This is a genomic window from Arenibacter flavimaris (assembly GCF_030291335.1).
Taxonomy (GTDB): domain Bacteria; phylum Bacteroidota; class Bacteroidia; order Flavobacteriales; family Flavobacteriaceae; genus Arenibacter.
This window is the reverse complement of the sequence record NZ_JASWIM010000002.1, coordinates 1-57671: the sequence shown is the minus strand read 5'-3', so window position 1 is coordinate 57671 and position 57671 is coordinate 1. Positions and strand designations below refer to the sequence as shown.

Genomic DNA, 57671 nt, shown 5'->3' with positions numbered 1-57671 from the left:
CGTGTAAGCCTTAAAGAGATTGCGGAAGAGGTAAATTCTCCGGTAGCATTTACCGCAAAAATATTGCAATCCTTGGCTAAAAGTGGAATTATTGATTCCCATAAGGGCCCAATAGGTGGCTTTGAAATCGAGGAATCGAAAATAGACACTATTAAATTACACGATATTGTACATGCCATAGATGGCGACAATATATTCGTTGGCTGTGGTCTGGGTCTGAAACAATGTGATGCCACACAACCTTGTCCTGTACATGATAAATTTGTAGGCATCAGGGAGAATCTAAAAATGATGCTGCAAAATACAAGCCTGTACGAATTGGCTACAGGACTGGATATAGGTCTAACCCACTTAAAAAGATAAAAATTTACCACAATAAACGATAAAAAGGTATTAAACTCCTTATATAAATTATGAACGAAACAGCTTATCTATAAAATCATAAAATCCATAACAACACTTACATGTTAAACATCACCGATAAACTTGTTGAAAAATACCGATCCCTTGGAGAAAATCCAGACACCTATCTGGAGGGCCTTCTTCACGCAAAACCTATCACATATTGGGATTATGTAGAGGTGGAAACCCTGCTTTCGCTGCAAAGACCACGGACCAATTTTAAAGATGAGTCCATTTTTATCATGTACCACCAAGTAACAGAATTGTACCTTAAAATGATGCTGCATGAATTACAGCAGATAGTGGATGAAAAAGGGCCTACTACGGCCTATTTAATCAATAAAGTGGACCGACTTAACCATTACACTTCCATGCTGATCAATTCCTTTGATATTATGAAGGTAGGAATGGACTATGAAGATTACAATACCTTTCGTAAAACCCTAACCCCTGCGAGTGGTTTTCAATCCGCACAATTCCGGTTTATTGAATTGCATTGTACTTCCTTGGTAAACCTAACTGGCCATAGATATAAAAAAGAAGGCTCCAACAATCCAAATTTGGAGGAATGTTTTGAACATATTTATTGGAAAGATGCCGGAACGGACCCCAGAACCGGCAAAAAAAGTTTGACACTTCAACTTTTTGAGGAGAAATACCTACCAGCCTTGGCGCAAACCGCCAAAACCGTAGCGGGCAATACCTTGGAAGACAAAATGGACCAACTGCCCTATGTTCCAGATGCATTGAGAAACAGACTTCGCACCTTTGATAAATTATACAATATAGATTGGCCCATGGTTCATTTGAGCACCGCCGAATACTATTTGGACAAAAAAGGTGAAAACAAGCAGGCTACTGGTGGTTCGGATTGGAAAAAATACCTCCATCCAAAATATCAGCAACGCAAATTCTTTCCAAGTCTATGGACAGAAACGGAAAAACAAAATTGGGGAATTAACCATAAAAATGAACATTATGCAAGTACTGAACACACCACAGTTGACGCATCTACAAGTAGGTGAAAAGCTCAAAATACTGCAAATTGAGGCCTTGAAGGATATGGGTATGCCCGAGCACAACAGTTCGCACGAAGCGGTCATTGTTGTTCAAGAGGGTAAAGCCATTCTTAAAACCGAGTATAAGGAGTACGTCTTAAAGAAAGGGTCCACTATGCTGGTTCCGGCAGGATTGGAACATAGCCTTACCGTATTGAAGGATTTTAAAGCGGTTGCCATAATGGCAACAGATTCAATTATAAATTTCAAAAAATAATTACTATGGAAAATTTAATGACCAAAAATATTGGTGAAATAGTTGCAGAAAACTACCGTACGGCACAAGTATTCAAAAATCACAAAATAGATTTTTGCTGCAAGGGAAACCGGAGTATTGTAGAAGTGGCCGAAAAATATAAACTGGACGCCACTCTCCTTTTACAGGAAATTGAAACGGTGCAGCACCAAACCAATGAAAACAATATCGATTTTAAAACTTGGCCCCTGGATCTATTGGCAGACTATATAGAGAAAAAACACCATAGATATGTGGAGGCACAAATTCCGATACTAAATCAATATCTGGCCAAACTATGCCGAGTCCATGGAGACCGACATCCAGAACTTTATGAAATTACGGAACATTTCAACAAATGCGCAGGAGAACTGGCCATGCATATGAAAAAAGAGGAACTGATCGTCTTCCCTGCCGTACGTAAAATGGTTCAGAACAAACAATACGGCCAAGCCCCTGCTGAACAGCATTTTGGCACCATACAAAATCCAATTCAAATGATGATGCAGGAACATGAGAACGAAGGGGACCGATTTAGGCTCATAGAAGAGTTGAGCAATAATTATAACCCACCTGCCGATGCCTGCAACACCTATAGAGTAACCTTTTCCCTTCTAAAGGAGTTTGAAGAGGATTTACACAGGCATATCCATTTGGAAAATAATATTCTCTTTCCAAAGGCCATTGCCTTGGAAAAAGAATTACGCGCTTAAAGCTTACCAAAAAAACAACTGTAACCAAATCCCCCAGCGGCCCAATTTTATAACCATTAAGGTGTGGCACATTATCTTAAAAATCCCCCTCGCTGCACCTTATTGGCCATAAAAACCGAGGCCTCTCCTGTACAGGAACACCCACAGGGTGACCTTAAAATTTGAGCTTAACCATACTAAAACATCTTGATATGAAAGTTAAACCTATAAAAAGACACAAAGCTATACAACCTTTGAGCAGGGAACACCATCAAGGTTTATTGTTGTCATGGAAAATTAGGACCGGTCTCTCCAAAGGAGTATCCACAAAACGTATAAAGACTTACGTTGATTGGTTTTATACCACCTATTTGGCTCCCCATTTTGAAGAGGAGGAAAAACACCTTTTCCCTATTCTCGGAAAAGACAACGCAATGGTAAAAAAAGCAGTGGCACAACACAGAAGACTGGATCGCCTTTTCAAAAGCACCACTGAATTAAATAAGTCCTTAAACCGTATAGAGGAAGAATTGGAACAACATATCAGATTTGAGGAACGGGTACTGTTCAATGAAATTCAGAAGATGGCTACCGAACAACAATTGCAATTTATTTTAGAACATCATATCGAAACCAAATTTTCGGAAAATACCACCGATAGCTTTTGGGAATAACAATAAAAATGACGATTATGAGACTTTACAATCAACTATTAAACGAATTTAAAAGGGAACAAACAGGCTATTCAACCATTGCCATTATTGGTCAAAGCTGTATTGGATCTGTTGCGGCCATGGTAGTCCTAATGCACCACATACCTGCAGCACTAAAATTTACCTTGCTTTTTCTGGTTACTATTTTATGTATGGCCTATAATGGTGCCGTTTTGGCCAGATTAAGTGCCAAAACCACTTTTAACCTTTTAATCTTTAGCGTCCTTTTCAGCATTTTTACCATTGTAGGGGTCCTAATTTAACATGGATTGGATGGAATACCAGGCGATATGTAGTAAGTGATCAAAAATATGGTTCCCAGATCGGTCCGATCTGCCCATAGACCATCAGGACAGAAGAGTTGGATATGGTAAATGATAGTCCATTATTGGCATTATATAGTAAACTACCTCGGGGCAAGCCCGCGAGGCATTCGTAGGAAACGAACTTTAATTTTCGAGGCAAGCCTCGGGGTATTATACCCTTTGGCGGTGCCAATAAATTGAACCCACGATAATTCAAATTACATGAAACCCGAACCCTACACTTTTACTTATATTGACGAATTTGGGGACAGTAATACCGCTATTTGTAGCCTAAACGAATACCATAGCCTTATGGAACTTCTATTTGATAAATATTTGCAGGAATGGGGAGATTGCAAAGGCAGGGCCTGGTGCGGAACATGTCATATACAAATTCTTCAAGGTGCTCTAAGTTCAAAAATAGAGGGCGATGAAAAACAGACCTTATCCCAACTGGAGGATGCCTCCTCCCTAAGTAGATTGGCATGTCAAATTCCAGTTAATGGGGACCTACATAATTTGGTTTTTAAAATAGTTACGGACAATGATTTCGGTTTAAAGTGATCCTAAAACGTGAAGGCAAAAGATATAGTTGGGCCTGTAGAATTCCAAACAAGTATTCTAAACGCCCAAACATTGCAAAATATAGGTTCAACGGACTACCTTTACAGTATTCCCTGAGCCATTAAATTTAAATTATGTTGTTAAAATCGGAGATTAAGGAGAGAGAGGACGTGAACCTATTAGTGGTTAGTTTTTACACCAAGATTAGGGAGCACCAAATATTGGGGCCTATTTTTAATGGCATAATCAAGGACTGGGACAGCCACTTGGAATTATTGACCGATTTTTGGGAGAGTCAATTATTGCTAAAGCGAAAATATATAGGTAATCCAATTGCCGTTCATCAGGAGGTAGACAAGAAAATGAACCATACAATTACTCCTGAACATTTTGGACTTTGGCTAAACGAATGGTTTGCCACCATTGATGAGCTTTTTGAAGGGGACGTTGCGTGGATAGCCAAAAATAGGGCCCAAAAAATGTCCACCATGTTATATATGAACATCTATCAACACAGAACCAAGGACCATTAAACTTTTGCCTTAACACCATTGCCTTTGGAAGAATGCCCTAGGAGCACTAATACGGCCAATGGGATCAATATACTGGTACCTGCCAGAAATTTTGAATAATCTTCCCCTAAGGGCCAACCCATCCATGCAGCCATTCCCCTATAAAATATAAGGATTTCGGTAAGCAGAAAGCCTAACAGGTACAATGCACTGGCCGTTTTGGACAGTCTTATCAACCCAAAAAATTCCAAAAAGAATAACAGTCCCATGCTAATGACACCCAAAAAGGTCCAATGTAAATAACCAATAGTAAAATCCAGAATCGTTGCGGCCAAATTTGCAAAGTAGGGCCAAGCGGTGAGCCATTGTAACATCATTTTAACCAACAATAGGAAAGCCACCAACTTTAAAACATTCAACCGAAATGGGGAAAGTGCCGATTTCAATACCACTTTATTTACAAGGCAGATATTTAACAGTATGCCAAAGCCCATCAGCTGCAATGCAGCGCCCAAACCTCCCAAAAGATAATAAATCATTGGAGGTCCCGTCCATAAGGTAGACAGAAAAAAACTCAGAATAATTCCCAGAACCGTGGTCAGGAAAAAGTACCTAAAAGTCTTTTGGGAAATATTAATTTGAAGTTGTTCCAATAAATAAAAAAAGAGTCCTAAAAGCGCCAATACCATCCAACCGTTATACTGAAAATGTAAATAGAAATAAATGGCCAGTCGGTACCATATGGATTCCGGTCCTAAAACCGTCATAATGGCACCTAAGGACCAAGGGCCAATACTGGAGCCTACCATGAACCAGAGGGCATATTTTACACAGCTATAGGCCTTTGTGCCCTTAAAGGGCAAAGGAACATATTTTATAAAAAAAGCGGAAAACCAATAGGAGGCCAGCAGAAATAAAGTGGAGAATATTATAGAAAATAGGGCATACCCTTGAAAGGGAAAGGACAATAGCATCCCCAACAAACAAATCTGTGTAAACCAAAAAATTCTTCGGTACTTCCTATCCAAAACCCCTTTGTCCAAAAAGAGATGGTTCAACAAGGTGGTAAGCGCAATATACACCCAGCCCAAAAGTGCTATATGGGAATGTGTATGCACCATAAACCTATAATTGATCGGCATTGTGGCCACAACAAACGTCCGCAATAACACGCCCAATAAGGCAGCCAATAAAAAATAGCCTAGGGATACTTTAATATGGGTTCTGCTAGCAATCACGCAATATCATGGAATTGAGTCAAAGATATCATTAAAAATCCTTTCTTTTGGCTACATAGGCCAAACGCCATACAGGGATTACCGTCCATAGGCACAACATAAAGATAGACATAAAAAGTCCTAGGTTGGTTCCGAAAAACTGTTTGAAAATGGCACCCGTATATCCCAAAAGGGCGGAAATATCAAGCTTTAACAGGATTAAAGTCCTGGATAGGTCTATAGGATTGAACATGGTGGCAATCAGGGAAAGGTTATCCAAGGGATATTCCTCAAAAACGATCAACGACATTAGGAAAAGTCCGTCGTAAATTACCGCCAAAAACAACCAGGCCAGGACGGCATATCCAAAACCTTTTATCTTATTTTCATTGGACAGGGCAATATTAAAGGCAACTGCCGTAAAGATCAGCGTTAAAAACGCACCTGTTATCAATAATAGTGAAAAATTCCAAATGGCATTGCTTTGAAACAGTCCGTACAGTGCAAAGGGAATTCCCAGTCCCAATACCAAACTCACCGTCAACGAACCGGCAACCCCCAAATATTGGCCAAGAAAAATGGAGGACCTTTTAATGGGCTGTGCCAAAAGAAGTTCTGTAAATTCCTTGGAATTGTAGTAATACATAACACCAAAAATAGTCCCGATCAAGGGTACCAAAACAATAATAACGTTCATTAGGGTAATTACGGCCTTGGAGAGCTCATTGTTCAAAAACAACAATACAAAGCCCAGCAATAGATAGAACAAGAAATAAACGTAACTCCAACGGCTACGCATTAGATCGTAAAAACTATATTTTAATATCTTAATCATGATTGTTGTGGGTTGATATTGCCGCTATGGCACGTTCAAAATTGCTTTGACCAGTTTTGGTCTTTAATTCCGTAATACTGCCTTTAAAATAAATTTTACCTTCAAGTAAGTAAACGATCTGGTCTGAAACCTCTTCTACAAATTGCATAATATGGGAGGTGATCAAGAACGTCTTTCCTTTTTCCCTTTCTTCAAAAATTAACTCCTTGAGACGGATCAGTGCCAAGGGATCCAAACCATTGGTAGGTTCGTCCAAAATAATCAAGGGACTGTCGAACATAAAGGTCAGTACAATATTTACCTTTTGTTTGGTACCTCCGGATAGGTTGCTCAATTTATTATCCAAGAATGGCTCCAATCCAAATAGACCGATCAACTTTTGTTCGTCGCTCGGTTTTTGTCGAATATCCTTAATCATTGCTATTAATTCCCTGACCTTCAGGTTTCCCGGAAAATTGGCAATTTGGGGAAGGTAATTTATGTCTTGGCGGTACTTCCACCTATTACCAATAGGGGTATCCATCACTTCTATGGTCCCTTTATTGGGAATCACCATACCCAACACCGTTTTTATCAAAGTTGTTTTACCGGAACCATTGGGCCCCAGGATAGCAGAAATACCTCCTTGGGCAATATCGAGATCCAATCCGGCCAATACCACATTTTTACCAAATCTCTTATATAGGCTTTCAACGCGTATCATTTAATTCTTTTCATTAAGGGTTTTGCATCAACTAATTCGTCGGGAGTAAAAACAGGGGATACTTTTTCAGAAAAATCAATAATATCCATAAACAAACTACGCAACAGTATAATAGTTTCGGGGGTTCTGTTCACGATATAGGAGAATAACTTTACCGGCCTGTAGGGAATATCACCAGTCCCGTTCCTATCCAGATCGTATCCTGTATAATTGCTCCAATAATTTTCATCAAAAATATTGTCGTTCAAATTACTGTTGTAGGCCAGATCGAAGGAATTGTACAAAAAGTTATTATGGATAAAGGTATTGGTGTAACAGGCTCCACGCACTTTAATGGCCCAGCCATTTTTTATAAAGTTATTTTTGGAATAATTTATCCTATTGGAGCCTTCGATACTGATGCCTACTGTATTCTCTTCAAAGGTATTGCCCGTAATTTCTGCATCATTGATCTCCTTCAACAATATCCCAAAAGAGGCAGTACCCCAATTTTTTCTAAACGTATTGCCCATCATTTTTATCCTTTTGGAGAACATGACCGCAACCCCTGCCCCATTGTTCTCAAAGGTATTGTCCTTATAAATGTCATCATTGGAAAACATAAAGTGCAGCCCATACCGAAGATTGTCCGAACTGATATTGTTTTCTATAGTGATATTGTCCGAAAACTCCAGATAGATACCATCCCTTACGTGTTGCACAATATTGCGTTCCACCACAATATTCTGTGAATACCATAATTGTATACCGTTTCCAGAATTGTATTCGTCTACGGCATCCCCGATTATCTTATTGTGATATACCTTTCCGTTCTTACACTTCTCCAAATAAATGCCGAAGAAGAGCTTTTCCAACACCACATTCTGTATTAAAAAATGTTCACTCTGCACCACCCTAATGGCAGCATAATCTGCCGTATAACTGGTTCCTACATTAATGATGAACAAACCGTCTATGGTAACATTGTCCGAAACTATGGTTATAATTTCACCCTTATCCCCACCATCGATTACAGGATAGTTTTCCCCAATAAGGGTCAGGGGTTTGGTTATTTGGATATTGAATTCGTTATAGGTCCCCTTTTTGATCAAAAGTGTATCAAAATCAGCGGCCATGGCTACACCCTCCTTGATAGTTTTCACCTTACAGGATCCGCAGACCGTAATGGTCCCTGCCCGTAAATGAATACCAAAAAGCAACAGTAAAGAGCAGAAAAATACCTCCCTCCTTTTCATTATCTGATAATCAGAAATTTTGAATTTTCCTCGGCCGATACCCAATGTGGCACGTCTTTGGGGAAACTGAAGTGTTGTTGACCACTTATGAAGTAGGAATTACCATTGATATGAAAGATTATCTTTCCTTCCAAAACAATCAGCTGTGCATCTGTAGGGGCAGTATGTTCCGGAAAAATGGCATCCTTTTCCAAGCTAATATTCAAAATCTCCAAGGCATCGGTTTTTACCAATTTATTTACCTGAAGTTTATTGTATTCCTGATTTTTTATCTGATCGCTAACGGTGTACATAGTTATTGTTTTTTTTGGCTAAGTAATTCCAACCACCAAGGAATGGAGGAAGTAAATTTCAGCGCTGTTCTTATTTACCTTCCATGGGAATCCCATGGGCTGCATTTTGAATGTTTATAATTGAAATCTCAACTTTAACTGGTCCCAGGTCAATAGGTCCCCCTCATAGGTCAACAGCGCATCTACTGCAGCTTGCTCTGTCTTAAAGGCCGTTAAAAACTCTCCCATAGGGCTGGGTATGCGATTGCTTATAAGATAGGTGGCTTTGGTTGCATTTATCAATTCCCCAGGTTGATTGTAATCGTTCACCAAAAAATAGGCCACTTGCTTAATATCTATGTCCTTGAGGTGGTTCATCATACATTCACTTGAATCGAACTTAAAGACTTTACCCTTATCGGTAACAATTTCAGCTGCATGTTGCCGGTCCACTATGGTCATACTACAAAAATGACATCCATCGGACCCATAGGATATTGGTTGCGGACCAACATTACAGGAAGATGACAACAATAAAAATAAAAAGACCACTATTCTGTAGTTCACCATATTAAATTCTAAAATTAAGTAGTTACCGCATTTTTTGATTGCCGCTTTGTTTTCAATCCCTTTTTCTTCCATCCAAGATAGGAGGCTACCAATGTAAGTGACATTCCTACAAACATCATATAAGCCCCAACACTTGGGAGGGAGGTTACATCAAAATTCAACATTTTTTGAAAACCCAACAAAGGTGGCTTATAGGTCATAGGGGTTCCATCCTCATTGATTACTTTAATAATGGCATGTGGATCTAGGTTGGAACCATAATCCGTAAGCCATTGATTAAAGTCGTACATTCCCAATATTCCTAAAAGGGACATCAGCACAAACCAGCCCAAGAACCATTTAAAATCCACTTTTCCAAAAAATCCCATTAAGCCTATAAGCACTCCAAGGATCACCATTCCAATGATAACCTTGGGAAAAACATCAAATTCCCACATCTCCCCGGGTTTTGGGATGGTTTTCATACCAATATAGTGATTTAATCCGTCTATATTCTGTAAATCAAATTCAGAGACCCCTTCTATTCCCGAAATATGAATATTCATGCCCAACGGTTCTGGATATTGAGGAGCCCCCAACATAATGTTCCATAAAGGAAAGGCAAACAATCCCAATAGAAATAATGGGCCAATAATCATTATTATACTTGCATTTTTCATTTCTTATTGTCATTTTATTATTTACAAATTGAAAAATGTATTGGATGGTTGTCCCCCTCTTCAACTTGTTAAAAAAGCGGGCAGTTTCTTCAACCAGACCCGCTTTTCTTCAAAACTAAAAATAAGTAATCTTATTCCCCTAGGGACCAGGAAAGCTCTATATTGGAATTTGCTGGTGAAACCCTGATATAGCCCTGCATCTCTTGGTGTAGTGCCGAACAAAAATCCGTGCAATAGAAGGGCCAAACCCCCACTTGCTTTGGTTCCCAAATTATTGTCTTGGTCTGACCCGGCATTACCAACAACTCCGAAGTGTTGGCTCCTATCACGGCAAAACCGTGTGGTACATCAAAATCCTGCTCTTGGTTTGTTATGTGAAAGTATACTTTATCACCTACCTTGACCCCTTCAATATTATCAGGGGTAAAATGACTTCGGATCGTTGACATATAAATATGAACATCCTTACCATCGCGAACCACCTTGGCATCAGCGGGACTCAAAGTAGCATATGGGTGTTTGTTTTCTGCCAGTTTATATATCTTTTGCGATTTTGGCGCTAGGATCTCTGCAGGGATTCCTGCGGCATAATGTGGCTCCCCATGGGTAGGAAAATCATAGATAAGTTCCATTTTGTCTCCTGAAATATCGTATAATTGGGCAGAATGCTCCAATTCCGGACCTGTAGGCAGATACCTATCCTTGGTAATCTTGTTCATAGCCACCACATATTTACCAAATGGTTTTCTAGAGTTACCGCCAGGAATCATCAAGTGACCAACAGAATAATAAGTAGGCTTTCTATCGATAACTTCCCAAGTTCCCAATTTCCACATCACTACCTCAGAAGAGATAAAGAAGGTGGTATAAGCATTTCCTTCACCGTCAAATTCGGTATGTAATGGCCCAAGACCTCCACTTTTTACAGTTCCGGCAAGTACCTCCTCAAATTTCAGAATAGGAATACCATAGGCTTCACCATCAAACTTTTTGCCCTCAATGGCAGCAATCATTTTATCAAAAGAGTGTACCGTTAAATCTGCCGATAACTTACCGTTCCCGATTATGTATTCCCCGGAGGGGTCTACATCACAGCCGTGGGGCGATTTTGGAGTGGGCAAGAAAAACACCGCTCCGGGTATTTTGGTGGGGTCTACGGTCAACACCTCCTTTTTCATAGTTGAAGTGGCGGTGTGGTTTTCATCACTATACACATTATGGGCGTAATTTGCCGGCATTTTGGTCCCACCTCCATTGTTTACGTATTCTTCAATTTTTTTCCAGTTTATAGCTGCAATAAAATCCTTGTCATTTTGAGATGCGTTAACTTCTAGGAGCGAGTTGGCCTCTTCCGTATTATAAGTGGTAAAGAAGAACCATCCATGGGATTTTCCCCGTCCGGGATGCGATAGATCATAGTTAAAACCGGGCATCAATATTTGGAATTTGATATCCATATGGCCATTTTCCGGGTCTACACTTATAAAGGATAAAGCACCTTTAAAATTTCCCTTGTATTCCTTAATGGGCATATCGGCCTGGGGAACGGGTACCGAAAAACGGGTTCCTGCAACGACATATTCGGTATTTTCGGTTATGAAAGAGGAGCTGTGGTTACCGGCACTATTAGGCACCTCAATGATTTCCTCTGTTTCAAAAGTTGTAAGGCTTATCCTTGCAATCCTCGGGGTGTTGTTCCCGTTTATGAATATCCATCTACCATCCAAGACACCATTGGTTTGACTAATATCAGGGTGGTGGGAGTCATCCCATGGCACAAAACCAAAAGAGGTGTTCAACATGGGTTTGGTCTCTTCCGAATATCCATAGCCTGAGGTGGCAAATTGGGAGAACACAGGGATTTCCTTAAACATACGTCCAGAAGGTAGGCCATAAACCGTTAGGTTGCCACTATATCCCCCGGACATAAAAGCGTAAAACTCGTCATGTTCCCCAGGGGCTACATAGACTTTTTCAGCATTGCTCGAATTCAATGCTCCTGAAGAACCCTTGCCATTATTGCCGTTACCGCAACTAGTCAATAAGGCGGCAAAGCCCAAGAGTCCCAATACTAAATAGATATGCTTTTTCATTGTTTTTAATTTAATTGATTATTGAGATTTATTATTATTCTGTTGGGGGCAACATTACCTTATCTACCACGTGTACAATTCCATTGCCCGCAGGTACACTGGCCAAAATTTTGGCGCCACCCACCAATACATCGTCCCCTACTACCTCAACGGTTACGTTCTGATTATTGGCCTGTCCCAATTTTTTAAACTTCATTAAAAATTCCTTGCTGTAATTGCCAGGTGTTACGTGAAACTTTAAAATATTGGCCAAAGCATCCTTGTTTTCCGGTTTTAAAAGGTCCTCCACAGTGCCCTCAGGGAGTGCGGCAAAAGCCGCATTGGTAGGGGCAAAAACCATTAAAGGCCCGGCATTCACCAAAACGTTTTCCAATTCAGCGGCTTGTACCGCCGCCACCAAGGTGGTATGGTCCGGGGAACCAATGGCAATTTGCAGTACATTGGGAGTAGAACCATCTTCACCTATAAAGGCTTGGCCCTGTCTTTCAACTTCCTCCGTTGCAACATTGCCCTGGGTTGGAGCCGTTGCCGACTTTGGTTCGTTCTTACAACCGAACGCAAGGCCCAGCATTAGAAATGATACGATCGTTAATTTTATGTTGGTTGTCTGGAACATAGTATTATATGTTTATTATAAGGTTCTAAAGTATTCCAATACCGCTCTGGCCTGTTCTTCGGTAAGACCTTGATTGGCCATAGGTGCTCCATTGAATTCGGCCAACAAAGCTTTTGCCAAAGGATCTTCCTTTACCATAACTTCAGGATTTAAGATCATATTCATTACCCATTCCGGGCTGCGTCTTTCCAAGACACCTTTTGGGGCAGGCCCTATGAATTTTTTATCTACCCTATGGCAGGCCAAACACATTTGGTTGTAAATTTCCTCCCCTTTTTTAGCCATTGCCTGATCTACTTCCGGCGCCAAGGTTAAGGAAGTAATGGGCCCTATCCCCTTATTGCTTAAATCCACGGTCTCCGAAGCCTTCGCCGCATCTGCCGCAGGAGCTGGTGTAGGTTGTTCCGTAGTGGTTTTTGCCCTGTCCACACTAAATCCTTCCTTTTTCTTTTCTTCCTTACCTCCACAGCCCATCATCAAAACTGAAAAAAGAACTGCGCTACTTTTTAAAATTATTTTCATCACTTTGTTTTTATTTGTTGTTTATAGGTTGTTTTTAATTGTCCGTAATACTGATTTTAAGCGTTGTTGCCCGTAAAGGCTTACTGTGTAATTTGATATTTTTAACAATTTATTGTGACAAAATTAGGCTCCCATTGAATGAAAAAACATGATATAAATCATATTTAGGATAAAAATGTCCTTTTTTTGATTTTTTGGCTGAACAAGGCCTGTAATATTGCCCCTATTCAAAAACCTATTTTAGAAAACGATCTTAAACAATTGTTTTTCAAAAGACTACCCCTTAATTCCATAGATCTAGCTATATTGGGAAACTAGGAATTGGTACAGCAGTATCTGTCTTTTAAATCTTTTACATATCTTAGTAAAAGCTGTTAAACAGAAACATTTGTTGTTGTTGGTCCCGATAATTTTTAGGGCCATTTCAATATACTTTCAATCTTAATATTGAAGGTCCAAATACAGGATTTAATAGGAATTGCAATAATGTTGAAGGCTGTATTGTCAGTTTACATTTAGGCGAAACTATTTGATCCCTAATTTTTTTGAATACTAATCGCCCAGTGTCTTTATAAAACAAGCCTTGGCCCAATTGTGAACCCGTATTTATGGTGAACTACGATATTACTATCGATAAGGAAAAAATCGTTTTAAATCCGGAGGATTCAACATCCTTGGATCTGGTTGCCATAGGCAATCGGCAGTTTCATGTCCTTAGGCACAACCGCTCTTATACAATCAAAATCTTGAATACCGATTTTGCCAAAAAAACCATGACCATAGAGGTAAATGGCAATGCTTATGAAATGGTCCTAGCAGACGAGTATGATCAAATGGTCCGCAAAATGGGATTGCTGACCGCCCAAGTCCACAAAATAAATAGTATTAAAGCCCCTATGCCCGGACTAATCATAGATATTATGGCCACCATAGGACAAAAGGTAGTAGCGGGCACTCCCTTGATTGTACTTTCGGCCATGAAAATGGAAAATATAATCACTTCCGGTGGGGAAGGCGTTATCAAAAGTATAAATGTAGAAGTGAACGATACTGTTGACAAAGGACAACTAATTATTGAAATGGAATAGCCTTAGTATGGAGATTAAAAAAATATTGGTAGCCAACCGTGGAGAAATAGCATTGCGCATCATGCGTACCGCCCAAAAGATGGGAATAAAAACAGTTGCGGTTTATTCTGATGCCGATAGGAAGGCTCCCCATGTACGATTTGCCGATGAAGCCGTGCATTTGGGAAATTCACCTTCTTCAGAATCCTACTTGAATATGGACAAAATTATGGGAGCAGCCATACAGACCAAAGTCCAAGCGATCCATCCAGGGTATGGCTTTTTAAGTGAGAACGCCGTTTTTGCCCAGCTGGTAGCCGATAACGGAATAACCTTCATTGGCCCTAAACCCCATGCCATAAAGGTAATGGGCAATAAATTAGCGGCCAAGGAGGCCGTAAAGGCTTACAATATTCCCATGGTACCCGGAATTGAAGAGTCTATTACCGATATTTCCCTGGCCCAGACGGTTTCCGAAGAGATAGGTTTTCCTATTCTAATAAAAGCCTCCGCAGGTGGTGGTGGTAAAGGAATGAGGGTGGTGCAAGAACCATCGGAACTACCGGAGCAAATGGAACGTGCCATCAGCGAGGCCAAGGCAGCCTTTGGAGACGGTGCCGTCTTTCTGGAAAAATATATTGAATCCCCTAGGCATATAGAAATCCAGATATTGGCCGATAATTATGGCAACATGGTACATCTTTTTGAAAGGGAGTGCAGTATACAAAGGAGACATCAAAAGGTAGTGGAAGAAGCCCCATCGGCCATATTGACCCCACAAATAAGAGCCGCCATGGGCGAAGCTGCCATACAAGTAGCCAAGGCCTGCGATTATGTAGGGGCAGGAACGGTGGAATTCCTCCTGGACCGTGATAAAAATTTCTATTTTCTGGAAATGAACACCCGCCTACAGGTAGAACATCCAGTAACGGAATTAATTACCGGTATGGATTTGGTGGAGCAACAGATCAAAATTGCCAGAAATGAAAAACTGGGCTTTTCACAACAAGATCTAAGTATTGAAGGGCATGCTTTGGAAGTTAGGGTCTATGCCGAGGATCCATTGGACAATTTTCTACCCAGCATGGGTACCTTGGAAACCTATAAGCGTCCGGAGGGCAAAGGAATAAGATTGGATGACGGTTTTGAGGAAGGAATGGAGATACCCATTTTTTACGATCCCATGTTGGCCAAATTGATCACCTATGGTAAAGACAGGGCAGAAGCCATTCAACTAATGATCAGAGCCATATCCGAGTATAAGATAAAGGGGATATCCACTACCCTGGCCTTTGGTAAATTCGTTTGTGAACACCAGGCCTTTACCTCAGGGGAATTCGACACCCATTTTGTTAAGAATTTCTATACTCCGGAACTGTTGCAACAACAATACGCTGAGGAGCGGAAAATCGCGGCCATGGTAGGATTGAAACTATTTTTGGAATACAAGGACAAACTAAAAGTGCCCGGTAGCGAAAACTCCAATTGGCCTTTAAAACGGACCCAATGATAAGCAACCAATGGTATAAAGCATTATTTAATGAAGGAAAACATAAGAAAGCTCGAAGATAAAATTGCCCAAGCCAAATTGGGTGGCGGTCAAAAACGCATTGAAACCCAGCATTCCAAAGGCAAGCTTACGGCCCGTGAACGAATTCATTTTCTGTTGGACGAGGGTTCTTTTGAAGAGTTGGGTGCCCTGGTGACCCATAGGACCAAAGACTTTGGTATGGGCAAACAAATATTTTATGGAGATGGGGTAGTCACGGGCTATGGAACCATTGCCGGTAGAAAGGTCTGTGTTTTTGCCCAGGATTTCACCGTATTTGGAGGTTCACTTTCCGAGACCCATGCCGAAAAAATATGCAAGGTAATGGATATGGCCATGAAAATAGGAGTGCCTATAATTGGCTTGAACGATAGCGGCGGCGCAAGAATACAGGAAGGGGTAAGATCCCTGGGCGGCTATGCCGATATCTTTCATAGGAATGTAATGGCTTCTGGGGTTGTCCCGCAAATATCCGCCATTATGGGTCCCTGTGCAGGGGGAGCGGTCTACTCCCCGGCTATGACCGACTTTACCCTGATGGTGGAAAATTCGAGCTATATGTTCGTCACCGGGCCCAATGTGGTCAAAACCGTGACCAATGAGGCGGTAAGCTCGGAAGAATTGGGCGGGGCCATGACCCATGCCACCAAATCCGGGGTTACCCACTTTACCGCGGAAAATGACTTGGAGTGTATTGCGCAGATAAAGGAACTTATTGGTTTCTTGCCCCAAAATTGCGAGGAAGTACCAAAGCCCCTCCCCTATTCCCTAAATACCGAAATCAGGGAAAAACTGGTAACCATTGTACCGGACAATTCCAATCAGCCCTATGACATGAGGCATATCATCAATGAAATCATAGACGATTCCCCATTCTTTGAGGTCCATAAGCATTATGCAGAAAATATAGTTGTGGGCTTTGCCAGATTGGCCGGTAAAAGTATTGGGATCGTTGCCAATCAGCCCATGAATCTGGCCGGGGTTTTGGACGTGAACAGTTCCAAAAAAGCGGCCCGCTTCACCCGTTTTTGTGATTGTTTCAATATTCCCCTTTTGGTATTGGTAGATGTCCCCGGATTCCTTCCAGGCACCGATCAGGAATGGAACGGTATAATCACCAATGGCGCCAAGCTGCTCTATGCCCTCAGTGAAGCCACGGTTCCGAAAGTAACCGTTATTACCAGAAAGGCCTACGGGGGCGCCTATGATGTTATGAACTCCAAACATATAGGGGCCGACCTTAACTATGCATGGCCTGGTGCCGAAATTGCGGTCATGGGTGCCAAAGGGGCCAGTGAGATTATCTTTAGGAAAGAGATCATCTCGGCGGAGGATCCAGAGGCCAAGCTAAAGGAGAAAGAAGAGGAATACGCCCATAAGTTCGCCAATCCCTATAGTGCAGCTGAAAGAGGGTTTATAGATGAAGTGATCCTTCCCAAGGATACCCGCAGGAAATTGATAAAAGCCTTCGCGCTTCTAGAAAATAAAGTGGCACATCTGCCCAAGAAAAAGCATGGAAACATACCTTTGTAATAGTATCCCAAAACTTAACGCAATTTTGTATCGATAACAGAACATGAGCAACTTAGAAGAACTTATTCAATTATTAACCTTGGAGAGAATCAATGACAATACCTTTGTAGGGCAGAACTATCAGGCTCCATGGGGCCGTGTTTTTGGAGGACAGGTGCTGGGCCAGTCATTGCACGCTGCCTACCAAACAGTCTCCGATGATAAGATGGCCCACTCCATGCACGGGTATTTTATTCTAGGGGGAGACCTTAGCATTCCCATTACCTATGAAGTAGATTGTCTGAGGGACGGACGTAGTTTTACCACACGTAGGGTGGTGGCAAAACAAAACGGCAAGGCCATATTTAATATGGCGGCATCCTTTCAGGTCAGGGAAGATGGCGTAGAGCACCAGATCACCATGCCCAATTTAATTACCCCCAAAAAGTTGATGAACAGTTTGGAGCAAATTGAGGAAATGAAAAAAACGGATCCGGACTCCTATAATCTTATAAAGCTTACCCATCCCAAGGTTTTTGAGTTTAAACCGGTTGAACGCCTAACCGCGCTGCTTGCTAAAAATGGCCCCCCATTCAACCATATGTGGATGCGCGCCACAGAAAAGGTAAAAGCCGATTTACCCCTACAACAGCAATTATTGGCATATGCCTCCGATTACAACATTCTTACCACCGCCTCCCTCCCCCATCGCGAAGAACTTAGAAAAGGGAAGACATTTTATGCCAGTATAGACCATGCTATTTGGTTCCATCGCGATTTTAAAATAGACGAATGGCTTTTGTACACCATGGACAGTCCCAGCGCTTGTAATTCCAGAGGTTTTTCCAGAGGCAGTATCTTTGACAGAAATGGTGTTTTAGTGGCCTCCGTAGCACAGGAAGGATTAATGCGCAATACACAGCTAGGCTAATACTGTTAACAAATAGGTTCCTAATGATTAATAAAGCACTTTTCACCTAATTGGAAGGTGCTTTATGGTATTAAATTTTTAGCGCTGCCCGGTTGCGCACAAATCGATATCCTTACTTTTCCTAGGGGTGGATTTTGGTCCGATCTTCCTTCATCCAAATGTTTTCGGACTATCATAGACCAACTACAATCCGCCAAACTACCATTAACATCCTTGAAATACTATTTGCCTTCAGCACCCCAACTGCGGTTTATCCTAGGTAAGCAACCATTCACCCGAACAAAAATTTTCCATTCGTTTTTTAACCATTATTTGTTCCTTTTGACCACTAAATTTCCATCCAAGCTATGGCTGGGCGAATTTTGCCCTGTAACATTAAATAAAAGATATGAAAACATTATTACTCGTTAAAGAAATTTATTCAGAAGGATTTAGAAACATTGGCAACATTATTGTCAGAAATTATTTCAAAGCATTCATGTGGTTCAGCGTGGCTATGTTTGCCGTAGTGTTATACGCTTTCATTTTTAGATTGGCTACTGGATTTGTTTGGGATTAATTAAGAATAATTGCATTAATCAATATGAAAGGTATGCAGTATTTAAGGGAATTATTGGTAGGAAAAAGCGATGGAATTGAAATTCCAGTAACGCTAAAGTTGTTATTGATATTGGTATTCCTTTGCTTTTTCCTTGCCTTGTTCTCAATTTTACTATACACCTTTGAATAGTATTGTTTTATTACAAGACATGAGGTTCTGCTAACTTTCAATTTTAGACTATTTTTTTGATGTTATATAGTTCCCCCGCTAGGACAATATAATCCTGACCTATTTTTATGATGTTGATCCAATGACAAGTCGTTCTTAAATAAATTATGGATATTATCCAAAATAATGGAAATATTCCATAATTTAGCATACCTTTTTTTGGTGTGCAATGAACAAAACAATACTTCATTTGGATTTGGATACCTTTTTTGTATCCGTAGAGCGACTTCAGGACAGTAAATTGGAGCATAGGCCCATACTCGTTGGGGGGGTTAGCGACAGGGGCGTGGTGGCTGCATGCAGCTACGAGACCAGAGGTTTTGGAGTGCATTCCGGCATGCCTATGAAAATGGCAAAGGAACTCTGTCCGGAAGCCATCATCATAAAAGGGAACGCGGGAACCTATAGCAAACATTCGGATATCGTAACCGATATTATCAAAGAGCAGGTACCGGTCTTCGAAAAATCGAGCATAGATGAATTTTATGCAGATCTTACGGGGATGGACCGGTTTTATGGTTGCCACCAATATTCCACCGAACTTCGCCATAAAATTATCAAGGAAACCGGACTTCCCATTTCCTTTGGCCTGTCGGTAAACAAGGTAGTATCCAAAGTAGCTACCAATGAGGCCAAACCCAACAATGAACTGAAGATAGATATAGGCCATGAAAAACCTTTTTTAGCGCCTTTATCCATAAAAAAAATACCAATGGTAGGGGACAAAACCTACCAGACCCTAAGGAATTTGGGATTGCGACAAATAAAGACCATCCAAGAAATGCCCATGGATATGATGCAGCGGGTATTGGGCGCCAATGGGGGCGTAATTTGGAAACGGGCCAATGGTATAGACAACACCCCTGTTATCCCTTTTTCCGAACGCAAATCCATTTCCACCGAACGTACTTTTGAGAGGGATACCATAGATGTCATTAAACTGCGGGGAATCCTTATTGCCATGACCGAGAATCTGGCCTATCAGTTGCGGAGGGGAAAAAAGCTTACCGCCTGCATTGCCGTAAAAATCCGTTATTCGGATTTCAACACCTATTCCAAACAATTAAAGATTCCGTACACCAGTGCAGACCATATCCTGATTCCCAAGATTTTGGACCTGTTCAATACACTTTACAACAAAAGATTGTTGATTAGATTGATCGGCATTCGTTTCAGTCATTTGGTCCATGGCAATTACCAAATAGATCTATTTGATGATACCGAGGAAATATTAAACCTATACAGCGCCTTGGACAAGATTAGGGAACGCTATGGGGACAAGAGCGTTATAAGGGCCTCCGGCATGGATGCCAAGACCATTGGCAGGATGCACAATCCGTTCAACGGACAACCCCCTATTGTTTTGGCACATCGGAAACTGTGAGCGGTGGAGAGTAAACAGTGAACAGTAGGCAGTCTTCAGTAATCATATTGAGGAGTGAAAAAAAAAAGAATCTAGAACCTAGAGACTAGAAGATATAAATCGAAGTAGGCAGCAAAACTCACAATCACGCACAAAAAAAGCTCCTTCCCCTAACTAAGCCTGTCCCGCGTTTTCGCGGGAGGTTAAGGTGGATCCTCAACTATCAGGCGAGGAGACGGAAGGGGTACCAGTTTACGGTTTAGGAAATGGGTTTTTAATCACTAGTGAGTCCCGTATTCAAAGAACTTTAACTTTGAACTTTCCATCTTTGAACCTTCAATTACCGTCTACGGTATATTCAAATACTTATGCGTTTGGAGCGACACTTTCCACTTTGGGTTTTGCATAACATAATCTACTATCCACGGAGTTACCTTGTCCCTAACGCTCCATTCCGGCTGCAGGTACAAAATACAATCCTTATTGGTCTTTGCCGCCTGCTCCTCTGCAAAAATAAAGTCGTGCTTATTGTACACGATCATCTTTAGTTCGTGCGCCTTATCATAGATAATGCCTTCCGGCAACTTGTTCTTCTTAGGGGAAAGACAGATCCAGTCCCATGTTCCGGAAAGCGGGTAAGCTCCGGAAGTTTCTATATGGGGCTTTAGGTTCTTGGCCCTTAGGGCTGCCGTAAGGGGCCCCATGTCCCAGGTAAGGGGTTCTCCCCCGGTAATGACTATGGTATCGGAATATTTGGCCGCATTGGTTACAATATGGTCTATCCCCGTGGGTGGGTGGGTTTCCGCATTCCAACTTTCCTTAACATCGCACCAATGGCACCCCACGTCGCAACCGCCCACACGAATAAAATAAGCTGCGGTCCCCTTGTGGAAACCTTCGCCCTGAATAGTGTAAAACTCCTCCATTAAAGGAAGCATAAGGCCTTGATCAACCAACGCTAAAACATCTTCTTTTACCATGGCGCAAAGATAGAAAATACCCCGCTCCACCACTACTAATTAAGAAAAAGATATTTCGGCAGGGCCCAATCCCTGCTTTTTAAATAAAATTGTAAATTAATCCTTTATAAGTGCCCGAGGAATACACCTTAGGTTTGTGTTTGTAAATAGGTATGCCCAGAGTACCATCTACGGTTATGGTATGCCATTTGAAGCAACTAAACAAGAGGTTCTGCATCTTCCCAATAAAACACTCTTATGAAGAAAATAATTTTAATCCTATTTATAATTGGAATTACAATATCCTGTAACAACGATGGTGGTATTACCATAACCAAACAGAACTATTTAATTTTCGGCCATTTCTATGGAGAGTGTGGAGGAGAAGCTTGTGTGGAAACTTTTAAGCTAACCGACCAAAAATTGTTTGAAGATACCGTAGACGATTATTCGGGGCAACACATGGAATTCGTGGAATTGGAAGACGCAAAATTTGAACAGGTTAAGGATTTGGTCAATTTTTTCCCCAATCGACTTCTCCATGATACTGAAACTGTTTTTGGTTGTCCGGATTGTGCTGACGGTGGAGGACTATTTATTCAATACTCGAATAATGGAAATGTAAAAAGTTGGAGAATTGACCAGGATAAAAATAACGTCCCAAATTATTTACATGAATTTATGAATAAAGTAAATGTAAAAATTGAATTGATAAATCATTAAAAACTACTTACCATAAATCCTATTGACAATACGTCCGTAGCTCCTTGTTGCAGGCTTTGCGCATTTTTATGTAAGCAGAAAAACTTGGGTATTCTGCTTTGTTCAAAAAAAGTAAAAACTAAAATCCGGCCGAAATTGGTATTCGGACGCGGGTTGGGGCAGGTATAAAGATTAACCTCCAGTACTGTTTCTACCTACTATAACGCTAGCAGCATTTTATAAAGATATGATTAGACCCTACAAACCTGCTGATAAAGAGATTTTATTAAAAATCTTCAACTTGAACATACCTATTTTTTTTGACAAAAACGAAATAGAGGATTTTGAAAAATATCTAGATCAAAACGCAAAAACCTATTTGACAGTTGAAGTAGATAATACTATTGTTGGCGGAACTGGATATTATATAAATGAAAAGGATGCCTCTGGACGAATAACGTGGATTTTTTTTGACCCAAGTTATTCCGGAAAAGGATTGGGAAAACAATCGGTAGAGCATTGTTTAAAAATATTAAGTAAAGATAAAAGGGTAGAAAAATTGATTGTAATAACATCCCAACTTACCTATAGGTGCTTTTGCAAAATAAGCAATTTTTGATATTGAACTATCTATAAATTAATCTGATATTGGATTCTTCTATTTCTGATTTTTTTTTCTAATTCTTCAATTGTTAACAATGCATAAGAAGGAGATTTTTCATTTAAACAAACGAAACAAAATCTAAATCTATCGCCTAATAATTTACCAAAATTAAATTCATTTTCTGTAGCACCAAAAAAAAATCCTTTTGGATTTTCAGGCAGGTATTTTTTTGTGGTTTTTAATTCAACAAACAGAATATCGTCAAGATGAGTTTCTATGTAATCTTTTTTAAATTCAATCCCTTTTAATTTTGGTATATAAACCATATCAAAGGATTGTAAGAAATTATGGGGAATATTGACTTTGTCTAGTAGTTCCTTTTTCATCAACTTATCAATTTTAAAGAAACCTGTTTGTTTTTCTACTAGATAATTTATTCCTTGTTTTTCAGTAACATTATTGGATAATGTCAATTTAAAAGAGTGTTTTCTTGACATTAATCTTCAGTTTTTAACTTGTATTGTTTCAGCAATTCTTTGGAATTATTAAATTTTAAAAGTTCATCAACTGTTAAATTGAACGCTTTAGCAAAAATTGCCATATTGGTAAGTGAAATATTTCGTTCGCCTCTTTCAATCATTCCTATATAGGTTCTGTGAAACCCCGTTTTATAAGAAAGTTGTTCTTGACTCAAATTTTCCTGAGTTCTAAGTTGGCGAACTCTATCACCAAATTCTTTTAAGAGAAAGTTATTAACCATTGACTAAAACTATACATATTGTATACTTTGATCAACAGACAATATGTATCATTCTTAGAATATAATCTTTGCTCTAGGGAATGAGGTTGATTTCTTCATTTTGGTCTTTCAAATAAAACGTATACATCCAAATAACCTAACCCTTGAACAACTTTAGCCCGAACTGGTACTAGCCTGTCTGCCAACTAAGACCGGCCTGCCTTTAATAAGCCTAGCGTCACCTCCTCCTAAACACAAGACAAACCAAAAGGATAAGACCACACCTTTTCCAAGTTTTTTTTATATTTAAATTAGTTTAACCCCTAAGCTGTTAATTATTGGTACGCCCTTACCCCAATACAAAAGGTTGGCATACATGTTTTTAAATACATTCCTATGATGGAGACTGCAGGTTATTCAGGAACTCCCTTGGCCAAAAAGCTGGGAATTAAAGAAGGTTACACCATAAGACTTGTAAACCCTCCCGATTATTATTTTCAACTCTTTAGTGATTTACCCCCTGGGATCAATGTTATACCCCACTTAAAGACCAAGAAGGATTTTATACATTTTTTTGCCAAAACAGTGACCGAACTTCATAACAACCTTCCAACAATGCGGCAAGAAATAGAGCAAAACGGGATTATATGGATTTCCTGGCCCAAAAAATCCTCCAAAGTACAAACGGAACTTAATGGCAATACGGTTAGGGAAATAGGCCTAAAATATGGTCTTGTGGATATAAAGGTCTGTGCAGTGGACGAAATTTGGTCCGGACTAAAATTCGTTATCCCTGTTAAGGACAGGAAATAATCCCAAATGTCCCATAACACAAAGCTCCCCTTCCATGGACTAAAAATTTATCCAACATTCACCTTTTTAAATAAAGCCCAATTCCCCCAGCTGCCACAACCAATTTTTGCTTAAATGCAAGAGCTTCTTACCTATTTTATAGGGAACGCCCACCAACCCCAATCACATCATATATCCAAAACATTTATACTATTTGCCGAAAATTCATAATTTAGTACCTACACCCATTACTAATTGCTCGGTTATAATCCACATTCAAAAATCCTACCTTATGAATCCAAAAGTTGTTGATAGATTTTTAGATAGGGCCAAAAAATGGAACCAGGAAATGAAATTGTTAAGGGAAATCTGTTTGGATTGTGGCCTCACGGAGGAGTTTAAATGGATGCACCCCTGTTATACGTTTCAAGGCAAAAATGTTGTTTTAATTCACGATTTTAAAGCGTATTGCGCCCTTCTTTTTCACAAAGGAGTTCTGCTGAAGGACACCAACAACATCTTGATCCAACAAACCGAGAACGTACAATCTGCCCGTCAAATTCGCTTTACAGACCTACAGCAGATCATTGATCTAAAATCTACCATCAAAGCCTATATTTTCGAGGCCGTTGAAGTAGAAAAAGCGGGATTGGAAGTGCCTATGAAAAAGACTTCCGAATTTAAAATGCCCAATGAACTTAAAAAGGCCTTGGAAGATAATTCCGACTTAAAAGCTGCTTTCCATAGCCTTACTCCTGGAAGACAAAGAGGGTATTTGCTGTATTTCTCACAAGCCAAACAATCGGCCACAAGAGCTAACAGGGTTGAAAAATATATATCCAAAATTCTCCAGGGCAAAGGATTAAATGACTAGTGATAGTGAGTGAGATATACAAGCTCCCATTCCATAACTTATTATAAATAAACAATGCCCAGGATCCAAGAGCCTGGGCATCGTTTTTACACTATTGAACCATTGTGTTACAATGGTGGTCATTAGGGAGCTACCGCTTCCTATACATTCTCAGGAACTTCAAATCCTTCCCTATAATCACGTCTCAACATTTTATCCGCTTCTGGGTCGTTTATGAACGACTCGGATTTTGGATTGAATGTAAGGACACGATCCAGTCTATAAGCAATATTGCCCAAGTGTGCCAAGCCCGAAGAAAGGTGGGCTGTTTCTACCGGCCCGTTCAGGATCGTTTTGTCGCGCTTGCGCACTGCCTCTATAAAATTGGCAAAATGTCCGTCCGTACCTCCGTTACCTCGGTCCATTCCGGTTCCAGATTCTCCGCCATCCTCGCCAGATTTCCCTGGTGTCCTGTCCTTGCCTAGATACGTCTTATACTTATCGTAGCCATCTACTACCAAAATACCCTTATCTCCGTAGAAAATGTTCCCCACGGTGGCACCTTCCTCGGTGTTGGTGCACCAAGGCCGTACTTCAAACTGTATGATCTTTCTTTCTTCCGGGTAGTTATATACCGAGGTAAGCACTTCCGGCACCTCCTTACAATCGTCCCAAAGGTACTTACCGCCCATAGAGGTAATCTTTGTTGGAAGCCCTACATCCAAGCCCCACATACATAGATCGGTTTCATGTATACCTTGGTTCCCTACATCCCCATTGCCATAATCCCAATGCCAGTGCCAATTGTAGTGCACCAAATTTCTGGTAAATGGCCGTTTTGGCGCTGGTCCGGTCCACAGGTCATAATCTATTCCTGCCGGTACGGGAGAGAAACCTTGGTCCCCGATATCACCTCTCCAACGAAAAACAATACCCCTGGCCATATAAACCCTTCCTATATATCCATCGCGCATCAAATTAATAGCCTCGTTCACGGCAGGGGAACTTCTTAATTGCACCCCGTGCTGTACAATACGATCATATTTTGCAGCTGCCTCTACCATTTTACGACCTTCCCAGATGTTGTGCGACCCTGGTTTTTCAACATAGGCATCCTTTCCGGCCTGACAGGCCCAAATTACAGAAAGGGCGTGCCAGTGGTTTGGCGATGCAATACTCACCACGTCTATATCTTTATTGTCCATGACCCTACGAAGATCTTGCTCCAAGGCAACATCCTTTTTATAGGTTTCCTTAAACGATTTTTGGCGATCCCTTAATAAGTTCATATCCGGATCGCACAAGGTGGTAACCTGCACATTTTTTTGTGCCATAAGGCCTTGAATATGACTTTTTCCACGGCCATTGACCCCTAAAACCGCCGCATTAATACGGTCGTTGGCCCCAAAGACTGTGGATGAGATTATAGTAGGTGCCGCAATAACGGCAGAACTGGCCACGGCCGTTCTTTTGATAAATGATCTTCTCGTAGATTTCATTTGCAATTATATTTACGTTAACTATTTATTTTATAGACATTATACCAAGGCCTGACCTATAATTCCCAAACCGGTTTAATCCTTTAAGCAACCAGGCGCCCATTCGGAATTTTTGTGTTTTGGGCCAACATTTACAATTCATGTAAAATATATCTCATCTCCTTTTGCATGAAAGTTAGCATTATTTTTTTATTCGTTAACGTTAACAAGAATAGTTTTTTGTTATTTTTTTAAACTTTGGATGTGGATTATTAATATTCATGGTACTTTTTTTTAACCACCTTGTATTAATTTAATTTATCCATTACCTTTCTTTATTTAAATTTTAGGTTATGAAAGATTTACGGTTTAAGACCGATAGCAGGGTTGAATCGGTTTTCAATAATTACCCTCCAGAAATCCGTAAAAAATTGGAAATCCTGAGATCCCTGATCATTGAATCCGCCCAAAATATTGAAAGCCTCAGCTTGCTTGAAGAAACCCTTAAATGGAGCGAGCCCAGTTATATAGCTAAAAATGGCAGTACCATCAGAATAGATTGGAAACCAAAAAATCCGGATCAATATGCCATGTACTTCCAATGCACCAGCAAATTGATACCCACCTTTAAAATGGTGTATCACAATATGTTTAGGTTCGAGGGCAGCAGAGCTATTATTTTTCATTTGAAGGACAGCATCCCCAAAAAGGAATTGCAGGCTTGCATTACCGCTGCCCTCACCTATCACCAAGTGAAGCACTTACCCTCCTTGGGCTTGTAGGTTCCATTAGAGATATACTTGACCGCTACCTACAACCAACCCCCTCCAAAAAAAGTTTATCCAACCCTAACGCCTACCCCTATATCTGAAAGCAATGGGTGAAGAAATCGCACATCATAGCCGAAATCACTATCCATATTCAGCTAAAACAACTGAAATCATCATTGGATTCAACCTTACAACAAGTCATTACCCCTTGATAATCAGGTCATAACATATTCTTATTTAGATTTAATATAAATAATTTGGTCAATTCAATTCTTCAAGATATTTTTGCGCTCAAATCACTATTTATTATTAGTCTAAATAAAAACCATGAAATTTCAATTAGCCTTTTTGCTTCTTTTAACCACCACCTCAATTGCATTTTCACAAAGCGCAACCATAAGTGGGACCATAACGGACAACACCCAAATTCCATTATTCGGAGTAAACATTATTGTACAGAACTCTGAAAAAGGAACCCAGAGCAATGAAAATGGATATTTCGAAATCAAAGGACTGGACAATGGAGACCACACCCTTAGTATTTCCTATTTGGGTTTTAAGACCAGGGTTATTGCGTTTTCCATTGTAAACAACAATTCCGTAGATCTAAGGAATATTGTTCTGTACGAAGGAAACGAAATATTGGGCGAGGTTGTCGTTGAAGGGGAGCGCATTAATAAATTCTCTAGAAAGAAAACGGCCTATGTATCCAAGCTACCTCTAAAAGACATTGAGAACACCCAGGTGTATAACACGATCACCACCGATCTTTTGGAATCACAAATAGTGACCAATTTTGACGATGCCCTTAAGAATGCCGCCGGTGTAGAGAACTTATGGACCTCCACGGGTCGTGGTGGAGACGGCGCTGGATACTATTCCATGCGTGGATTCTCCGTTCAGCCACAATTGGTCAATGGTCTGCCAGGCTTAACCAACGGTACCATAAATCCTGCCAATATAGAACGTATAGAGGTGTTAAAGGGACCTTCGGCAACCCTATTTGGCAATGCCGTTAGTTCCTATGGCGGACTCATTAATGTTGTGACCAAAAAACCCTATATAGGTACGGGAGGAGAACTTTCCTTTACCTCCGGTACCTACGGATTAAATCAGATAACGGGCGATTTTAATACTGCTATCAATAAAAGTGAAAATCTTTATTTTAGGATCAATACCTCCTACTCCACGGAACAGAGTTTTCAGGATGCCGGTTTTAGAAAGTCATTTTTTGTTGCCCCTTCCCTTTCCTACAAGGTAAACAACAAATTATCCTTCTCCTTCTACGGAGAAATTACACAGGCGGAACAGACCAATCCTACATTTCTATTTTTAAATCGAGGCGCCCCAACCGAGGCCCAAAATCTTGAGGAATTGGGCTACAACAACAAACTATCCTTTACTAGTAATGACTTGACTTTGGAGAATCCTACCCAGAATTATAGGATTGAAATGGATTATAAATTGTCCGATACTTGGCAATCGCAAACCCTTCTTTCCAAAAGTTCCACCTCTACCAAAGGATACTATTCCTACCTATACGATTATGGAATTTTAGGGAACGATACCTTCACAAGATTTATCAATAAACAAAACGCCAATACTCAGACCACGGACATCCAGCAAAATTTTATAGGCGATTTCAAGATTGCCTCCCTTAGGAACCGAGTGGTAATTGGCCTGGATTATTTCAATGCTACGGAAATCAACAATAGTACCGGCTATGCCTTCTATGGCAATGTAACTCCAGAGGGCGGATCCAATGGGGACAATCCCTTTACCGTTGCGGTAGAAACCGATTCTTATGCCCTCTCCACGGCAGCAGTAGATGCCGTTCTATCTACACAGGCCGTAGGGAACATTAAATCTAAATATCACATCTATAGCCTTTATGCCTCCGATGTCCTAAATATCACCAATAAGCTTTCGGCAATGCTTGGACTGCGTATAGATCGTTTTGACAATGAAGGCAATTTGTCCAATGTGGACGATGATTATGATCAAACCACCTTGTCCCCCAAGTTTGGATTGCTTTACCAACCCCTCTTGGATGAACTTTCCATCTTTGCCAATTACCAAAACGGATTTACCAATGTTGCCCCACAATTGATAGGAGATCCGGACGCGGGACCACAGACCTTGGAAACATTTGATCCAGAACAGGCCAATCAGTTGGAATTTGGTGTTAAGACCAACCTTTTCAACAACAGGTTAAATGCAACCATTAGTTACTACGACATTAAGGTCAAGGACCGTGTCATTACCGACCCCTCTTCTCCCTTCAACAAAATTCAAGGCGGGGAAGTGGAAAGCAAAGGTTTTGAAATAGAAATCAACGCCAACCCCGTTAAAGGTTTGAACCTAAGGGCCGGCTTTAGTAATAATGATAGTGAGACCATCAAATCTGACAATGCCGAGATTTTGAATCGAAGACCTCTTGAGGCAGGTCCTGAAACACAGTATAATTTTTGGGCCAACTATGAGTTGCAAGAGGGTACATTGGACGGTTTTGGAATGGGTCTTGGGCTTAACGGCGCAAGTGAGCGTTTTGCCATAAACTATGCCTCTACAGGAGAATTTATCCTACCAAGCTATACCATTGCCAATGCCTCCCTTTATTACCAGGCCCACAAGTATCGCATTGGCCTAAAACTAAATAATGCGTTCAACAAAGAATATTACAAAGGCTGGTCCACGATCAACCCTCAGGCACCTAGAGTCTTGTTGGCCAACTTTACGTACAAGTTTTAGACAGAACATCAACATCAACCATCAAAAGCTTAGCTATGAAATTTAGAAAATTCTTATTTGAACTTCATAAGATATTGGGGCTCACTACAGGTGTAGTTGTCTTTATCGTAGCCATTACCGGCTGTTGCTGGGCATTCAGGGATGAGATTGAAAGTCTTTATGATGACTATAAAAAGGTGCCCCCCCAAAACAAGCCTATACTTACCCCTACAGAGGCCAAAATGTATGCCAAGGAAGTGTTTCCCAATAACCACATACACGGAACCCTGTACAAAAAGGCGGATGATGCCATTGAGGTAATTTTTTATGATCCAAAGCCAGAATTTTATCAAAGTGTTTTTCTAAATCCATATACTGGCAACGTGATACAGGTGGATGATCATTTGTCCGGGTTTTTTGCTTTTATATTAAAAGGTCATATGCGGTTATGGTTGCCAAAAGAAATTGGGGAGCAGGTAGTTGGAGCTTCCATACTTATTTTTATGTTGATCATAATTTCGGGTATCTTCCTTTGGATACCTAAGAAGCGTAAAAATCTAAAACAACGTTTAAAGTTCAATTGGAAAGATACTACGCGTTGGAAACGAAAGAACTTTGACCTTCATGCAATCATCGGTTTTTATATATGCTCCCTAGCACTGATCCTTGCCTTTACGGGTTCGATAATGTCTTACAACTGGATGAAATATGTTCTGTACAAGTCGTTGGGAGGGGAAAAGGAGGCGGCATTTATAATTCCTGAAAATATTGGTTCTCCAAGCCAAAGCGAAGGTGTGTTGCCGATAGACCTTCTTATTCCCAAACTGCAGGCAGCATCTCCCAATGCAGAAAGTTTTGAACTTCACTACCCCACGAGCGCGGATGCAAGTATTTATGTGGAAGTCTCCAATAGCTCTGGATTATACTACGATTCGGACTTTCGCTTTTTTGACCAATACACCCTGGAGGAAATTGAGACTCCGGGTATTTATGGCAAATATGAAAATGCCAAGTTAGCGGATAAAATACTGCGTATGAATTATGACATCCATATCGGGGCCATAGGGGGAATTGCTGGTAAAATAATTGCCTTTTTGGTGAGCCTCCTTACCGCCAGCCTTCCGGTTACCGGAATTTTATTATGGTATGGAAGAACCTATAAAAAGAAAAATACTCTGGTAAAAATGGAGGCCTAGCACCAAACAAAAAAATATTGTAAATTAATACCTTCCTTCCTCCTTTGTGGATGAATTTGGAAGCAGTGATAAATACAATAACGATACAAACCGATATTATATCAATAAAATGCCCTGTATCTAAAAACCAAATTATATGAAAAATGCGGTCTTCAGTATTTTAACTTTATTGATTACTGCTTTTTCCATGACCCAAACCAAATCCATCAATGAAAAAAAATTTATTTCTTTAGGTGGTTTGGAACAGTGGATTACTATAAAAGGTGATGACATTTCGAAACCGGTAATTCTTTTCATCCATGGTGGTCCTGGCAGTACAATGAGTCAATTCACCAATGCCATGTATGGCGAATGGGAAAAGGACTTTATTTTGGTGAATTGGGACCAAAGAGGAGCCGGAAGAACTTATGGCCGTAATTTACCCCCAAACGTCACTGAAGATTACTGGATAGAGAACCCATTAACAGTAGAGCAGATGACCAAAGATGGAATTGAGCTCACCAAATACCTTATTAACTATTTAAACAAGAAAAAAGTTATTCTCATAGGTACCTCCTGGGGTTCTATCCTGGGTACGGAAATGGCGTTGGACCACCCTGAACTTTTCCACGCCTACATTGGAAATTCCCAATTCGTTAATTTTTTGGAAAACATTGATTTTGCCTATCATAAAGTTTATGGGTTGGCCAAAAAAGAGAATGATATTGAGAGTATTCAAAAACTTGAATCCCTAGGGATTCCACCTTACAACAATGCCAAAAAATATGGTCAATTGTTGCAGGTCGTAAAAAGTTACGAAAGAAAAAATAGCCAACCTGTGCCTAATACGTGGTATAAATTGGAAGCTGAATACGATAATGAAAAAGATAGTAAGGATAGGTATGATGGAGATGATTATTCATTTCTACATTTAGTTGGTCATGAAAAACTCAACATAAAATCCATGGTCTCTGAAATTGATTTCAACAAAAATGCCTTGAATTTTAAACTTCCCATTTATTATATACAGGGGGAAGAGGACATACTTACCTCCAAAGAGCTTAACAAACCATATTTTGACCAAATAAAAGCTCCGATAAAGGAATATTTTCTAATACCTGATGCCGGTCATGGCCAAAACCAATCGGTGGTTGACAAACAATTTGAGGTTGTAAACAAATTTAAATCGAGCCATTAGCAGATAACCACAGGTAGCATGCATAAAAATAAATGCCCACAGCAACTTCTCCTTGACGACAAGCTCAATCCTTTCGGCCAAGGAAGGCCTATGAGCAACAGCTTTTTTGAACCAGCTCTACGCTTAAACAATCATTAGATCCATTATGAAACCCAACATCGAAATAAAAACGGCCCTAACGGCGACCGACTTCCTAGAGGCAAAAGAGTTGATTTTGGAATATGTAGACTGGTTGGGCATTGATCTATCGTTTCAAAATTTTGATCAAGAAATGGCAGGCCTGCCCAAAATGTACAACCCTGGGGATGGTGGATTATTTATTGCACAAATAAATGGGGAAGCCGTTGGCATTGCCGGTATCCGTAGATTCAACGAGCAGGATTGTGAAGTAAAAAGAATGTATGTAAAGCCCCAAAGCAGAGGCATGGGCATAGGGCAATTGTTACTGAAGCAATGTCTGGATACCGCTAGGAAACTTGAATACAAAAGTGTGAAATTGGACACGGCGGATTTTATGAAATCGGCCATAAAACTCTATACGGACCATGGTTTTGAGGAAATCCCCGCCTACCGGCATAACCCTCACGAATCTGCCAAGTATTTTGAATTGGATTTGACCAAGAACTTCAATTTTTAAACAACCACTTAAGGACAACTATAACTCGCAAAATGAAAAATATAATTGCGGATACAGAAAATAACCGCCTGTACAAACTGGCGCTTGGATTTGCCTTGTTTACCATAATCTACAATGTTGCAGAGGGCCTAATCTCTACCTACTTAGGTTTTGAGGACGAAAGCCTGGCGCTGTTCGGGTTTGGTGCGGATAGTTTTATAGAGGTCATCTCCGGTATTGGAATAGCACACATGATCCTAAGAATCCAAAAAAAACCTGAAAGTAACAAGGATGTTTTTGAAGGTACCGCTTTGAGGATAACAGGATTCGCCTTTTATACTCTTGTGGCAGCCTTGGTATTCACTAGCCTGTACAACATATGGATTGGCCACAAACCTATAACCACCTTTTGGGGCGTTGTCATATCCATAGTCTCCATTGCCATTATGTGGATGCTTGTCCTGGGGAAAAGAAAGGTGGGTAAAGAACTAGACTCGGAACCAATCCTCTCCGATGCCAATTGTACTATGGTTTGTGTATATATGTCCATTATCCTGTTAATTAGTAGTGCTTTCTATGAACTGTGGAACATTCCCTATATAGACAGTATTGGTACTCTGGCCCTTTCCTATTTTGCATTTAAGGAAGGAAAGGAATGCTTTGAGAAAGCCCGTAGCAATAAATATTGTGGTTGCCATTGATTTTTAGTGACTAAAGCGAACCTAAGAATAAAGTTCACATATTAAAAATATTGCTTAAAATTTGTTTAGTTAGGATTCCTTACTATATTTGTGGAGCAATAGTGTTTAACTTAAAAATTGGAAGAATGAAAAAATCAGTTTTTTATCACGCAGGATGTCCCGTATGCCTAAGTGCAGAACATGAGATCTTGGAACTAGTAGGAACGGACAATGTGGAAATTGTACATTTCGGAACCAACAAATCCCGTATTCCCGAAGCCGAAAAAGCCGGGGTTAAATCGGTTCCCGCCTTGGTTACCCCCACCGGAAATGTGCTCCACATTAACTTTGGCGCTTCTATGGCAGATGTAAAGGGTTAAAAAAATTTAATTTTACTGGTTAGGATTCCTAATTACCTATCGAATCATTTCAACAAGAAATACAATAAAGATATCGGTTTGGGACACTTACGTAGCCCGTGAAGATGGTAAGTCCATGCATTTTGACATATTAATGGAAGATAAGGACAGGGATATTAAATACGGGCGTAAATTCCTATCCCATAAGCCGTTCCCAACAGCCGACATATCCTCCAAGAAATGTAAATTCTGCCATATGGAACAGGTTTCAGAGGCCATAGCCGATATTATCATTAAAGAAGGATATTATATCGTAGAAATGGAAAATTGCCAATAATTTAATTAGGATGACTAACTTTGCCTGTCGGGCATAATCCCGACAGGCTTTTTATATGGATAAAAGTATTTTTAATCCGGACCATCAGGAGAACGACGTTTCCAGTAAAATTGTTGCCGGACTTGAACGTATCTCCGAAGCATTCAAGGTTTTGCTCTGGGATAAAGCCAAATTATTGGGATTAAGCCCCATCCAGATCCAGATCTTAATTTTTATTGCCTACCACAAAACCGAATTCTGTAATGTAAGCCACTTGGCCAAAGAATTCAATATTACCAAACCCACTATTAGTGATGCCATTAGGGTATTGGACAAAAAAGGCTTCATTACCAAAAACTACTCCTCCAGCGATAGTAGAAGTTATTCCATTGGCCTCTCTGTAACTGGCCAAAATATTGTGGCCGAAACATCAGATTTTGCCAATCCCTTAAAGAACCAGCTTACCACTATCCATCAGACCGACCTGGAAGCTCTATTCGGAACCCTTGGCAAACTTATCTATCAATTAAATAAAAGCGGCATTCTTACCGTGCAAAGAACTTGTTACGGATGTAAATTCTATAGTAGGAATACCGAACGGGACTATTGCAACTTATTGGATAAAGAATTATTGAATTCGGACATTAGGCTGGACTGCCCAGAATTTGAAGAAAGGCAAATACACTAATCCTTCAGTTCCAATTTATATAATGTTTGCAAAAGCTGAATATCTTCCCTTCACCTTTGTGTTATTTCCCAAGATTTAGGATATTTACCGCTTCCAAGTTTTAAGAAAAACTGGCAAATCCAAACCTTAGGTCACCCTAGGCTTATAAACTAAGTAAATGAAGAACATTTGGCTACAGTGCAGTCTATTTCTATTGGTTATCATTCCTTGCGTGGCACAACAGGGAAATACCTCAACATTATCCGTCAAAGAAATTATGCAGGGCGATGACTTTGTGGGGCATCTTCCTTCCAATCCACAATGGTCCCTGGACGGACAGACCCTTTATTTTGACTGGAATCCCGTACAGGCCCAAAGCGACTCACTTTACAGCTACCATTTAAGATCGTCCAAGACGATAAAAACAGATTTTGAAACAGCATATGCCCTACCCGGCTCCAACGGGGTCTATAACCAGGATAGATCCCTGAAACTATATACCAAGCGGGGTGATATATTTATGTTGAACCTTAAGACCCAACTCATTACACAAATAACCCGGACCGAAGCTTACGAAAGCACTCCCCATTTTACAGAGAACGGCACCAAAGTGGCCTACCAAAAGGGCAAAAACCTATTTACTTGGAACATAGCTACCGGAAGTACCGTACAGCTGACCCAGATTAAGTCTAAAAAAACGGATGACGAAAAAAGTAAAAAAGACCAATGGCTTTACGAAGATCAATTGGGCCTATTTGATGTGCTGCGCGAAAGAAAAGCAAAAAAAGATGCCGCCGAGGAAATGAACAAACGCCTAGAGGCCAAGGAACCCTTGCCCATTGACCCCGGAGACAAATCCATCTACAATCTAAAGATTGATCCCAAGGGAGAATATATCACCTACATAGCCGTAAAATCGCCAACATCCAATAAAGGCACCATTGTTCCCCATTACGTTACCGAATCAGGGTATACCGAAGATGAAAATACAAGATCCAAGGTAGGCGACGAACCCTACGAATATGAAATGTTCATATATGATATGGCCAAAAGAAAAGCCTATCAAGTTGTCCTGGACAGCCTGGAAGGTTTGGATTATATACCTGAGTACACCAAGGATTACCCCGATAAGGCCTACGAAAATAAAAACAGACTGGGCTATATTGATGGCCCTCTATGGAGCGAGGACGGAAAATATGCTGTAATCAACATTAGCAGCAACGATTATAAAGACCGATGGATTGCACTGCTAGATCCCAAAAACGGTACGGTTACGCAGTTGGATCGCCAACATGACGAAGCTTGGATAGCCGGTCCTGGTATTGGGGGAGGCAATATAGGTTGGATGCCCGATGGAAAAAGTATCTGGTTCCAATCTGAAAAAACTGGCTATTCGCATCTCTACAGAATGGATGTAAATACCAATAAAGTAACGGCATTAACATCTGGGGAATTTGAAATTTACGACCCTCAAATTTCAAAGGACAAGAAACGCTGGTATTTTACCGCCAATAAGAACCATCCCGGGGACAGACAGTTCTACAGTATGCCTATCGGAGGTGGACAACTACGGCAGTTGACCCAGATGACCGGTGACAACCAGGTTACCCTATCTCCTGACGAGCGTAAAATGGCCATTTTGTATTCGTACGCCAACAAGCCCACGGAACTCTATCTACAGGACAATCCTATTTGGGGAAAATCCAAGGCAGAAGCAAAACGTATCACTTTCTCCACTACCCAAAGCTTTAACGCATACCATTGGCGCGACCCGGAAATAATCACCTTTAAGGCCAAGGATGGTGAAGCGGTGCATGCCCGTTTGTACCAACCCAATTCCAATATCAAAAATAAGGCAGCCGTAATTTTCGTACATGGAGCCGGCTATTTACAGAACGCCCATAAATGGTGGAGCAGCTATTTTAGGGAGTATATGTTCCACAATCTCTTGGTGGACAATGGTTATACCGTTTTGGATATAGATTATAGGGGAAGTGCCGGTTATGGTCGGGATTGGAGAACAGGGATTTACAGGCATATGGGTGGAAAGGACCTGTCCGACCATGTGGATGGAGCCGAATATTTAATAAATGAACTGGGCATAGACCAGGATAAAATAGGCATCTATGGCGGTTCCTATGGTGGATTTATTACCCTAATGGCAATGTTCACTGCCCCCGACACCTTTAAAGCCGGGGCGGCCATAAGATCCGTGGGAGACTGGGCAGCATACAACCATGGGTATACGGCCCGTATTTTGAACACTCCTGTCACCGACAGTTTGGCCTACCGAAGAAGCTCGCCCATATATTTTGCGGACGGATTAAAGGGCGAGTTATTGATACTTCACGGCATGGTGGACGACAACGTACATTTTCAGGATATGGTGCGACTATCGCAACGCCTTATCGAATTGGAGAAGCACAATTGGGAAATGGCCGTGTACCCAATAGAACGGCATGGTTTTGTAGAACCCAGTAGCTGGACCGATGAATACACCCGTATCTTTAAGTTGTTCCAAAAGAGCTTATTGAATAAGAAACAGGAAGAATAAATGGGTCACTTATTTGGAATGGAGTGCATTTCTTTATTTTCTTGGAATATTAAGGGCAATAGATAAGGCGCATTTTTTATCCCCATTACAACCTTTTGAGTAATCGACCTCCAAGCGGAAAGACTGAAAACTTAAATTGCCAATCAGTATTGGGACCATAAAAATGCAGGCCGTAATGCAATACATTTTTATAAATCACCGTCACAAAAAGCAGGGGGAATTTAACCAATGTAGCAGTAATATTCAGCAAAGTATTCTTACCGTAAAGTAAGCGCTAGGTGGGAGGGCATAGGAATAACTTAAAACCAACAACTTTTCTTTTGACCAAAAATTAGTCTATTTTTATCAAAAATTAACCTAATGGACATCAAAGACAAATTCTTTGCACATATAGAGGAAGGATATACCACAAAGGGAGACTTTATTACCATGGGATCTGCCATGCTGGATGGGGAAACAATAACCAATGCACACGTAAAAATCCCGTTAAAGACCCTTAACAGGCATGGTCTTATTGCCGGAGCAACGGGTACCGGTAAAACCAAAACACTACAGATAATTGCTGAAAACTTATCGGACAAAGGTATCCCAGTGTTGTTGATGGACCTTAAGGGGGATCTGAGTGGACTGGCACAACCCAGTCCCGGACATGCAAAAATTGATGAACGTCACGCCAAAATAGGTGGCCTACCCTTTACCCCCAAAGCCTTTCCCGTGGAAATGCTTTCCCTTTCCGAACAGGATGGGGTAAAATTACGTGCTACTGTTTCAGAATTTGGACCGGTACTCTTAAGCCGAATATTGGATCTTTCGGTGACACAGGAAGGAATCGTAGCAGTTGTTTTTAAGTATTGTGATGATAATAAACTGCCGCTACTAGACCTAAAAGACTTTAAAAAGGTACTGCAATACGCTACCGAAGAGGGCAAAAAGGAATTCTCCGATTCCTATGGAAGAATCTCCACCAGTTCTACCGGAACCATTCTGAGAAAAATAATAGAACTGGAACAACAAGGTGCAGAGCTATTTTTCGGGGAAAAATCTTTTGATGTGGAAGACCTTACCCGTATCGATGAAAATGGCCGGGGCTATATCAACATTTTACGTTTGACCGATATCCAGGATCGTCCCAAATTGTTTTCTACCTTCATGCTGAGCCTCTTGGCTGAAATTTATGATACCTTTCCAGAACAAGGGGATACGGACAGACCGGAATTGGTCCTCTTTATAGACGAGGCCCACCTCATTTTTAATGAAGCTTCAAAAGCCCTATTGAATCAAATTGAGAGTATCGTAAAATTGATCCGCTCCAAAGGAATAGGGGTGTATTTTGTAACCCAAAACCCTACCGATGTCCCGGATGCGGTTCTGTCCCAGTTGGGATTAAAGGTGCAACATGCCTTACGGGCCTTTACGGCAAAAGATAGAAAAGCCATAAAACTTACCGCAGAAAACTATCCCATTTCAGATTTCTATGACACCAAGGAAGTTTTAACTTCCCTGGGAATAGGGGAGGCACTGATCAGTGCCCTTGACGAAAAGGGAAGACCAACCCCCCTAGCGGCCACTTTGCTTAGAGCCCCTATGAGCCGTATGGATATTCTTACGGACAGGGAGCTAAAAGAAGTTATAGACAAATCCAAATTGGTTGGAAAATACAATGAAACCATAGATCGCGAAAGTGCCTATGAACTGCTTAACGATAAGATTGAACGGGCAGAGAAACTGGCAGAGAAGGAAAAGGCCTCTTCCAAAACTAGATCAACCCGATCTTCCACAAGAAGGGCCAGTACACGCCAAAACCCTGTAATAAAAGTATTGACCAGTGCTACTTTTATAAGGGGAGTCCTAGGCGTTTTAAAGAAAGTAATGCGATAATCCATTGCACCATAAAAATCCATAATAAGTAAGAATACCTTTTAATTATAAAATGATAAGAAAATCGATTTTTGCCGTAGCACTAAGCGCGCTACTCTTTATTCAATGTAACACCAATACGGATTTTGTAATTGCCAAAGACCATGTAGGCAAGCTGCTAAAATCCAATACCATTGATGACATTGAAACCGTATTTGCCAGTGATTCCATAGTTAGGGATACGGTAAATACCAGACTAGGTGCAGAAGTAAAAAAAATCAACATTTATGAAAAGGGAGGCAAGCATTTACTCACCCTTACCCCTAATATGGACAGCATTCAGAAATTTGAAATTATCCGCATTTACGATCCAAGATATGTTACCGAAAAAGGGGTTGGACTCAATAGCACCTTTAAGGATATCAAGGACAAACACAGCATTAAAAAAATTATTACCGCCCTCAACAATGTAGTGGTTTTCCTAAAAGACTCCGACGCTTATTTCACAATTGCCAAGACCGAACTTCCCAGCAACCTACAATATGGCAACAACACCAATATTGAAGCTGTTCAGATACCGGACAAGGCTAAGATCAAATATATGATGGTAGGCTGGGAATAGCTGCAGATTCTATGCAAAAACTACTTTATCGCACGCTGGCACTATCCTACGGTGCCTACTTCAATTCAACCGCCCTTTTCTCGGAAAGGGCGGCTGGTAAAAGGGCGTTCAAAACTTTTACGACGCCTAGAAAGGGCAGAATTTTGCCGGTTCATCAAGAATACCTACAACGGCATTTGGGCAAAAGGGTTAAGGTGAACAACACTGGATTGCAGACCTATGAATGGCCGGGAACAGGGGAAACCGTTCTTTTAATGCACGGCTGGGAAAGCAATGCTTTTAGGTGGCGATATCTCATTGAAAAATTACAGGAAAGGGAATTTAACATCATTGCCTTTGACGCCCCAGGCCATGGACATTCAGAAGGAAATAGCTTAAACGTGGTTACCTATTCGGACAGCGCACGGCAGCTCATAGACCTTTACCGGCCCAAATATATTGTTGGGCATTCCATGGGGGGACTTGCAACCCTTCACAATCAATATCAAAATCCAAACACCTCCATTGAAAAAATAGTGACTTTGGGAGCCCCGGCCGAACTTTCCGAGCTAATGTCGCATTACCAAAACCTGGTCAGGTTTAACAAGCGGGTACTTGAAGCCTTGGATAGGCACATATATGAGCATTTCAACTTACGAATCCGCGATATATCGACCCCCAAGTTTGCCAAATCCATTGAACAAAAAGGGCTTATCATCCACGATGAACGGGATACGATAACCCCCTTCAACGCTTCCGAACGTCTTCACCAAAACTGGAAAAATAGTAGCTTAATAAAAACCACCGGGCTTGGCCATTCCTTGCACCAAGAGGAAATAAACTTACAGATAGTAGACTTTTTATTGTCCTAAATTATAGTGTATTTTTACTCCCTAGCCTATTTCCTTTTTAAATTATGTTTATTTTTAAAAGTTTTATATCCCCTATTCCATAAATTAAAGAACTGGACCCATGCCCGAGATTACTCCCTTTCATATTGCCATTCCCGTACATAATTTGGCGGAGTGCCGTAAATTTTACGGGGAAATATTAAACTGTGAAGAAGGAAGAAGCAGTGACCATTGGGTAGACTTCAACCTGTTCGGCCACCAATTGGTAATCCATTACAAGCCTAAGGCCAAGGGAGAAGATTTGCACCTTAACCCTGTAGATGGCAAGGATGTCCCTGTACCACATTACGGAGTAGTCTTACCTTGGGATACTTTTTTTTCCTTTTCGGAAGAACTTATTGCCAAGGGTATAAACTTTGTTATTGAGCCCTATATCCGCTTTAAGGGCGAGGTAGGCGAACAGGCCACCATGTTTTTTTTGGACCCTGCAGGAAATGCCTTGGAATTCAAAGCCTTTAAGGATATGGGACAATTATTCGCCAAATGAGCTTCCCTTAGTCCATTACATTTTATTCCTTTATTTATTCAAGATAGAGCAACCTAAAAACCTACATATTTTTCATAAATTTCATATTGTGCTCCATACTCTCAAAAGGGGTACTGGCATACTCTTCTTGTTCTATGAAAATATATTTAAGTCCGGATTCCTTTTTATATTTAAGCACTTGGGCAATATCCAAGCCTCCCTTTCCAAACTCGGTACTTTCCTTTTTCACCATATCCATATCCTTCAAATGCCATAAAGGAAACCTTCCTTCATATTTTCTGAAATAATCCAAAGGATTCTTCCCGGCAACCACTACCCATCCCAGATCAAGTTCCATATGTACCAGACCCGGATCCGTATTGTTTAATAAAATATCGTAAAACACTTCCCCGTTTTCGGATTCGAATTCATATTCATGATTGTGGTATCCGAATTTGATATTTCTACTACCGCATTCCTCCCCTGCCTTATTAAAGGCCTCGGCTACAGCCTTGTAGTTATCCGCCGTCTGTCCTTCGGTAGGCATGGAGGAACAAATTAAATATTCCTGACCGGCCTCGGCCGCCTGATCCATAGTCGTCTTCCATTGTTCATCCAAGGCTACGTGGCCGCTCCTAAGGATCATTCCAAGGTCTTCACAAACGTCTTTCATTTCTTTCGGCTTCAGACCGTAATACAGCCCCTTGGTACTCCTTGCCGATTCAATCTGTTTAATACCCAAGGCCGCAATACGCTTTAAGGTACCAACGGCATCTTCCAACATCTCCTTGCGAAAGGTATACAATTGTACCCCTAAATTTTTTTTAGGATTCTTATAGGGTAAGGTAAAGGATGGCAATAAAACCATTCCCGCTGCCAACATTCCTGACTGCATTAAAAATTCTTTTCTCGATGTCATAAATTTATTCTTTTCTTATTGCGACCATTCGGTTGGTTTTCTATCCCATCTATGGCTTTTCAATTCTTCAAATAATCCAATGGGCAATCCCTTGCCATCACTTACGGCCGTATTCATTAAAACGTTCCTTTCCTTGCGCATTCCAGGGATAATGGTGCTCACCGATTTGTTCATGGTAATATAACGCAACGCCATTTCAGCCATGGTCATCCCCTCCGGAACAACCGGTCTCAATAGATCTGCCCTATCCGCACTCGCAATTAAATTCTCGGGAACAAAATACGTTCCCCTCCAATCCCCTTCCGGAAACTTGGTCTCTTTGGTAATATTCCCGGTCAAGGTGCCTTCATCAAAAGGAACCCTTGCAATAACAGCTATATCCAATGCTTCACATAAGGGAAAAAGCTCGTCTTCCGGAGCTTGGTCGAAAATATTGTAAATAACCTGCACCGCATCAAAAACACCGGTCTTAAGGGCTTTTATACCATTTTCGGGCTCCCAACGGTTTACACTGATCCCCATGGCAGCTACCTTCCCGGACTTTTTTAAATCTTCCACTGTTCTTTGCCATTCCTCACGATCGGACCAACTGTCGTCCCAGGTATGGAATTGCATTAAATCCAATTGCTCCGACCGTAAATTTTTAAGGGTTTTTTCGGTATAATCCATTATATGGGAGGTAGGATAGGATTCCTCTAAACTATATTCCGGTTTTGCCGGCCATTTGAAATTTTTCGCCGGAATCTTACTTGCGGTATATAGTTTCTTGTTGGGAAACCTTTGCAACAACTCTCCCAATAATTTTTCACTGTGCCCATGGCCATAGGCCCAAGCGGTATCGAAAAAATTAACTCCGTTTTCCACGGCCAGATCCAACGACTTGGCAGACAGTAGGTCATCGGATTCGGTCCATCCGCCCATACCCCACATTCCATATCCTATTTCACTAACATCCCATTGGGTTCTGCCAAATTTTCTTTTGATCATACTTGTTCTTTACACTCTTACTCCGAAAGATCCCGGACATGGGTTAGTTCGAATTCGATTTAAAAATCAAACCGACCCATGTTGTTTAGATATCAATATTGATGGAAGGCATCGGAAACAAATTCCAAAACCACGGGTAGGGATTCCCGCCAATAGGTCCAACTATGACGCCCTTCCCTCACCCTGTATTCATGTGGCACCTCCTTCTTTTTCATAGCAATATGCACCAGACTATTGCCTTCATATAGAAAATCATCGTCCCCACAGTCTATGTACCATCTAACCGACTTTAGATCCTCTAGGGATGAAGCCTGTATAAGCGACAGGGCATTGTGTTTTTCATAATAGGCACTTACAAGACCATCTTCGTACTTCTCATTGTTATTTTTTAGCCTTTGTTTAAAATCATCCAAACTTAGGGCTCCTATATAGGCACTTAAAGGACAGGCTGAAGAAAATAACTCCGGGTGGCGCAAGGCGTACATGAACGATCCACCACCACCCATAGAAAGGCCGGCTATGGCCCTAAAGCGCTTTTCCCCTTTAATGCGATATTTCTTCTCTACATAGGGCATTAATTCCTCAAAAAAGAAATCCTCATACCTCCAGTCCCCTTTTATGGAATTGAAATAGCCTCTAGTTCCCGTATTGGCGTCTGGCATCACAATAATCATTGGAGTAGCCTTACCTTCTTGAATAGCGTTATCCGTAATGCGCAACACCTCTCCAAATTGCACCCAGCCTGTTTGATCGTCCCCAGCTCCATGTAATAGGTATAATACCGGATAACTTCTATTGGATGTTTCATAATCAGGCGGCAGGTATACAGCAAATTTCCTTTCGCTCTTTAGAATTTCACTCTTCATTGTAAGAGCATCAAATACCTTTCCGGTCTGCGCGTTTGAGGCGGTAAGCCAAACTAGCGCAAATAACAATAATAGATTATTTCGCATATTTATCAGGTTTCTACCAAGTACGGTATACATTAGCAATTAATTATTGAAGCCCTGGAATATCCACTATTTCGTTCACATCCTCATCATAATCCACGCCCTCTACCATAAAACCGAACAAATTGAAGAAATCCTTTTCATACCCTTTAAGATCACCAATATTGGGTAAAGTTTCGGTAGTGGCCTTCTTCCAAAGTTCGGCTACCTTGGCCTGCACATCAGCGCGCATTTCCAAATCATCTATTCGTATTCTTCCTTTATCATCGGTAGGTACCTGGCCAGCATACAATCTATCCTGGAACAAGCGCTGAATTTGTTCTATACATCCTTCGTGTATGCCCTCCTCCTTCATTACCTTGTACAGTAGGGATATATATAAAGGAATTACCGGTATGGCAGAACTTGCCTGGGTCACCAAGGCCTTATTTACCGAAACATAAGCCTTACCATTTAATGGCTTTAAACTGTCCGTAATGGTAAAAGCAGTGGCTTCCAAATGATCCTTGGCACGGCCAATGGTTCCTTTTCTATAAACCGCTTCTGTAAGTGACGGACCAATATAAGAGTAGGCTATAGTGGTAAATCCTTCAGAAAGCAGACCTTCACCTTTCAAATCATCGATCCACATTTTCCAGTCTTCACCTCCCATGACCGCCACAGTATTCGCTATATCATCCCCTTGGGCAGGTTCTATGGACACTTCGGATACTACCCCGGTATGAAAGTCCACCGTTTTGTTTTGAAATTTAGCCCCTATTGGTTTTAAGACCGATTTATATTTTACTCCAGTATCCGGATGCGTCCTTACCGGGGAAGCCAAACTGTAAATCACCATATCTATTTGTCCCAAATCGGCTTTGATAAGAGCTAAGGTCTGTTTTTTAATTTCATTGGAAAAGGCATCCCCATTTATACTTTTGGCGTATAATCCCGCCTTATGCGCTTCTTTTTCAAAGGCCGCACTATTGTACCAACCTGGGGAGGCCGGTCTGCCCTCTGAAGGTGGTTTTTCAAAAAACACCCCTATAGTGGAAGCTCCTGCACCAAAGGCGCTGGTAATTCTGGAGGCCAGGCCAAATCCTGTGGAAGCTCCTATCACCAATACTTTTTTTGCCCCATCAATGGCTCCCTTGGACTTTATATATTCAATTTGGTCAATAACATTTTGTTCACATCCTTTAGGATGGGAGGTAAGGCAAATAAATCCGCGTGTTCTAGGCTCTATTATCATTTCTTAATTTATTTTCAGCACTTTCCCAATACGGGTCGTGCAAAAGTGCATATTGTTTATAATTTTCCCAATTATCGAAGATATATAAAAGATTCAAAAGATAAAGTTGAAGTGGGCAAAATTGCATCCCATAATAGGGAATTATACAAAACTATTCCCAAGTTAAGGCAATTGTTCCATTAAAAACCGTTTAACATTCTCGCCCATAACGGCTCTGATCTCCAATTCCGAAAATCCTTGATTCATTAATTCCTGTACAATAAATGGCAGACCGGTTACATCTATAGGGGTTGTGGCCGCCCCATCAAAATCGGACCCTAGGGCCACATGTTCTATACCCACCAGATCACGGACATACTTCATAGCCTCCACAATGTGCTTAATCTCCCCTTTTATGGCACCTCTAAAAAACCCAATACCTATTAGCCCCCCGGAGGCTGCAATTCTATTTATATGTTGGTCTGATATATTTCTGGGGCTATCCTTGGTGCCTTTAACACCGGTATGGGATACCACAACCGGACGGGTAGTTTGGTCAAGAATTTCATCTATCATTTTGGGGGATACGTGAGCCAAATCGATTATGATACCCAAACGGTTCATCTCCTTGATTACCTCCTTACCAAAATTGGTAAGTCCAGCCCCGGAAAGACCATGTGCGGATCCACCTAGTTCATTGTCGAAAAAATGCGTGGGAGCCATCATTCTAACTCCTTCGTCGTAAAGGTTCTGTACATTATCCAAATTCCCCTCCAGACAATGTGCCCCTTCAATTCCCAAAAGGCCTCCAATGACCTCTGGGTCCGTTTGCTTAGATGCTATCAATTTTGTTAGATCTTGGCGCGATTCAACCAATAAGAATTTACCGTCATACTTCTCTTGGTATTCCTGCAAAGCCCTTGCCTGGTGCACGGCCCGCTTGTACAGACTAAACCACTTATCGGGCAGTTGGCCCTGAACGAAATTCAACAACGTAATTTTATCGAAGGCATCCGCACTGTTCTGCTTAAAATTTTGCCCTTTGGGCGATTTGGTAACAATGGTAAAAGCCTGCAAGCTCATATTGGCCTGTTGCATACGTGGAAAATCCAAATGGGCATAATCCAATTTTTTGGTCAAGTCACGATCCCAAAGCAAGGCATCACAATGCAGGTCTGCAATGAACCCCAAAGAATTATACAATTCTTTTGCTTCGGGCCCCAGTTGTCTGGGATCGTTATATTCAACAAGGTTCATCTGTTTATCCAAAATTGGAGACACCAGAAACGTTGCCAAGAAATAAAGCAGTAGTACAACGGCCAAGGTATACCTAAGAATTTTTTTCATCCAATTTCGCCAATTTTGTGAGCCAAAAAATAATCAAAATAAATTAAAAACAATTATAAAGTGAATCGATTTCTAAATTTTTAAGTCCTAATGGACTGTATCTCTTTTTGGTGTTGTCTAAAAACGTAAATGCTTGTAAAACAAAAAAGAAGATTTAACGTTATGTCATTAAATTGAATTTGGAAACACCTACTAAAATCTGAACTCATGAAAAAAGCAATCTACTTAGCAACATTCTTATTTTGCACCCTAACCATCTTCAGTTGTACCAATGACGAAGATGAGGAAAAAATTGATGTCCTAACCCCTTCCGATAGTACCCAAACCAGTCTTGAAGTTTTTGAACCAGCGGAATAGGGCATAAAAAAGGTCGGTTTGTAGCGAGATATTCTCCAAACCGACCTTTTTATTATTGTTTTACTCCCTTGAAATTCTTTTTAAATCGGCCACTTTCTCATTTGAAGGTAATGGTAAAGGTAACCCCATTATTAACTTCACTTTCTACTGCAATAGTACCTCCGAGACTGTTGATATGATTATACACCAGATAAAGTCCAACCCCTTTACTATCCCCATCTCCACCTCCATTATTATGGAATTTTTGATTGAGGCCAAATATTTTACTGCCAAACTTTTCCATGTCAAAACCAAGGCCGTTGTCTGTATAAATAAGCTGATTCTTACCTTCTACAACCTGTGATGTAATGGAAATTACCGGCGGAACATCGGGCCTGGCATACTTAATGGAATTGGTCAACAGGTTTAGGAAAATACTTTCCATATAACTTGGATTATGTCTTACGCCCCTTAAATTGGAAAAATCTACATTAAAGGTTACATTGGCATTCCCCAATAGGGAACTGATGGATGACTTAACCTGTTTAAGTATTAATTCAAAATCTACTACCTCCAGGTCTATGTTCGATGTTTCCCTCTTACTTATAAGATCCACATAATTGTTCAGGGAATTATTGAGTCCCTCGGTGGCCATCTTCATATAATCCAAGGTTTCCAAAATTTCCTTATCTTCAATTTTGCTCATATCCAAAAACCCAAATATGGATAATAAATTGTTTACTGGAGACCTTAAATCATGGGATGTGGTATAATTGAGTTGTTTCAACTCATGGTTTTTATCCACCAAGTTGATCAGATGCTCAATACGCTCTTTTTCCAGTTTCTTTTTATGGGTTATATTTTTGGCAATGGCATATACCAATTTTTCATTCTCCAAGGGTATGGAAGTCCAATGCAACCAAATTATCTCCCCTGTTTTAGAGACGTATCTATTTTCGTAATTGACCAAGGGCACATTCTTTATCAAATTCTCCCTATATCTACCCGTCAGGTCCCTATCTTCCTCATGGATGAACTCCTGTATTTTCCTGGAAAACAACTCCTCTTCGGTATAGCCCAAGAGTTGCACCAAAGCTGGATTTACTTTTTTAAAATAGCCGTCATAACCAGCTATACATAATAAATCCATGGAAAGATTAAAAAAAGGTTCCAGACTAAGGTTATCGGTTTCTTGCATGCTGTTGTTATGATAATGGTAATATACGTTTTTTAACCAAACAAAATAAATACTAGTGCTTGTCCTGCCCAAGGCCAGACTATTAGGTAAGCTCTTCACAAATTCAAAAAACTGCCATTATCAATCCCATCACGAACATATGGGTATAAACAAAAAAACCGCAGTTAAAATGAATGCGGTCTTCTGGAATTATTTTTGGCTTCTATGCCTTTCCCGTGCCAACAAGGTATTTTTTAACAACATGGCGATCGTCATTGGTCCCACACCTCCAGGAACTGGAGTAATATAAGAAGCCTTCTTGCTCACATTTTCAAAATCCACATCCCCCGTTATATAATAACCTCTCTCTTTGGTGTCGTCCGGAACTCTGGTGATGCCAACATCAATGATTACGGCATCATCCTTCACCATTTCGGCTTTTAAAAAGTTGGGCACTCCCAATGCGGAGATAACTATATCGGCCTGTGATATAATCTGGGTAATATTTTTGGTATGGCTATGCGTAAGGGTTACGGTGGAATTTCCAGGCCAACCTTTTCTTCCCATAAGAATACTCATTGGTCTACCTACAATATGGCTCCGACCAATAACTACGGTATGCTTTCCCTTTGTCTCCACCTTATATCTTTCCAAGAGTTCCAATATCCCAAAAGGCGTGGCAGGAATAAAAGTGCTCATATCCAGGGCCATTTTTCCAAAGTTGGTCGGATGGAATCCGTCCACATCCTTATCCGGATCCACCGCCAACAAGACACGTTGTGTATTGATCTGCTCTGGCAAAGGCAATTGAACAATAAATCCGTCTATATCCTCATTCTTGTTGAGTTCTTCTATTTTGTTCAACAACTCCTGTTCCGAGGTGGTGCTTGGCAACTGTACCAAGGTAGATTCGAATCCTACTTTCTCACAGGACCTTACCTTGCTACCAACATAGGTAAGACTGGCACCGTCGTTCCCCACGATAACCGCTGCCAAATGTGGCACCTTTTCACCACGCTCCCTCATTTTAGCTACCTCAGCGGCTATTTCCTCCTTTATTTGATTCGATACTTTTTTACCGTCTAAAATTTCCATTCATTTAAAGTTTAATGTTCAAGGTTGTTGTTTGTTGAATTTTGACCCCTTGTACTCTGATCGGGACAAGTAACTAATAAAGGAGCTGATTTTTTTTTTACTTTCCAAAAGAACCAATTCGTAAAGAACCTCGAAAGAGGATCTGTTAATATGATTTCTATCCAATACTCTATAAAGTTGGGAACGTAGTTCACCACATGAAGCTTTTGCTATTCTTAAAAATTAAATAAATTCGCGATTGCCATTGCGCTCGAACCCTTCTGAAATATTATCCATAATTGATCCAGAACCTTTGTCCATCTGATTCCTAAGAGCATAATTGCTGCCTAAAGAAGTGGTTTCAAAAATTTGATGTACTTTATTACATATCTCCCGAGCCAACTGCCATATTACCAAATCTTCAAACCTTTCAACCTTTGCCATTAGGACATCTATTTTATACTTTGCTCCTGCAATCTGAAACCTCGAACCTGGAACCTTTGACTTTCAATTTCGAACAACCCTACTTCATCCCCTTCATGGCCCCCATCATCTGCATCATCTTTTTGCCGCCGCCGCCCTGCATCATCTTCATCATCTTGCTCATTTGATCAAATTGCTTCAGCAATTGATTTATTTCCTGAATACTGGTACCACTACCTTTGGCTATCCTCTTTTTTCGACTGGCGTTCAATTTAGCCGGGGTAGATCGTTCATCCGGGGTCATGGAATGTATAATGGCCTCTATATGTTTAAAGGCATCATCATCTATATCCAAGCCTTTTAAAGCTTTTCCTGCTCCAGGAATCATCCCCATAAGATCTTTAAGGCTACCCATCTTTTTTATTTGCTGGATCTGGCTTAAAAAGTCATCAAAACCAAATTTATTCTTGGCTATCTTCTTCTGGATTTTCCTGGCCTCCTCCTCATCAAACTGCTCTTGGGCCCTTTCCACCAAAGACACCACATCCCCCATACCAAGGATTCGTTCGGCCATACGGGAAGGGTAAAAGACATCTATGGCATCCATTTTTTCCCCCGTACCTATAAACTTAATGGGCTTGTTTACGACAGATTTAATGGAAATAGCGGCACCACCACGGGTGTCCCCATCCAATTTTGTTAATATGACCCCGTCAAAATTAAGAACGTCGTTAAAGGATTTGGCAGTATTAACAGCATCCTGTCCTGTCATGGAATCTACCACGAACAGGGTTTCCTGAGGCTGTATGGCTTTATGGATATCGGCAATTTCATTCATCATTTGCTCATCCACTGCCAAACGACCTGCCGTATCAATAATAACTACATTAAAACCATTGGCCTTTGCATGGGCAATACCTGCTTTTGAGATGGCAACGGGGTCATTATTTCCCCGGTCCGAAAAAACCTCAACACCAATCTGCTCCCCTACTACATGAAGTTGGTCTATCGCAGCAGGCCTATAAACATCACAGGCCACCAACAAAGGTTTTTTTGTCTTTTTGGTTTTAAGATAATTGGCCAATTTTCCTGAAAAGGTAGTTTTACCGGAACCCTGTAGACCGGACATTAGGATTACGGAGGGCGTACCGGATAAATTGATGCCCTCAGCGTCTCCGCCCATAAGCTCAGTAAGCTCGTCCTTCACCAATTTTACCATCAACTGGCCTGGCTGAAGGGAGGTCAATACATCCTGTCCCAATGCTTTTTCCTTTACCTTATTGGTAAACTCCTTGGCAATTTTAAAGTTGACATCCGCATCCAAAAGTGCCCTACGCACCTCCTTTAAGGTTTCCGCAACATTGATCTCTGTAATTTGTCCATGTCCTTTTAGAACATGTAACGCCTTATCCAACTTTTCACTTAAATTATCAAACATAGTCTTACTGTATTATCAGGAAAGCGCAAATTTAAGAATAACTGCCGTAAGTGTGAAGCCTGGGATGAAAAATATAAAAGTAAAAAAAGGGCAGCTTCCTGAGGAAGCCACCCTTTTCCAAAAATTGGGGCAAAATTTTTATTTCTTTTCTAAAACAAGAACTTCTATGTTGTTCCCATTAATCATCTTTAACTCTACGCGATCATTGGTAATGGAGACAATTTTCCAGTCGTCCATTAAGACTTGCATGGCCGTAGCCAAGCCAAAATTAAGGTAACATTTCAGCTCTCCTTCACTATCCCTTATTATTCTCCAGAGTCCCGGATAGGCTGGTCCGGTTTCGCCTGTGGTAACATTCACGGCTAGTTCGGCCTGAAAGTCGAAGACAAAAGCTGCATAATTTTGGGTTTCATCATTATCGCCCTCCATATATTTTGCAATTATCCATTCTCCGCCCATCATGATATTCCTAATCTCGGCAACATCTTCATCGTCGGCGTTATTATCACAAACCCTTTCCAAGATTAGTTCATAATTCCCATCTTCTATAGTAAACTTTAAACGTTTATCCCTAAGATCGGACAATAACCATTCAAAACTCACCCCTGGCTCGTCCCCCATGGTAATGGCCATTACCAAACGCCCTTGGGCATTGTTCGTAATAGCCCAGCTACCTTCTGACATATCGGATTCGTTGCTCAAAGTAACCACCCCCTCGGCCTGAAAAGCGAACTCGTACCCCAATAACCTATCAAGGTCTTCGTTGTTCAGCATTACCTTTTTTATGACCCAGCTACACTCTTTTAAAATTTCCCTCAAGGTATCCGGTGTGTTATCTACGATATCACATGCCTTTTTCATTATTATCCGCTCCCCTTCACCGGCATACAACTTAATTTTACCATCGTCCAGATCATAAACAAACCACTCCAGGTCAAAATCGGCCAAGGCTTCAAAGTCCAACTTCAACAAGACCCTGTTCTCTCCAATTCTGGTACTCCAGGTTCCCGTTAAACTGTTCCCTGCCCTATCTTTCATTACGACCTTTCCGTCATCGGTAAAATTCATTACGTAATCAAAATACTGACCTGTATTGTCTATATTGGCCCGTATTACTTCATTCACCAACCATGGGCAGGCCACTAGGTACTCTTCCAAACGCTCTTGGGTAAAGTCATCATCATAATCGTCGTCGTCGTCCTCATCACATTCACTTTTGGCCGTTTCAATGGCATTGGCCAGTTCGGCATTATTGCTTACACTAATTTTAGTATCATCATATAATTCCAATGTAATAGGGAAATCAAAACTAAGTAGGTCATCATCACCACGTTCGGCGAAATAGCGTCTTAATTGCATATCATTTTCTACGGTAACATTCCCTGTTTGCTGTAGATTGATATCAAAGGAATATACAACAATAGGGTACACAAAATCTATACATTCTATATCATCGTCATCCCCACCTTCAACACACTCTTCAACCTTTTCACGAAGTTGTTCCTTGTTACTTATAGTTACTTCCGTATAATCCGACAAGGTAATCTGTATTGGGAAAATAATTTCCAAGATATCATCATCTACCTCTACCTCATTAAAAAGCTGCTTTATCAACTTTAAATCTTCAATAGCATCTATTTTAACTTCCAGGCCATTTACATTTACCATATATGGAAAGTTGATTGCAATACAACTTGCTCCATCCACAATATTGTCATAAGAACCATCTTTGGACGACGTTCTTTTAATTAGTTGTGCCGTACTGGAACTTGCCAATATGGCTTCCTGGTTATCCTCTCCAGGCAATTCTTCAAACTCTTCCTGACAAGAAGTGAAATTTAATGCCACCAGAAGTAGGCTCCCGTACATTAAATATGACATAAACTTTTTCATAACGATTTGGTTTTTATTTGTTCGTATATATCTAAAACAACCCACTTTTAAAATACCCTACCTAATTTTTTGTTTTTTTTAAAATATCTTTGAAAAAATAAAACAGGAAGGATTGAAAGCTATCAAAGAAGAACATGTATGCGAGGATAAAGTTTACGCTTCAATCTTTAGCACCCATTCCAAAACGGTTTTTAATTACATATATTATAAGTTCGGCAATGAGGAAAAAGCGTATGACGTTGTACAAGAGGCCTTTATGAAATTATGGGAAAACTGTTCCAAGGTTGCACCGGACAAGGCCAAGTCCTATGTATATACCATTGCAAACAATTTATACCTGAATGTTATAAAAGCGGAAAAAGTAAGATTAAAATACGCACCGGATACCAATGCAATTGTAAATGAATCCCCGGAATTTTTATTGGAGGAACAGGAATATAAAGAAAAATTGGAACGTGCATTGGCTGCTTTGCCAGAAAACCAACGTACCACCTTTTTGTTAAATAGGATAGATGGAAAGAAATATGCGGAAATCGCGGAAATGGAGGGGGTAAGTGTAAAAGCTATTGAAAAAAGGATGCACTTGGCCTTAAAAACACTTAGGGACCAGATTGAAGGGATATAGGACAAAGAATTGAATACGGAGTAATGAGTAAATGGGCAATTGGGGTATTTTAACCTATTTAGGGTTAGAAAATTATCATTTTATACAGCAATCCCAAGACACGACACAAATATCGCTATACTAGTAGTAATTGTTAATTGTTAATTGAAAAGTAGGGTATTTTCAGTTTTGATTGTTATACCTATATAAAGCTAGAAACCATGCAGGAAAATTATTTGGCAAAATGGCTCAACAACGAACTCACGCAAGAGGAGTTGGTTAAGTTTAAAGAGACCGAAGAGTATGCCTCGTACATAAAACTACGGGAAGCCACCAATAATTTGGCAGCGCCTGATTTCAACATGGCCAAGGCTTGGGATGACCTCAACAAACACAAGGCTTCCACCAAGAAAAAAGTAATTAATCTTAATCCATATAAGAAATATTTGGGCATAGCCGCTGCCATTACCTTGATTTTTGTTGCCTCCTTTTTGTACTATGGCAACTTGAACGAGGAAATAAGTACACAATATGCAGAAAGGACGGAAATATTGCTTCCAGATGCTTCGGAAGTTAGACTGAATGCAGATTCCCAAATTTCGTACAGCAAAAAGAATTGGACAAAAAAAAGGGACATAGCACTAAACGGAGAAGCTTATTTTAAGGTAGCCAAAGGAAAGCGGTTTACCGTAACAACGGAGCAAGGAACCGTAACCGTTTTGGGTACCCAATTTAATGTAGAAAACAGAAAAGGCTATTTTGAAGTAGCCTGCTACGAAGGTCTGGTAAGTGTTGTGTACAACAAGCAAGAAATTAAACTCCCAGCTGGCAATTCATTGGTGGTCATAAACGGAGAATTACAGGCCTTAAAAATACCAAATACAAAGGAACCCTCCTGGATAAGGAACGAAAGTAGTTTTAAAAGTATTCCCTTGAAATTTGTTTTGGATGAATTTCAAAGACAATTTAATATTGAGGTCTCTACCAAAAACATAGATACCAATCAATTATTTACAGGATCCTTTAGCAATACGGATAAGGAATTGGCGTTGCAAAGTATTAGTACTCCTTCTCAGATCATGTATAAACTAGAGGGGAATAAAGTGCTGTTCTATGCTGAAACGCCATAAAGACCTTGTATTTCTTGTTGCCCTTTGTTTATCCCTTCTTTTCCCTTATTCCAACCGGGCACAAGATAATAGTGCGCCAAAAGCAAATCTAATCAGTTATTTGGAAGAACTGGAACGGGAGTTCAACATAAAATTCTCCTATGCCGATCAGGACTTGCAACAATTGCAATTTTCTATTCCGGATACCAATTCCCTACCCCAAATACTTGACGAGCTTCGCAGTCAGACCCTATTGGACATCACTAAGCTCAATGATCGTTATTTTGCCATATCCAAAAGTAAGTTCATAGATATCTGTGCCAAGGTGATGGATAATTTTGAGAACAGCACCATCATGAATGCTACCGTGCAGGTTTTGGGCAACAATATATCGCAAATTACCGATCTTGAGGGGCAGTTTAGAATTAAGCAGGTGCCTAGAAATGCCAATATCGCCATAAAACACCTTGGTTTTAAGACCAAATATTTAAGTGCGGAAGAACTCCTGGACAATAATCCATGCAAGACCGTATTATTGTCTCCAAATTATCAGCAACTGGAAGAAGTTGTTGTCTATCAATTCCTTACAACCGGTATCACTAAAGAACCGGATGCCAGCATTGAACTCAACACGGACAAATTTGGAATTTTACCCGGTCTTATAGAACCTGATGTACTGCAGACCATACAAGCATTGCCCGGAATTAAGAGTGTGGACGAGACCGTGTCCGACATCAATGTGAGGGGAGGTACCAACGACCAAAATTTAGTATTGTGGGATGGTATAAAAATGTACCATTCAGGACATTTTTTTGGTTTAATTTCTGCTTTTAACCCCTATTTGATAGATAATGTAAATATCATAAAAAATGGGACCAGCGTGCAATATGGTGATGGAGTGAGCAGTGTAATCAATATAAAGACCAGAAATAACATCAACGATTCATTCGTGGGAGGGGCAGGATTTAATTTATTGAGCGGCGATGTATTTGGACAGCTACCCTTTTCCGAGAAAGTTTCCGTTCAGTTTTCCGGTAGACGTTCTACCACAGATTTTATAAATACCCCTACCTACAATCGGTTTTTTGACAAAGTGTTTCAGGACAGTGAGGTCAAGGAAAATGGCAATTCAACCAATGCCGAAAATACAGTTAGGGACGAAGATTTCTATTTCTACGATTTTACGGGCAAATTGCTTTACGACATCAGTGAAAACCAGAAGGCGAGACTTAGTTTTATCAATACCAACAACCACCTTAATTACTCGGAAAAAACGGAGGATGCCACGGCCAAAAGTCTATTGGATCAAACCAATCTTTCCTTTGGAGGAAGCTTGGAAAGTAAATGGACTCCCAACTGGAGTACCCATTTAAACCTGTATTACACCCGCTACAATTTGGATTCCCAAAACATCCCTTCCCAATCCCAGCAACTTTTTCAGAGTAACCAGGTTTTGGAAAAGGCGATAAAATTGAACACCAAATACCACTTTGGCCCAAACCTTAATTGGTTGAACGGATATCAACTTAATGAGGTGGGCATAACCAACTTTACCCAAGTGAGCCAACCCCCATACAAGAGCAATATAAAAGGGGTGATTATGACGCATTCCCTATTTTCCGAGTTGGATTATAGATCCAAAAATGAAAAATTCAATGCCAGAGGCGGACTAAGATTAAATTACATTAAAAACTTAAAGACCTTTAAAACCTTTGACGAGTTTATTCTAGAACCCAGATTAAACTTAAATTATGCTTGGACAGAAGAGCTTAAGACCGAATTACTTGGAGAATTTAAAAGTCAGTCCACCAACCAAATAATAGATTTGGAACAAAATTTTTTGGGAATTGAAAAAAGGCGATGGATACTTTCGGACAACGAAATATTACCTATTACCAAAAGCAAACAAATATCCCTTGGACTAAATTATGACAAAAATACGCTTTATGTAGGTGTTGAAGGCTTTTACAAGAAGGTGGATGGCATAAGTACTGCTACACAGGGGTTTCAAAACCAATATCAATTTAATGGCGAAATAGGAAAATACGACATATCCGGAATCGAATTCTTGATCAATAAAAAAACAACAACCTATAGCACCTGGCTCAGTTACGCCTATAACACCAACAATTATACTTTTGAGAATATAACGCCCCACCAATTCCCCAACAATTTGGACATTAGGCACACCATAAGCTTTGCCGGCACCTATACTTACAAGAGCTTTAGAATGGGGCTTGGTGCCAATTACCATACGGGAAGACCATATACCAAACCACAGGAAGGCAACAACTCTATTATCCTGGATGTTTTCCCCAATCAAATCAATTATGAGGAGCCAAATAGTAGTAGACTCCCAGCCTACCTCAGGGCAGATGCTTCGTTTATCTACAACTTCAAGATAAGCCAAGGAATAAAATCGTCCGTAGGGGCTTCCGTCTTAAACCTATTGAATAAAAAGAATATCCTTAATATCTATTACAGGATAAATGAACAAAACGAAATTGAAACTATAGAAAGAGTTTCATTAGGCATTACCCCCAACTTTAGTTTCCGAATGAGCTTTTAGTTTTTCCAATATGTTCCTTGCAAAATAAATAAAGACGGGTAACTGTTTTAGAACCTTGTTGTTTACACAACTTGGATTTTTACCATAAAAAGGCACTTTCAGGAGTTAGCTTAATTTTGTAGAACACATAGAATATTAACTGCCCTTAGATTTTATTTAGGGTCATTTTTTTATGCCCGATCATGATTTTTGGACAGGAGGTATGCTCTTG

The 57671-nt window shown here is 40.5% G+C and carries 59 protein-coding genes and 1 pseudogene (1 of these 60 running past the window's edge); 36 read left to right on the top strand and 24 right to left on the bottom strand.

Annotated features, from left to right (window positions below):
• From QSE00_RS02355 to QSE00_RS02320, 8 genes are all read left to right on the top strand, one after another.
• Positions 1-363: the 3' portion of an RrF2 family transcriptional regulator gene (locus QSE00_RS02355; protein WP_286104747.1), read on the top strand. The gene continues 72 nt to the left of window position 1, outside the view; the window shows 363 of its 435 coding nt (coding positions 73-435); its start codon lies off the left edge, out of view; its stop codon occupies positions 361-363.
• A 101-nt stretch (positions 364-464) separates the two neighbouring features.
• Positions 465-1427, top strand: coding sequence for a tryptophan 2,3-dioxygenase family protein (locus QSE00_RS02350; RefSeq protein WP_286104746.1), 963 nt, complete (start codon positions 465-467; stop codon positions 1425-1427).
• Complete coding sequence (locus QSE00_RS02345; protein WP_286104745.1) at positions 1381-1677, top strand: cupin domain-containing protein; 297 nt, start codon at positions 1381-1383, stop codon at positions 1675-1677. The genes QSE00_RS02350 and QSE00_RS02345 overlap by 47 nt, the downstream gene beginning before the upstream one ends.
• A 5-nt stretch (positions 1678-1682) precedes the next feature.
• The gene (gene ric, locus QSE00_RS02340) at positions 1683-2408 is read left to right on the top strand and encodes an iron-sulfur cluster repair di-iron protein (RefSeq protein WP_286104744.1); all 726 of its coding nucleotides are present in this window, start codon (positions 1683-1685) and stop codon (positions 2406-2408) included.
• A gap of 191 nt (positions 2409-2599) precedes the next feature.
• Entirely contained in the window at positions 2600-3061 is a 462-nt protein-coding gene (locus QSE00_RS02335; protein ID WP_110357373.1) for a hemerythrin domain-containing protein, read from the top strand.
• 17 nt (positions 3062-3078) lie between these two features.
• The gene (locus QSE00_RS02330; protein WP_110357374.1) at positions 3079-3363 is read left to right on the top strand and encodes a hypothetical protein; all 285 of its coding nucleotides are present in this window, start codon (positions 3079-3081) and stop codon (positions 3361-3363) included.
• 264 nt (positions 3364-3627) lie between these two features.
• Positions 3628-3969: a 2Fe-2S iron-sulfur cluster-binding protein gene (locus tag QSE00_RS02325; protein WP_110357375.1), complete on the top strand. Its 342-nt coding sequence runs from the start codon at positions 3628-3630 to the stop codon at positions 3967-3969.
• A gap of 134 nt (positions 3970-4103) precedes the next feature.
• Positions 4104-4502 (top strand): group III truncated hemoglobin, encoded by a 399-nt coding sequence (locus QSE00_RS02320; RefSeq protein ID WP_375334791.1) that lies wholly within the window; start codon positions 4104-4106, stop codon positions 4500-4502.
• Here the strand turns inward: QSE00_RS02320 and QSE00_RS02315 are convergent.
• From QSE00_RS02315 to QSE00_RS02270, 10 genes are all read right to left on the bottom strand, one after another.
• Entirely contained in the window at positions 4499-5719 is a 1221-nt protein-coding gene (locus QSE00_RS02315) for a hypothetical protein (RefSeq protein WP_286104742.1), read from the bottom strand. The genes QSE00_RS02320 and QSE00_RS02315 overlap by 4 nt on opposite strands.
• Positions 5720-5750: 31 nt before the next feature.
• Positions 5751-6533 carry an ABC transporter permease gene (locus QSE00_RS02310; protein WP_286104741.1) on the bottom strand — a complete coding sequence of 261 codons (783 nt, stop codon included), beginning with the start codon at positions 6531-6533 and terminating at the stop codon, positions 5751-5753.
• Positions 6526-7236 (bottom strand): ABC transporter ATP-binding protein, encoded by a 711-nt coding sequence (locus QSE00_RS02305; RefSeq protein ID WP_286104740.1) that lies wholly within the window; start codon positions 7234-7236, stop codon positions 6526-6528. Before QSE00_RS02305 ends, QSE00_RS02310 begins: the two co-directional genes overlap by 8 nt.
• Entirely contained in the window at positions 7233-8471 is a 1239-nt protein-coding gene (locus QSE00_RS02300; RefSeq protein ID WP_286104739.1) for a nitrous oxide reductase family maturation protein NosD, read from the bottom strand. Before QSE00_RS02300 ends, QSE00_RS02305 begins: the two co-directional genes overlap by 4 nt.
• A complete protein-coding gene (locus QSE00_RS02295) occupies positions 8471-8764 on the bottom strand; it encodes a cupin domain-containing protein (protein ID WP_110357380.1) in 294 nt (97 codons plus the stop codon). Before QSE00_RS02295 ends, QSE00_RS02300 begins: the two co-directional genes overlap by 1 nt.
• 114 nt (positions 8765-8878) lie before the next feature.
• On the bottom strand, positions 8879-9313 hold the full coding sequence (locus QSE00_RS02290; protein ID WP_286104738.1) for a nitrous oxide reductase accessory protein NosL: 435 nt from the start codon (positions 9311-9313) through the stop codon (positions 8879-8881).
• 14 nt (positions 9314-9327) lie between these two features.
• The gene (locus QSE00_RS02285) at positions 9328-9972 is read right to left on the bottom strand and encodes a hypothetical protein (RefSeq protein WP_110357381.1); all 645 of its coding nucleotides are present in this window, start codon (positions 9970-9972) and stop codon (positions 9328-9330) included.
• Positions 9973-10103: 131 nt separating this feature from the next.
• Positions 10104-12065 (bottom strand): Sec-dependent nitrous-oxide reductase, encoded by a 1962-nt coding sequence (nosZ, locus tag QSE00_RS02280; protein WP_110357382.1) that lies wholly within the window; start codon positions 12063-12065, stop codon positions 10104-10106.
• A 34-nt stretch (positions 12066-12099) separates the two neighbouring features.
• Positions 12100-12681: a fasciclin domain-containing protein gene (locus QSE00_RS02275; protein WP_110357383.1), complete on the bottom strand. Its 582-nt coding sequence runs from the start codon at positions 12679-12681 to the stop codon at positions 12100-12102.
• A 15-nt stretch (positions 12682-12696) separates the two neighbouring features.
• Complete coding sequence (locus QSE00_RS02270; protein ID WP_286104737.1) at positions 12697-13203, bottom strand: c-type cytochrome; 507 nt, start codon at positions 13201-13203, stop codon at positions 12697-12699.
• A gap of 608 nt (positions 13204-13811) precedes the next feature.
• Between QSE00_RS02270 and QSE00_RS02265 the strand changes: the two genes are divergently transcribed.
• The 6 genes from QSE00_RS02265 (at position 13812) to QSE00_RS02240 (ending at position 20415) form a co-directional block, all read left to right on the top strand.
• The gene (locus QSE00_RS02265) at positions 13812-14291 is read left to right on the top strand and encodes an acyl-CoA carboxylase biotin carboxyl carrier protein subunit (RefSeq protein WP_286104736.1); all 480 of its coding nucleotides are present in this window, start codon (positions 13812-13814) and stop codon (positions 14289-14291) included.
• A gap of 13 nt (positions 14292-14304) precedes the next feature.
• Positions 14305-15780 carry an acetyl-CoA carboxylase biotin carboxylase subunit gene (gene accC / locus QSE00_RS02260; RefSeq protein WP_110357505.1) on the top strand — a complete coding sequence of 492 codons (1476 nt, stop codon included), beginning with the start codon at positions 14305-14307 and terminating at the stop codon, positions 15778-15780.
• A 30-nt stretch (positions 15781-15810) separates the two neighbouring features.
• Positions 15811-17352: an acyl-CoA carboxylase subunit beta gene (locus QSE00_RS02255; RefSeq protein WP_286104735.1), complete on the top strand. Its 1542-nt coding sequence runs from the start codon at positions 15811-15813 to the stop codon at positions 17350-17352.
• Between the two features lie 43 nt (positions 17353-17395).
• Positions 17396-18262, top strand: a complete 867-nt coding sequence (locus QSE00_RS02250) for an acyl-CoA thioesterase (RefSeq protein ID WP_110357387.1) — start codon at positions 17396-17398, stop codon at positions 18260-18262.
• Between the two features lie 388 nt (positions 18263-18650).
• A complete protein-coding gene (locus QSE00_RS02245; protein WP_286104734.1) occupies positions 18651-18821 on the top strand; it encodes a DUF6747 family protein in 171 nt (56 codons plus the stop codon).
• 379 nt (positions 18822-19200) lie between these two features.
• Positions 19201-20415 (top strand): DNA polymerase Y family protein, encoded by a 1215-nt coding sequence (locus QSE00_RS02240; protein ID WP_110357389.1) that lies wholly within the window; start codon positions 19201-19203, stop codon positions 20413-20415.
• Positions 20416-20741: 326 nt separating this feature from the next.
• Here the strand turns inward: QSE00_RS02240 and QSE00_RS02235 are convergent, their stop codons facing one another.
• Positions 20742-21374 (bottom strand): 7-carboxy-7-deazaguanine synthase QueE, encoded by a 633-nt coding sequence (locus tag QSE00_RS02235; protein WP_286104733.1) that lies wholly within the window; start codon positions 21372-21374, stop codon positions 20742-20744.
• Positions 21375-21611: 237 nt separating this feature from the next.
• Here QSE00_RS02235 and QSE00_RS02230 point away from each other — a divergent pair, with 237 nt between their 5' ends.
• Complete coding sequence (locus QSE00_RS02230; RefSeq protein WP_286104732.1) at positions 21612-22076, top strand: hypothetical protein; 465 nt, start codon at positions 21612-21614, stop codon at positions 22074-22076.
• A 280-nt stretch (positions 22077-22356) separates the two neighbouring features.
• Positions 22357-22674 carry a GNAT family N-acetyltransferase gene (locus tag QSE00_RS02225; protein WP_286104731.1) on the top strand — a complete coding sequence of 106 codons (318 nt, stop codon included), beginning with the start codon at positions 22357-22359 and terminating at the stop codon, positions 22672-22674.
• A gap of 11 nt (positions 22675-22685) precedes the next feature.
• On the opposite strand, the gene QSE00_RS02220 is transcribed toward QSE00_RS02225, so the two are convergent.
• Positions 22686-23156, bottom strand: a complete 471-nt coding sequence (locus tag QSE00_RS02220) for a hypothetical protein (RefSeq protein WP_286104730.1) — start codon at positions 23154-23156, stop codon at positions 22686-22688.
• Entirely contained in the window at positions 23156-23419 is a 264-nt protein-coding gene (locus tag QSE00_RS02215) for a helix-turn-helix domain-containing protein (protein WP_286104729.1), read from the bottom strand. Before QSE00_RS02215 ends, QSE00_RS02220 begins: the two co-directional genes overlap by 1 nt.
• A gap of 375 nt (positions 23420-23794) precedes the next feature.
• Between QSE00_RS02215 and QSE00_RS02210 the strand changes: the two genes are divergently transcribed.
• Together QSE00_RS02210 and QSE00_RS02205 are read left to right on the top strand one after the other, a co-directional pair.
• Positions 23795-24211 (top strand): DUF3052 domain-containing protein, encoded by a 417-nt coding sequence (locus QSE00_RS02210; protein WP_286104728.1) that lies wholly within the window; start codon positions 23795-23797, stop codon positions 24209-24211.
• A gap of 271 nt (positions 24212-24482) precedes the next feature.
• Complete coding sequence (locus tag QSE00_RS02205) at positions 24483-25064, top strand: YdeI/OmpD-associated family protein (RefSeq protein ID WP_286104727.1); 582 nt, start codon at positions 24483-24485, stop codon at positions 25062-25064.
• Between the two features lie 140 nt (positions 25065-25204).
• Here QSE00_RS02205 and QSE00_RS02200 read toward each other — a convergent pair whose 3' ends face one another.
• Positions 25205-26542, bottom strand: coding sequence for a Gfo/Idh/MocA family protein (locus QSE00_RS02200; RefSeq protein ID WP_110357396.1), 1338 nt, complete (start codon positions 26540-26542; stop codon positions 25205-25207).
• Between the two features lie 332 nt (positions 26543-26874).
• On the opposite strand from QSE00_RS02200, the gene QSE00_RS02195 reads away from it, so the two are divergent.
• The 14 genes from QSE00_RS02195 to QSE00_RS02130 all read left to right on the top strand — a co-directional run bounded on the left by QSE00_RS02195 (position 26875) and on the right by QSE00_RS02130 (position 41442).
• Complete coding sequence (locus QSE00_RS02195) at positions 26875-27303, top strand: DUF1801 domain-containing protein (RefSeq protein WP_286104726.1); 429 nt, start codon at positions 26875-26877, stop codon at positions 27301-27303.
• A gap of 315 nt (positions 27304-27618) precedes the next feature.
• Positions 27619-30042: a TonB-dependent receptor gene (locus QSE00_RS02190; RefSeq protein WP_286104725.1), complete on the top strand. Its 2424-nt coding sequence runs from the start codon at positions 27619-27621 to the stop codon at positions 30040-30042.
• A 35-nt stretch (positions 30043-30077) separates the two neighbouring features.
• On the top strand, positions 30078-31217 hold the full coding sequence (locus tag QSE00_RS02185) for a PepSY-associated TM helix domain-containing protein (RefSeq protein WP_286104724.1): 1140 nt from the start codon (positions 30078-30080) through the stop codon (positions 31215-31217).
• Between the two features lie 136 nt (positions 31218-31353).
• The gene (locus tag QSE00_RS02180) at positions 31354-32394 is read left to right on the top strand and encodes an alpha/beta hydrolase (protein WP_286104723.1); all 1041 of its coding nucleotides are present in this window, start codon (positions 31354-31356) and stop codon (positions 32392-32394) included.
• Between the two features lie 145 nt (positions 32395-32539).
• Entirely contained in the window at positions 32540-33031 is a 492-nt protein-coding gene (locus tag QSE00_RS02175; protein ID WP_286104722.1) for a GNAT family N-acetyltransferase, read from the top strand.
• 32 nt (positions 33032-33063) lie between these two features.
• Complete coding sequence (locus tag QSE00_RS02170; RefSeq protein WP_286104721.1) at positions 33064-33711, top strand: cation transporter; 648 nt, start codon at positions 33064-33066, stop codon at positions 33709-33711.
• Positions 33712-33836: 125 nt separating this feature from the next.
• Positions 33837-34070 (top strand): thioredoxin domain-containing protein, encoded by a 234-nt coding sequence (locus QSE00_RS02165; RefSeq protein WP_110357403.1) that lies wholly within the window; start codon positions 33837-33839, stop codon positions 34068-34070.
• A 31-nt stretch (positions 34071-34101) separates the two neighbouring features.
• Positions 34102-34386 carry a DUF2024 family protein gene (locus QSE00_RS02160; RefSeq protein ID WP_353477434.1) on the top strand — a complete coding sequence of 95 codons (285 nt, stop codon included), beginning with the start codon at positions 34102-34104 and terminating at the stop codon, positions 34384-34386.
• Between the two features lie 55 nt (positions 34387-34441).
• Positions 34442-35053 (top strand): MarR family transcriptional regulator, encoded by a 612-nt coding sequence (locus QSE00_RS02155; protein ID WP_286104720.1) that lies wholly within the window; start codon positions 34442-34444, stop codon positions 35051-35053.
• Between the two features lie 157 nt (positions 35054-35210).
• Positions 35211-37586 (top strand): S9 family peptidase, encoded by a 2376-nt coding sequence (locus tag QSE00_RS02150; protein WP_286104719.1) that lies wholly within the window; start codon positions 35211-35213, stop codon positions 37584-37586.
• A 360-nt stretch (positions 37587-37946) separates the two neighbouring features.
• Positions 37947-39464: a helicase HerA-like domain-containing protein gene (locus tag QSE00_RS02145; RefSeq protein WP_110357407.1), complete on the top strand. Its 1518-nt coding sequence runs from the start codon at positions 37947-37949 to the stop codon at positions 39462-39464.
• 52 nt (positions 39465-39516) lie between these two features.
• The gene (locus QSE00_RS02140; RefSeq protein ID WP_286104718.1) at positions 39517-40065 is read left to right on the top strand and encodes a hypothetical protein; all 549 of its coding nucleotides are present in this window, start codon (positions 39517-39519) and stop codon (positions 40063-40065) included.
• An 11-nt stretch (positions 40066-40076) separates the two neighbouring features.
• On the top strand, positions 40077-40916 hold the full coding sequence (locus QSE00_RS02135; RefSeq protein WP_286104717.1) for an alpha/beta fold hydrolase: 840 nt from the start codon (positions 40077-40079) through the stop codon (positions 40914-40916).
• 100 nt (positions 40917-41016) lie between these two features.
• Positions 41017-41442: a VOC family protein gene (locus tag QSE00_RS02130; protein WP_181422926.1), complete on the top strand. Its 426-nt coding sequence runs from the start codon at positions 41017-41019 to the stop codon at positions 41440-41442.
• 61 nt (positions 41443-41503) lie between these two features.
• Here the strand turns inward: QSE00_RS02130 and QSE00_RS02125 are convergent, their stop codons facing one another.
• The 5 genes from QSE00_RS02125 to QSE00_RS02105 form a co-directional block, all read right to left on the bottom strand.
• Positions 41504-42340, bottom strand: a complete 837-nt coding sequence (locus QSE00_RS02125; protein WP_286104716.1) for a sugar phosphate isomerase/epimerase family protein — start codon at positions 42338-42340, stop codon at positions 41504-41506.
• A gap of 15 nt (positions 42341-42355) precedes the next feature.
• Complete coding sequence (locus QSE00_RS02120) at positions 42356-43327, bottom strand: aldo/keto reductase (protein WP_286104715.1); 972 nt, start codon at positions 43325-43327, stop codon at positions 42356-42358.
• Between the two features lie 92 nt (positions 43328-43419).
• On the bottom strand, positions 43420-44313 hold the full coding sequence (locus tag QSE00_RS02115; RefSeq protein ID WP_286104714.1) for an alpha/beta hydrolase: 894 nt from the start codon (positions 44311-44313) through the stop codon (positions 43420-43422).
• A gap of 10 nt (positions 44314-44323) precedes the next feature.
• The gene (gene fabV, locus QSE00_RS02110; RefSeq protein WP_110357412.1) at positions 44324-45511 is read right to left on the bottom strand and encodes an enoyl-ACP reductase FabV; all 1188 of its coding nucleotides are present in this window, start codon (positions 45509-45511) and stop codon (positions 44324-44326) included.
• Positions 45512-45673: 162 nt separating this feature from the next.
• A complete protein-coding gene (locus QSE00_RS02105; protein WP_286104713.1) occupies positions 45674-46837 on the bottom strand; it encodes a dipeptidase in 1164 nt (387 codons plus the stop codon).
• Positions 46838-47044: 207 nt separating this feature from the next.
• Here QSE00_RS02105 and QSE00_RS02100 point away from each other — a divergent pair, with 207 nt between their 5' ends.
• Positions 47045-47194, top strand: coding sequence for a hypothetical protein (locus QSE00_RS02100; RefSeq protein ID WP_181422928.1), 150 nt, complete (start codon positions 47045-47047; stop codon positions 47192-47194).
• A 97-nt stretch (positions 47195-47291) separates the two neighbouring features.
• Here QSE00_RS02100 and QSE00_RS02095 read toward each other — a convergent pair whose 3' ends face one another.
• The 5 genes and pseudogenes from QSE00_RS02095 to QSE00_RS02075 form a co-directional block, all read right to left on the bottom strand.
• Complete coding sequence (locus tag QSE00_RS02095; RefSeq protein WP_110357414.1) at positions 47292-48371, bottom strand: sensor histidine kinase; 1080 nt, start codon at positions 48369-48371, stop codon at positions 47292-47294.
• Positions 48372-48560: 189 nt separating this feature from the next.
• Complete coding sequence (locus tag QSE00_RS02090; protein ID WP_110357415.1) at positions 48561-49445, bottom strand: bifunctional 5,10-methylenetetrahydrofolate dehydrogenase/5,10-methenyltetrahydrofolate cyclohydrolase; 885 nt, start codon at positions 49443-49445, stop codon at positions 48561-48563.
• An 18-nt stretch (positions 49446-49463) separates the two neighbouring features.
• A pseudogene (locus tag QSE00_RS02085) lies at positions 49464-49868 on the bottom strand (four helix bundle protein).
• Positions 49869-49947: 79 nt separating this feature from the next.
• Complete coding sequence (ffh, locus tag QSE00_RS02080; protein ID WP_110357416.1) at positions 49948-51285, bottom strand: signal recognition particle protein; 1338 nt, start codon at positions 51283-51285, stop codon at positions 49948-49950.
• A 138-nt stretch (positions 51286-51423) separates the two neighbouring features.
• On the bottom strand, positions 51424-53178 hold the full coding sequence (locus tag QSE00_RS02075; protein ID WP_286104712.1) for a hypothetical protein: 1755 nt from the start codon (positions 53176-53178) through the stop codon (positions 51424-51426).
• A gap of 112 nt (positions 53179-53290) precedes the next feature.
• On the opposite strand from QSE00_RS02075, the gene QSE00_RS02070 reads away from it, so the two are divergent.
• The 3 genes from QSE00_RS02070 (at position 53291) to QSE00_RS02060 (ending at position 57460) form a co-directional block, all read left to right on the top strand.
• Entirely contained in the window at positions 53291-53803 is a 513-nt protein-coding gene (locus tag QSE00_RS02070; protein ID WP_110357418.1) for an RNA polymerase sigma factor, read from the top strand.
• A 200-nt stretch (positions 53804-54003) separates the two neighbouring features.
• Positions 54004-54912, top strand: a complete 909-nt coding sequence (locus QSE00_RS02065; protein ID WP_286104711.1) for a FecR family protein — start codon at positions 54004-54006, stop codon at positions 54910-54912.
• Positions 54896-57460, top strand: a complete 2565-nt coding sequence (locus QSE00_RS02060) for a TonB-dependent receptor (RefSeq protein ID WP_286104710.1) — start codon at positions 54896-54898, stop codon at positions 57458-57460. Before QSE00_RS02065 ends, QSE00_RS02060 begins: the two co-directional genes overlap by 17 nt.
• Positions 57461-57671: the final 211 nt, after the last annotated feature.

Bases quoted from the DNA above. Each gene is read 5' to 3' on its own strand.
- QSE00_RS02350 (WP_286104746.1), top strand. From the start codon at position 465: ATGTTAAACATCACCGATAAACTTGTTGAAAAATACCGATCCCTTGGA.
- QSE00_RS02345 (WP_286104745.1), top strand. From the start codon at position 1,381: ATGCAAGTACTGAACACACCACAGTTGACGCATCTACAAGTAGGTGAA.
- ric (WP_286104744.1), top strand. From the start codon at position 1,683: ATGGAAAATTTAATGACCAAAAATATTGGTGAAATAGTTGCAGAAAAC.
- QSE00_RS02335 (WP_110357373.1), top strand. From the start codon at position 2,600: ATGAAAGTTAAACCTATAAAAAGACACAAAGCTATACAACCTTTGAGC.
- QSE00_RS02330 (WP_110357374.1), top strand. From the start codon at position 3,079: ATGAGACTTTACAATCAACTATTAAACGAATTTAAAAGGGAACAAACA.
- QSE00_RS02325 (WP_110357375.1), top strand. From the start codon at position 3,628: ATGAAACCCGAACCCTACACTTTTACTTATATTGACGAATTTGGGGAC.
- QSE00_RS02320 (WP_375334791.1), top strand. From the start codon at position 4,104: ATGTTGTTAAAATCGGAGATTAAGGAGAGAGAGGACGTGAACCTATTA.
- QSE00_RS02310 (WP_286104741.1), bottom strand. From the start codon at position 6,533: ATGATTAAGATATTAAAATATAGTTTTTACGATCTAATGCGTAGCCGT.
- QSE00_RS02305 (WP_286104740.1), bottom strand. From the start codon at position 7,236: ATGATACGCGTTGAAAGCCTATATAAGAGATTTGGTAAAAATGTGGTA.
- QSE00_RS02300 (WP_286104739.1), bottom strand. From the start codon at position 8,471: ATGAAAAGGAGGGAGGTATTTTTCTGCTCTTTACTGTTGCTTTTTGGT.
- QSE00_RS02295 (WP_110357380.1), bottom strand. From the start codon at position 8,764: ATGTACACCGTTAGCGATCAGATAAAAAATCAGGAATACAATAAACTT.
- QSE00_RS02290 (WP_286104738.1), bottom strand. From the start codon at position 9,313: ATGGTGAACTACAGAATAGTGGTCTTTTTATTTTTATTGTTGTCATCT.
- QSE00_RS02285 (WP_110357381.1), bottom strand. From the start codon at position 9,972: ATGAAAAATGCAAGTATAATAATGATTATTGGCCCATTATTTCTATTG.
- nosZ (WP_110357382.1), bottom strand. From the start codon at position 12,065: ATGAAAAAGCATATCTATTTAGTATTGGGACTCTTGGGCTTTGCCGCC.
- QSE00_RS02275 (WP_110357383.1), bottom strand. From the start codon at position 12,681: ATGTTCCAGACAACCAACATAAAATTAACGATCGTATCATTTCTAATG.
- QSE00_RS02270 (WP_286104737.1), bottom strand. From the start codon at position 13,203: ATGAAAATAATTTTAAAAAGTAGCGCAGTTCTTTTTTCAGTTTTGATG.
- QSE00_RS02265 (WP_286104736.1), top strand. From the start codon at position 13,812: ATGGTGAACTACGATATTACTATCGATAAGGAAAAAATCGTTTTAAAT.
- QSE00_RS02255 (WP_286104735.1), top strand. From the start codon at position 15,811: ATGAAGGAAAACATAAGAAAGCTCGAAGATAAAATTGCCCAAGCCAAA.
- QSE00_RS02250 (WP_110357387.1), top strand. From the start codon at position 17,396: ATGAGCAACTTAGAAGAACTTATTCAATTATTAACCTTGGAGAGAATC.
- QSE00_RS02245 (WP_286104734.1), top strand. From the start codon at position 18,651: ATGAAAACATTATTACTCGTTAAAGAAATTTATTCAGAAGGATTTAGA.
- QSE00_RS02240 (WP_110357389.1), top strand. From the start codon at position 19,201: ATGAACAAAACAATACTTCATTTGGATTTGGATACCTTTTTTGTATCC.
- QSE00_RS02235 (WP_286104733.1), bottom strand. From the start codon at position 21,374: ATGGTAAAAGAAGATGTTTTAGCGTTGGTTGATCAAGGCCTTATGCTT.
- QSE00_RS02230 (WP_286104732.1), top strand. From the start codon at position 21,612: ATGAAGAAAATAATTTTAATCCTATTTATAATTGGAATTACAATATCC.
- QSE00_RS02220 (WP_286104730.1), bottom strand. From the start codon at position 23,156: ATGTCAAGAAAACACTCTTTTAAATTGACATTATCCAATAATGTTACT.
- QSE00_RS02215 (WP_286104729.1), bottom strand. From the start codon at position 23,419: ATGGTTAATAACTTTCTCTTAAAAGAATTTGGTGATAGAGTTCGCCAA.
- QSE00_RS02210 (WP_286104728.1), top strand. From the start codon at position 23,795: ATGATGGAGACTGCAGGTTATTCAGGAACTCCCTTGGCCAAAAAGCTG.
- QSE00_RS02205 (WP_286104727.1), top strand. From the start codon at position 24,483: ATGAATCCAAAAGTTGTTGATAGATTTTTAGATAGGGCCAAAAAATGG.
- QSE00_RS02200 (WP_110357396.1), bottom strand. From the start codon at position 26,542: ATGAAATCTACGAGAAGATCATTTATCAAAAGAACGGCCGTGGCCAGT.
- QSE00_RS02195 (WP_286104726.1), top strand. From the start codon at position 26,875: ATGAAAGATTTACGGTTTAAGACCGATAGCAGGGTTGAATCGGTTTTC.
- QSE00_RS02190 (WP_286104725.1), top strand. From the start codon at position 27,619: ATGAAATTTCAATTAGCCTTTTTGCTTCTTTTAACCACCACCTCAATT.
- QSE00_RS02185 (WP_286104724.1), top strand. From the start codon at position 30,078: ATGAAATTTAGAAAATTCTTATTTGAACTTCATAAGATATTGGGGCTC.
- QSE00_RS02180 (WP_286104723.1), top strand. From the start codon at position 31,354: ATGAAAAATGCGGTCTTCAGTATTTTAACTTTATTGATTACTGCTTTT.
- QSE00_RS02175 (WP_286104722.1), top strand. From the start codon at position 32,540: ATGAAACCCAACATCGAAATAAAAACGGCCCTAACGGCGACCGACTTC.
- QSE00_RS02170 (WP_286104721.1), top strand. From the start codon at position 33,064: ATGAAAAATATAATTGCGGATACAGAAAATAACCGCCTGTACAAACTG.
- QSE00_RS02165 (WP_110357403.1), top strand. From the start codon at position 33,837: ATGAAAAAATCAGTTTTTTATCACGCAGGATGTCCCGTATGCCTAAGT.
- QSE00_RS02155 (WP_286104720.1), top strand. From the start codon at position 34,442: ATGGATAAAAGTATTTTTAATCCGGACCATCAGGAGAACGACGTTTCC.
- QSE00_RS02150 (WP_286104719.1), top strand. From the start codon at position 35,211: ATGAAGAACATTTGGCTACAGTGCAGTCTATTTCTATTGGTTATCATT.
- QSE00_RS02145 (WP_110357407.1), top strand. From the start codon at position 37,947: ATGGACATCAAAGACAAATTCTTTGCACATATAGAGGAAGGATATACC.
- QSE00_RS02140 (WP_286104718.1), top strand. From the start codon at position 39,517: ATGATAAGAAAATCGATTTTTGCCGTAGCACTAAGCGCGCTACTCTTT.
- QSE00_RS02135 (WP_286104717.1), top strand. From the start codon at position 40,077: ATGCAAAAACTACTTTATCGCACGCTGGCACTATCCTACGGTGCCTAC.
- QSE00_RS02130 (WP_181422926.1), top strand. From the start codon at position 41,017: ATGCCCGAGATTACTCCCTTTCATATTGCCATTCCCGTACATAATTTG.
- QSE00_RS02125 (WP_286104716.1), bottom strand. From the start codon at position 42,340: ATGACATCGAGAAAAGAATTTTTAATGCAGTCAGGAATGTTGGCAGCG.
- QSE00_RS02120 (WP_286104715.1), bottom strand. From the start codon at position 43,327: ATGATCAAAAGAAAATTTGGCAGAACCCAATGGGATGTTAGTGAAATA.
- QSE00_RS02115 (WP_286104714.1), bottom strand. From the start codon at position 44,313: ATGTATACCGTACTTGGTAGAAACCTGATAAATATGCGAAATAATCTA.
- fabV (WP_110357412.1), bottom strand. From the start codon at position 45,511: ATGATAATAGAGCCTAGAACACGCGGATTTATTTGCCTTACCTCCCAT.
- QSE00_RS02105 (WP_286104713.1), bottom strand. From the start codon at position 46,837: ATGAAAAAAATTCTTAGGTATACCTTGGCCGTTGTACTACTGCTTTAT.
- QSE00_RS02100 (WP_181422928.1), top strand. From the start codon at position 47,045: ATGAAAAAAGCAATCTACTTAGCAACATTCTTATTTTGCACCCTAACC.
- QSE00_RS02095 (WP_110357414.1), bottom strand. From the start codon at position 48,371: ATGCAAGAAACCGATAACCTTAGTCTGGAACCTTTTTTTAATCTTTCC.
- QSE00_RS02090 (WP_110357415.1), bottom strand. From the start codon at position 49,445: ATGGAAATTTTAGACGGTAAAAAAGTATCGAATCAAATAAAGGAGGAA.
- ffh (WP_110357416.1), bottom strand. From the start codon at position 51,285: ATGTTTGATAATTTAAGTGAAAAGTTGGATAAGGCGTTACATGTTCTA.
- QSE00_RS02075 (WP_286104712.1), bottom strand. From the start codon at position 53,178: ATGAAAAAGTTTATGTCATATTTAATGTACGGGAGCCTACTTCTGGTG.
- QSE00_RS02065 (WP_286104711.1), top strand. From the start codon at position 54,004: ATGCAGGAAAATTATTTGGCAAAATGGCTCAACAACGAACTCACGCAA.
- QSE00_RS02060 (WP_286104710.1), top strand. From the start codon at position 54,896: ATGCTGAAACGCCATAAAGACCTTGTATTTCTTGTTGCCCTTTGTTTA.